General features: G+C 63.2%; 43 protein-coding genes. 17 read left to right on the plus strand and 26 right to left on the minus strand.

Features of this window, described 5'->3' with window-relative positions; translation table 11 throughout:
- Nucleotides 1-74 precede the first annotated feature (74 nt).
- From JQ609_RS32610 to JQ609_RS32620, 3 genes are all read right to left on the minus strand, one after another.
- A complete protein-coding gene (locus tag JQ609_RS32610) occupies nucleotides 75-869 on the minus strand; it encodes an enoyl-CoA hydratase/isomerase family protein (RefSeq protein WP_212276730.1) in 795 nt (264 codons plus the stop codon).
- Between the two features lie 87 nt (nucleotides 870-956).
- On the minus strand, nucleotides 957-1,451 hold the full coding sequence (locus tag JQ609_RS32615) for an aromatic-ring-hydroxylating dioxygenase subunit beta (RefSeq protein WP_212208332.1): 495 nt from the start codon (nucleotides 1,449-1,451) through the stop codon (nucleotides 957-959).
- Nucleotides 1,451-2,710, minus strand: coding sequence for a Rieske 2Fe-2S domain-containing protein (locus JQ609_RS32620; RefSeq protein WP_212276731.1), 1,260 nt, complete (start codon nucleotides 2,708-2,710; stop codon nucleotides 1,451-1,453). The genes JQ609_RS32615 and JQ609_RS32620 overlap by 1 nt, the downstream gene beginning before the upstream one ends.
- Nucleotides 2,711-2,876: 166 nt before the next feature.
- Between JQ609_RS32620 and JQ609_RS32625 the strand changes: the two genes are divergently transcribed.
- Nucleotides 2,877-4,064, plus strand: a complete 1,188-nt coding sequence (locus JQ609_RS32625) for an enoyl-CoA hydratase-related protein (protein ID WP_212276732.1) — start codon at nucleotides 2,877-2,879, stop codon at nucleotides 4,062-4,064.
- Between the two features lie 758 nt (nucleotides 4,065-4,822).
- Here JQ609_RS32625 and JQ609_RS32630 read toward each other — a convergent pair.
- From JQ609_RS32630 to JQ609_RS32640, 3 genes are all read right to left on the minus strand, one after another.
- Entirely contained in the window at nucleotides 4,823-6,040 is a 1,218-nt protein-coding gene (locus JQ609_RS32630; protein ID WP_212276733.1) for an ABC transporter substrate-binding protein, read from the minus strand.
- 148 nt (nucleotides 6,041-6,188) lie between these two features.
- Nucleotides 6,189-6,587: a hypothetical protein gene (locus JQ609_RS32635; RefSeq protein WP_212276734.1), complete on the minus strand. Its 399-nt coding sequence runs from the start codon at nucleotides 6,585-6,587 to the stop codon at nucleotides 6,189-6,191.
- Between the two features lie 93 nt (nucleotides 6,588-6,680).
- Nucleotides 6,681-7,688, minus strand: coding sequence for an amidohydrolase family protein (locus tag JQ609_RS32640; RefSeq protein ID WP_212276735.1), 1,008 nt, complete (start codon nucleotides 7,686-7,688; stop codon nucleotides 6,681-6,683).
- A gap of 230 nt (nucleotides 7,689-7,918) precedes the next feature.
- Between JQ609_RS32640 and JQ609_RS32645 the strand changes: the two genes are divergently transcribed.
- The 9 genes from JQ609_RS32645 (at nucleotide 7,919) to JQ609_RS32685 (ending at nucleotide 15,241) form a co-directional block, all read left to right on the plus strand.
- Nucleotides 7,919-9,106, plus strand: a complete 1,188-nt coding sequence (locus JQ609_RS32645) for an FAD-dependent oxidoreductase (protein WP_212276736.1) — start codon at nucleotides 7,919-7,921, stop codon at nucleotides 9,104-9,106.
- 31 nt (nucleotides 9,107-9,137) lie between these two features.
- Nucleotides 9,138-10,409 carry a Rieske 2Fe-2S domain-containing protein gene (locus JQ609_RS32650; RefSeq protein ID WP_212276737.1) on the plus strand — a complete coding sequence of 424 codons (1,272 nt, stop codon included), beginning with the start codon at nucleotides 9,138-9,140 and terminating at the stop codon, nucleotides 10,407-10,409.
- Nucleotides 10,406-10,912, plus strand: a complete 507-nt coding sequence (locus JQ609_RS32655) for an aromatic-ring-hydroxylating dioxygenase subunit beta (protein WP_212208324.1) — start codon at nucleotides 10,406-10,408, stop codon at nucleotides 10,910-10,912. The genes JQ609_RS32650 and JQ609_RS32655 overlap by 4 nt, the downstream gene beginning before the upstream one ends.
- A gap of 14 nt (nucleotides 10,913-10,926) precedes the next feature.
- Nucleotides 10,927-11,688 (plus strand): SDR family oxidoreductase, encoded by a 762-nt coding sequence (locus tag JQ609_RS32660; protein WP_212208323.1) that lies wholly within the window; start codon nucleotides 10,927-10,929, stop codon nucleotides 11,686-11,688.
- Between the two features lie 8 nt (nucleotides 11,689-11,696).
- Complete coding sequence (locus JQ609_RS32665; protein ID WP_212208322.1) at nucleotides 11,697-12,011, plus strand: non-heme iron oxygenase ferredoxin subunit; 315 nt, start codon at nucleotides 11,697-11,699, stop codon at nucleotides 12,009-12,011.
- Between the two features lie 2 nt (nucleotides 12,012-12,013).
- Nucleotides 12,014-12,697, plus strand: a complete 684-nt coding sequence (locus JQ609_RS32670) for a TetR/AcrR family transcriptional regulator (RefSeq protein WP_212208321.1) — start codon at nucleotides 12,014-12,016, stop codon at nucleotides 12,695-12,697.
- Nucleotides 12,694-13,590 carry a VOC family protein gene (locus JQ609_RS32675; RefSeq protein ID WP_212276738.1) on the plus strand — a complete coding sequence of 299 codons (897 nt, stop codon included), beginning with the start codon at nucleotides 12,694-12,696 and terminating at the stop codon, nucleotides 13,588-13,590. Before JQ609_RS32670 ends, JQ609_RS32675 begins: the two co-directional genes overlap by 4 nt.
- Complete coding sequence (locus tag JQ609_RS32680) at nucleotides 13,587-14,447, plus strand: VOC family protein (RefSeq protein WP_212208319.1); 861 nt, start codon at nucleotides 13,587-13,589, stop codon at nucleotides 14,445-14,447. Before JQ609_RS32675 ends, JQ609_RS32680 begins: the two co-directional genes overlap by 4 nt.
- Nucleotides 14,448-14,533: 86 nt before the next feature.
- The gene (locus tag JQ609_RS32685; protein WP_409411218.1) at nucleotides 14,534-15,241 is read left to right on the plus strand and encodes an SDR family oxidoreductase; all 708 of its coding nucleotides are present in this window, start codon (nucleotides 14,534-14,536) and stop codon (nucleotides 15,239-15,241) included.
- A gap of 29 nt (nucleotides 15,242-15,270) precedes the next feature.
- On the opposite strand, the gene JQ609_RS32690 is transcribed toward JQ609_RS32685, so the two are convergent.
- From JQ609_RS32690 to JQ609_RS32710, 5 genes are all read right to left on the minus strand, one after another.
- Nucleotides 15,271-16,239 carry a tripartite tricarboxylate transporter substrate binding protein gene (locus tag JQ609_RS32690; RefSeq protein ID WP_212276740.1) on the minus strand — a complete coding sequence of 323 codons (969 nt, stop codon included), beginning with the start codon at nucleotides 16,237-16,239 and terminating at the stop codon, nucleotides 15,271-15,273.
- A 62-nt stretch (nucleotides 16,240-16,301) separates the two neighbouring features.
- A complete protein-coding gene (locus tag JQ609_RS32695) occupies nucleotides 16,302-17,507 on the minus strand; it encodes a CaiB/BaiF CoA-transferase family protein (protein WP_212276741.1) in 1,206 nt (401 codons plus the stop codon).
- Between the two features lie 12 nt (nucleotides 17,508-17,519).
- On the minus strand, nucleotides 17,520-19,757 hold the full coding sequence (locus tag JQ609_RS32700) for an acyl-CoA dehydrogenase (RefSeq protein WP_212276742.1): 2,238 nt from the start codon (nucleotides 19,755-19,757) through the stop codon (nucleotides 17,520-17,522).
- Between the two features lie 6 nt (nucleotides 19,758-19,763).
- Nucleotides 19,764-20,573 (minus strand): enoyl-CoA hydratase-related protein, encoded by an 810-nt coding sequence (locus tag JQ609_RS32705; RefSeq protein WP_312014924.1) that lies wholly within the window; start codon nucleotides 20,571-20,573, stop codon nucleotides 19,764-19,766.
- A gap of 50 nt (nucleotides 20,574-20,623) precedes the next feature.
- On the minus strand, nucleotides 20,624-21,490 hold the full coding sequence (locus JQ609_RS32710; protein WP_212276743.1) for a FadR/GntR family transcriptional regulator: 867 nt from the start codon (nucleotides 21,488-21,490) through the stop codon (nucleotides 20,624-20,626).
- 82 nt (nucleotides 21,491-21,572) lie between these two features.
- Here JQ609_RS32710 and JQ609_RS32715 point away from each other — a divergent pair, with 82 nt between their 5' ends.
- Complete coding sequence (locus JQ609_RS32715; RefSeq protein WP_212276744.1) at nucleotides 21,573-22,712, plus strand: acyl-CoA dehydrogenase family protein; 1,140 nt, start codon at nucleotides 21,573-21,575, stop codon at nucleotides 22,710-22,712.
- Here JQ609_RS32715 and JQ609_RS32720 read toward each other — a convergent pair whose 3' ends face one another.
- Genes JQ609_RS32720 through JQ609_RS32750 form a run of 7 tightly spaced genes read right to left on the minus strand, consistent with a single transcriptional unit; the run spans nucleotide 22,713 to nucleotide 30,102 of the window.
- Nucleotides 22,713-23,864, minus strand: a complete 1,152-nt coding sequence (locus JQ609_RS32720) for a CaiB/BaiF CoA-transferase family protein (RefSeq protein ID WP_312014925.1) — start codon at nucleotides 23,862-23,864, stop codon at nucleotides 22,713-22,715.
- A 16-nt stretch (nucleotides 23,865-23,880) separates the two neighbouring features.
- Nucleotides 23,881-24,567, minus strand: coding sequence for a nitroreductase (locus JQ609_RS32725; RefSeq protein WP_212276745.1), 687 nt, complete (start codon nucleotides 24,565-24,567; stop codon nucleotides 23,881-23,883).
- A complete protein-coding gene (locus JQ609_RS32730; RefSeq protein ID WP_212208311.1) occupies nucleotides 24,564-25,604 on the minus strand; it encodes a phosphotransferase family protein in 1,041 nt (346 codons plus the stop codon). Before JQ609_RS32730 ends, JQ609_RS32725 begins: the two co-directional genes overlap by 4 nt.
- On the minus strand, nucleotides 25,601-26,851 hold the full coding sequence (locus JQ609_RS32735) for an acyl-CoA dehydrogenase family protein (protein ID WP_212276746.1): 1,251 nt from the start codon (nucleotides 26,849-26,851) through the stop codon (nucleotides 25,601-25,603). Before JQ609_RS32735 ends, JQ609_RS32730 begins: the two co-directional genes overlap by 4 nt.
- A gap of 38 nt (nucleotides 26,852-26,889) precedes the next feature.
- Nucleotides 26,890-27,675 (minus strand): SDR family NAD(P)-dependent oxidoreductase, encoded by a 786-nt coding sequence (locus tag JQ609_RS32740; RefSeq protein ID WP_212276747.1) that lies wholly within the window; start codon nucleotides 27,673-27,675, stop codon nucleotides 26,890-26,892.
- Nucleotides 27,676-27,685: 10 nt separating this feature from the next.
- Entirely contained in the window at nucleotides 27,686-28,447 is a 762-nt protein-coding gene (locus JQ609_RS32745; protein ID WP_212276748.1) for an SDR family NAD(P)-dependent oxidoreductase, read from the minus strand.
- Entirely contained in the window at nucleotides 28,444-30,102 is a 1,659-nt protein-coding gene (locus JQ609_RS32750) for an AMP-binding protein (protein WP_212276749.1), read from the minus strand. Before JQ609_RS32750 ends, JQ609_RS32745 begins: the two co-directional genes overlap by 4 nt.
- Before the next feature lie 232 nt (nucleotides 30,103-30,334).
- Here JQ609_RS32750 and JQ609_RS32755 point away from each other — a divergent pair, with 232 nt between their 5' ends.
- The gene (locus JQ609_RS32755; protein WP_212276750.1) at nucleotides 30,335-31,354 is read left to right on the plus strand and encodes a zinc-binding dehydrogenase; all 1,020 of its coding nucleotides are present in this window, start codon (nucleotides 30,335-30,337) and stop codon (nucleotides 31,352-31,354) included.
- Between the two features lie 82 nt (nucleotides 31,355-31,436).
- On the opposite strand, the gene JQ609_RS32760 is transcribed toward JQ609_RS32755, so the two are convergent.
- From JQ609_RS32760 to JQ609_RS32795, 8 genes are all read right to left on the minus strand, one after another.
- On the minus strand, nucleotides 31,437-32,654 hold the full coding sequence (locus tag JQ609_RS32760; RefSeq protein ID WP_212276751.1) for an ABC transporter substrate-binding protein: 1,218 nt from the start codon (nucleotides 32,652-32,654) through the stop codon (nucleotides 31,437-31,439).
- Nucleotides 32,655-32,689: 35 nt separating this feature from the next.
- Nucleotides 32,690-33,385 (minus strand): ABC transporter ATP-binding protein, encoded by a 696-nt coding sequence (locus JQ609_RS32765; protein WP_212276752.1) that lies wholly within the window; start codon nucleotides 33,383-33,385, stop codon nucleotides 32,690-32,692.
- On the minus strand, nucleotides 33,382-34,080 hold the full coding sequence (locus JQ609_RS32770) for an ABC transporter ATP-binding protein (protein ID WP_212276753.1): 699 nt from the start codon (nucleotides 34,078-34,080) through the stop codon (nucleotides 33,382-33,384). The genes JQ609_RS32765 and JQ609_RS32770 overlap by 4 nt, the downstream gene beginning before the upstream one ends.
- A gap of 1 nt (nucleotide 34,081) precedes the next feature.
- Nucleotides 34,082-35,131, minus strand: coding sequence for a branched-chain amino acid ABC transporter permease (locus JQ609_RS32775; protein WP_212276754.1), 1,050 nt, complete (start codon nucleotides 35,129-35,131; stop codon nucleotides 34,082-34,084).
- Nucleotides 35,128-35,985 carry a branched-chain amino acid ABC transporter permease gene (locus JQ609_RS32780; protein ID WP_212276755.1) on the minus strand — a complete coding sequence of 286 codons (858 nt, stop codon included), beginning with the start codon at nucleotides 35,983-35,985 and terminating at the stop codon, nucleotides 35,128-35,130. Before JQ609_RS32780 ends, JQ609_RS32775 begins: the two co-directional genes overlap by 4 nt.
- Before the next feature lie 359 nt (nucleotides 35,986-36,344).
- Complete coding sequence (locus tag JQ609_RS32785; protein ID WP_212276756.1) at nucleotides 36,345-37,517, minus strand: aminoglycoside phosphotransferase family protein; 1,173 nt, start codon at nucleotides 37,515-37,517, stop codon at nucleotides 36,345-36,347.
- Between the two features lie 31 nt (nucleotides 37,518-37,548).
- Nucleotides 37,549-38,739: a CaiB/BaiF CoA-transferase family protein gene (locus JQ609_RS32790; RefSeq protein WP_212276757.1), complete on the minus strand. Its 1,191-nt coding sequence runs from the start codon at nucleotides 38,737-38,739 to the stop codon at nucleotides 37,549-37,551.
- A 61-nt stretch (nucleotides 38,740-38,800) separates the two neighbouring features.
- On the minus strand, nucleotides 38,801-40,099 hold the full coding sequence (locus JQ609_RS32795; protein ID WP_212276758.1) for an enoyl-CoA hydratase-related protein: 1,299 nt from the start codon (nucleotides 40,097-40,099) through the stop codon (nucleotides 38,801-38,803).
- Nucleotides 40,100-40,347: 248 nt separating this feature from the next.
- On the opposite strand from JQ609_RS32795, the gene JQ609_RS32800 reads away from it, so the two are divergent.
- From JQ609_RS32800 to JQ609_RS32820, 5 genes are all read left to right on the plus strand, one after another.
- Nucleotides 40,348-41,520, plus strand: a complete 1,173-nt coding sequence (locus tag JQ609_RS32800; RefSeq protein ID WP_249128708.1) for an acyl-CoA dehydrogenase family protein — start codon at nucleotides 40,348-40,350, stop codon at nucleotides 41,518-41,520.
- A 90-nt stretch (nucleotides 41,521-41,610) separates the two neighbouring features.
- Nucleotides 41,611-42,369: a glucose 1-dehydrogenase gene (locus tag JQ609_RS32805; protein WP_212276760.1), complete on the plus strand. Its 759-nt coding sequence runs from the start codon at nucleotides 41,611-41,613 to the stop codon at nucleotides 42,367-42,369.
- A gap of 19 nt (nucleotides 42,370-42,388) precedes the next feature.
- A complete protein-coding gene (locus JQ609_RS32810; protein ID WP_212276761.1) occupies nucleotides 42,389-43,180 on the plus strand; it encodes an enoyl-CoA hydratase-related protein in 792 nt (263 codons plus the stop codon).
- 90 nt (nucleotides 43,181-43,270) lie between these two features.
- The gene (locus JQ609_RS32815; RefSeq protein ID WP_212276762.1) at nucleotides 43,271-44,200 is read left to right on the plus strand and encodes a 3-keto-5-aminohexanoate cleavage protein; all 930 of its coding nucleotides are present in this window, start codon (nucleotides 43,271-43,273) and stop codon (nucleotides 44,198-44,200) included.
- Nucleotides 44,201-44,263: 63 nt separating this feature from the next.
- Nucleotides 44,264-45,409 (plus strand): acyl-CoA dehydrogenase family protein, encoded by a 1,146-nt coding sequence (locus JQ609_RS32820; protein WP_212208295.1) that lies wholly within the window; start codon nucleotides 44,264-44,266, stop codon nucleotides 45,407-45,409.
- The last annotated feature ends 141 nt before the right edge of the window (nucleotides 45,410-45,550 follow it).

Consider the following 45,550-nt stretch of genomic DNA (forward strand, 5'->3'; position numbering starts at 1 on the left):
TCCAGCCAGCATGGTGAATCAGAAACCTACTGATTTGGGAATCCCAAATCGATTCAACCTAACTCCATCCCGCTTTAGCGTCCCGTAAAGATAGGCTTGCGCCGCTCGATCACGGCGGCGAGCCCTTCCCGCGCGTCGGCCATGCCAGACAGCTCGGACACGGTGCGCGCTTCCTCGGACAGGCATTGCTCGATGCTGGTACCGGTCCCGGCCCAGACCAGCCGCTTGGTCGCGGCCAGCGCTTTCGGTGCGCCCGCCGCCAGTTCCCGCGCCATGGCGAGCGACGCCTCGGCCAGCTCGGCATCCGGAACGACCTTGGTGACGATGCCGATTTCCAGAGCTTCCGCCGCCGATATCACCGGATTTGTGAGTAGGATCGACATCGCCCGGCGCAAACCCACCAGCCGCGACAGCGTAACGGAGACGCCCGCGTCAGGCGCCATCGCGACTCGCGTCGCGCCTGCGAGGAATTTGGCGGATTCGCCTGATATGACGATGTCGGACGCGCAGACGAGGCCGAAGCCGCCGCCACCTGCCGCAAATCCCTGCACTGAGGTAATCACCGGCGCCTCCAGCCGCAGCAATCCCGTCACCGCGTTCTGCAGATATGCCGTGGCTTGCCTGATGTAGTCAGGAAGCTTCTCGCCCTTCGATGCAAACGCTCTGATATCACCGCCCGCGCAAAAATTCGTGCCCTCCCCACTCAGCAGCAGCACGCGCAAATCCGGCTGACTATGGCAGACCATGATGGCGTCGCACAGCGCGCTGAGCAATTCAGCACTCATGCCATTGGCGGCATCGGGACGGTTGAGCCGCAGCCGCGCGATGCCGCCTGAGATATCGAGCAGAACGGGGCCTTTATCGATCATGGCAATTTTCCGCCTTTGGCTAGATTCTTTTTTTGACGCATTTTCTTCACGCGAACCGGATTCCACTTCGCTTGAAAACGCTCCGCTCTAGATGAGGAACGAGAGCGTAAACAGCGCTTTCTCGTTGTTGACCAGGATCACCTTCTTGTACGCCATCCGCAGCTCGCCATCGACGTAACGCAGCCGGTATTCGTTGCGGGCGGCCCAAATCGTGTCGTCGCGCAGACTGGATTCGAACACCATGCTGTTGCTGGCGACCGAGATATCGCCGCCGGCCTGCTCGTCCAGCAATTCGATGTTGGAGACGAGCCGCCGCAGCCGCGATTGCGGCGTCTGGGTGTGGCGCTTGCCGGTCAGCAACTGCTTGATGCGGAGCGAAATGCGCGAACGATTGTCGTAAATGATCGACATTTCCTTTTCGGGGTCGATATCGTCGCCATTGGCCGGAACCCAATAAACGCCGTCATCGGTCCAGAGCGCCTCCCAGGCCTCATACGCGTGCTCGTCCTGCAGCCGCGCCTCCTTGTAGATGAAGGCCGTTACCGCGCTCGCCAGCGTTGCGCTGCTGTCACGCGACAGCATCACACCGCCTCCATCAGACTGCGATAGTGCCGCCAGATGCCGCGCGACGGGATTTCATCGGTGACGTGGCCGACCTTGAAGCCGAGTTCGTCCTGGCGCTCGCGATTCGCGCCGCGGCCGAGGAAAATCCATTCGGGGTTGCGCGCCAGCACGCCGCGATGGCAACGCTCGTACATCTCTGAATCGTCGGCGAGCAGCAATCCAGCGGGACCGACCGATCCCATGGTCTGCTGGCGCAAACGCCGATTCATGTCCGGCGCCCCCTTGAACTGCAACGCGGTGACATGCTGCACGCTGTCGTCGACCGCGAGCGGCTGGATCACGAACATCTGGATTTCGGCGATGAACAGGTTCGGAAAGATCATCACATGCGGCGTGCCGTCGATCATGATCTCGCGCGCCTTCTGGTCGCCATAGGCCGCCTTCATCCGCGACGTATACTCCGGCAGCCGCTCTTCGGTGGTGCCGAACCAGCTCATCGGCGCGTCGCGCTTGCGAAATTCGGGCCGCAAATCGATCTCGGTATGGCCGTTGCCGTAGTCACGCGTCACCGCCGTCGAGGCGCCGCCATAGAGCTTGCCGATCGCGCTGTCGGCGACACCGAAGATCGAGGAATGCACAAAGGCCGGATGATAGCCGTCGCATTCGTTCTCCAGGATGAATTTCCAGTTGGCCTTGACGCGATGCTTGAGGAAGCCCGCGGTAACCTCGACCTCCCCCTCCGGCGAGAAACGAACCAGACGATCGATGGTTTCGGCCGCACCGCCGAGATGCTCTTCCAGATCAGGGCCTTCGGCGGCAAACGAGCCGAACACAAAGCCGCGATAGGATTGCACCCGCGTCACGCGCCCCAACGCCAGCTTTGACTTGTCCTGGCCTTCATAACCGTCGGGAAAGGCGTAGCCGACCAGACGGCCGTCATTGGCGAAGGTCCAGGAATGGAACGGGCATGTGAACGAACGCGCGTTGCCCTTGTCATAGGAGCAGACCTGATTGCCGCGATGCGAGCAGCGATTGAGCAACAGATTGACCTTGCCCTGTTCGTCGCGGGTCATGATAACCGATTGCGGCCCGATCGACTTGACGACGTAGTCGTTCGCGTTCGGGACCTCGCTCTCATGCCCGACATAGACCCAGGTGCGGTACCAGATGTTCTGCAATTCGGCTTCGAAGATCGCGGGGTCGCTGTAGAGCGAGCCATGCACCCGATCCGGCCGGATCAATTCGCCCCACTGCGACGCGCGCGGCACGACGTTCATCGCTGCACCTCCCGTTGGCTGCCCAGGGCTTCTCTTGCGGAAACCTGCGGCTTGGGCTAAAAATAATCCGACTGACCGTTCGAATAATAGCACCGGCGCTTGGCGGCTTCAAGGGAATTTTCCGTTCAGCCGCGAGAACAGCGAATTTGCTAGGAGGATCATAGGAATGGAAGAAGTCAGCCCAGCCGATCTGGCCCGCGCGCTCTACGCCGCGCTCGCCGCTGGCGACCGCGATCAGCTCGACGCGCTGTTGCATCCGGAATTCACCGGCCGCACCGCCGAGGGCATGCCGTTCGGCATCGGCGGCGATCATGAAGGACCCGCGGCCATGCGGCGCAATGGTTGGGGAGCCATCGCCCGGCATTTCGAGGCGCGCGCCGAGCCGGAACGGTTTCTCGATCTCGCCGATGGCCGTCTGCTGGTGACCGGCCGTTACCGCGGCCGCGGCAAGCAAGGCGGCGCCGCGCTCAACGCCGCCTTTGCCCATCTAATCGCGATCGACCAGGGGCGCATCAAGTCGCTCGAGCAGTTCACCGACACCGCACGCTGGCATGACGCCGCGGGGCCGCTACGGACCGTGCTGCTTGATTTCGAATTCGGCGTTGCAACCTTGCGGCTGAACCGTCCGGACAAGGGCAATGCAATCGACGAAAGCATGGCCGCGGATCTCGCCGAAGCTGCAACACAGATTGCGGAAAGGCCGGATGTCCGCGCCGTGCTGATCGCCGGCAACGGGCCGAATTTTACGGTCGGCGGCGACCTCGGCCTGTTCGCAGGAACCGCACGCGAGCAATTGCCAAACCGGCTGCGCCGCATGATCGACAGCTATCATCTGGCCATCGAGAGACTGACCAGCATCGACGCGCCTGTTGTCGCCGCGGTGCGCGGCGGCGCGGGTGGCGGCGGATTGGGCCTGCTCTACGCCGCCGACATTGTCGTGGCCGCCGACGACGCGCGATTTGCGCTGGGTTATGGGGCGCTCGGCCTGACTGCCGATGGCGGCAACACCTGGTTCCTGCCGCGCATGGTCGGGATGCGACGCGTCCAGGAGCTGTTCCTGCTCAACCGTCGCCTCACCGCTCAGGAAGCGCTCGACTTCGGACTGGTATCGCGCCTGGCTCCTGATGATGCCGTCGAGAACCAGGCAGCCGCCCTCGCCGCGACACTTGCCGCAGGTCCGACACGCGCCTTCGGCGCCGTCCGCCGCATGCTGAGGCAGTCATTTGAAACCGGCCTGTCGGATCAGCTCGAAGCTGAAAAAGACTCTATCGTAGCGGCCAGCCGCACGGATGACGCGCAAGAGGGAATCGCCGCCTTCATAGCCAAGCGTCGCCCGCAATTTCGCGGTGGATGAGCAGACCGAACGAACGACAATTCAACATCAGCCCACCACTGACGCCGCAGCGCGTTCAGTTCAGCCCGCTCATATTGGTTGTTGCAAGTTTTTTTGATCTCCCGGTGCACACATCGTGCACCCGCCGCCTTCTAAGCAATTGAAAAACTTGAATTCTCGTTCTCATCCATCATGGGCGCGACGGAAAAGCGATAGTCTTGATATTTCGATATCTTATCTTGCTCTCTCAATGTGATGAAGCACGAACATGTGCGACTCCAAACTGGTCGAAATTCATGCTGGACGGGCGGTTATATTATTTTCGCGAGAATAATATAACCGCCGAGAGGCCCGTCGCCGGCCGCGCGCGAGCCGCGGTCCCTTTTCAGCTGACGGGGCGCACAGCGATCAATTGAGGAGGAAGTCGCTCGCAAACGTGATGTGGCCTGGCATGATGCCCTCGACCAGAGCTCGGAAGTACCAAACCGTACCAGCACGCCGCCCTCGGTATGCTCCGTGATCGTGAGTTTTGTGCGGCGTTCGCGGGGGTGATGCCGGACGCTGAACGACCACGAGATTCCCCGTCACGAGATGAGCCAGCCGGGCGACATCGCCCAACTGGTCGAAACCGCCCTCATGCTGCCGAACAACGTGTCGGTCTCCGAACTGCTCGTCCACTGCCAGTTCGAGCCGATGCTGTAGCGATCGCTTCGACCGTTGCACTTGGGCCGCGCTATATCTTGAAAATGCGATCCAACCGACTGATCAACCGGACGTCATCATTTCGCCGACGCTGACGTTCCAACCTCATCGATCAGCTTCCAGGACGAACCTTCAAATTTCGCCATGCGCAGCGATTCGTAGGGTGCGTAGTCCTGCGGCGTGGTGTTGAGCTGGATTCCGGGCAGCATCATCTTGAGACGCGTGCCCTTCATGCTGGTCGCCTGTTTCAGGAGATTTTCCCGCGTCAGGTCGTCTCCGCACTTCGTAATCGCCTTGACGATACCCTGCACGTTGACATAGCCCGACAGGGCGACGAAATCGCCGGGATTGTCGTTCGGCACCCACTTCTTCATGAACTCCACATACTCCTTCACCTCGGCGTCATCGGCCCAGGCCGGATCACCAGCCTGCTTTGTGAATTGCGTCGTGATGATGCCTTGCGCGTTGTCGAAGCCGGCCGGCTCCAGCACCGTCTTGACTGAATTGGTCGGGCTGGCAAGGAACTGCAGCGGCGTCCAGCCCGTCTCCTTCACCTTGCGCAGGCCTTGCGCAGTGAATTTCGGCGTCGAGAAGTACAGCAACGTGTCGGCGCCGGAATCCTTCAGGCGAACGATCTGGGAGTCGATGGTCGGCTCGGTTATTTCATAGGTCACTTCGGCCACGATCTTGATCTTGTCGCCGAGCCCAGCCTTCAGGCCGACCAGAAAGTCCTTGCCGTAATCATCGTTCTGATACAGCACGCCGATTTTGGCCGCCGGCTTGTGCTTGAGGATGTACTGCCCGAACGTCTTCCCCTCCATCTCGAAGCCCGGATACATCGGCACGGTCCAGGGGAAGTTCTGCGGATCGGCGAAACGCCGGCCGCCGGCAGACACGAAGATGTGAGGCACCTTGGCGCCGTTCAGATATTTCTGGATCGCGACATTCGGTGTGCTGCCCACGGTACCGACATCGGCCAGCACCTCGTCATTCTCGACCAGTTTTCGGGTCTGTTCGATTGCCTTCGGCGGGCTGAAGGCGTTGTCGAGCGAGATCATGTTGATCTTGCGGCCGTTGATGCCGCCCGCCTCGTTGACCATCTTGAAATAGCCGGTCATCACGCGGCCGTAGCTGGAGAACGCCGATGCCGGCCCGCTATAGGGCACGGTCTGGCCGAGCTTGATCTCGGTGTCGGTGACGCCGGGCCCGTACTTCTTCTCGGCGGCCGACAGATCACCGGTCGTTGCGACGGCCATCACGGCAACCGCGGCTATCAATCCAAATTTCCGGATCATGCTCCCCTCCCGTGTAGCCCGCTTGAACGGATCTCAATTTAACGGTACACTAGCATACTATTTTTTACCTTACAAGCAAGTTAGCCGGTTTCTTTTGTCACGGGCCCGTAGGTAGCGGTGTCGGCGCGCATCAGCACGGCCTACCCTTCTACTCGCACGCCCTGGATTCGCCTTTGGTTTCCTGCAGTTCAATCCGGTCGATCTGCGCGAACAATTCATCCGCAATATCAAGATCGGTTGCGAAGTTCATGGGATCGGCGTGGCCGCAGATCACGTCGGCGAAATGCCAGGTCGCCACAGCCACCACCCGGTCCTTTGCCATCATCGCGATCTTGAGCGGATGCCTGGCGCCGACACCGCGTGCGGTCTGGTAGCCGTCAGCGATGCAATAGAGTTCGACTCGCATTTTCCCGGTCGCTACCGCCTGGATCGAAACCTCGATGTCGCAAAAGCCGAACGCGGGATCGTCGCGCGAGCCCTCCGCATAGAAGTAAAATGCACCGATTTTGCCATGCGCGCACGGACCCAATGCGCGGTCGCGCGGCACCTGCGGGTCCGGCCTTGCCGGCGTACGCGGCGGGAGAAGCCCAAGCGAACAGAATTGACGATAGGAATAACAGGTAGCCAGAACAGCCTCCCCTCACATTCGCTTCAAGCCGGGGGCCCTGATGTCGAGACCCAACAAGCCCTTTGCATTGCTCATAAACGTTTCACGCGCGAGGCCCAGCGCCCGCTCGGCAAACTCGACCGGCCGATCCTGTTTGATCATGAACGGATAGTCCGACCCGGCCACAATGCGGTCCTTGCCGACCTTGGTCACCAGATAGTCCAACGCGACATCGTCATAGAGGATGGTGTCGTAGTAGAACGACTTCACCATCTCGCCGGGATCGCGCGGAAATAGGCTATTTAGCGGCGGTCCGATACTCCGGGCGTGCCGCAGCCGTGGCAGGATCCAAGGCAGCGCGCCGCCGCCATGGCTGAGCAGGATCCGCAGATCTGGGAAGCGCTCAGTCACACCGTTGGTCATCAGCGACACGGCGGCAAAAGCGGTTTCGAGCGGAAATGCAGCGACCGCCGCCAGCTCGGGCCGGCCACCCATGCGGTCGAGACCGAGCGGGTGCAGCGGATGGACCATCACCAGCAGCCCCGCCTGCTCGGCCGCGGCATAGATATCGTGCAGCCTGATATCGCCGAGCGGAATACCGTTGATGTGGCTGCCGATCTCGATGCCGCGCAGGCCGAGAGATTTGATCTCTTCCAGCCGTTTGACGGCGAGAGACGCATCCTGCATCGGCGCCATGCCGATGCCGATGAATTTCCTGGGGTTCGCATGGCAGAGTTCAGCGATGCCCTCATTGATACACCGGCACAACGCGTCGGCATCCGCGGCCGGAAACCAGTGCGACAGCAGTTCCGGCATTGGCGAGACGACCTGCACGTCGACATCGTCGGCCGACATGTCATGGATGCGGCGGTTGGCGTCCCAGCTTCGGGAATCGATGACGCGGAACACCTTGCCGCCGACCATCACCGCGGCCCCATCCGCGCCCTTGCGTTCGATCGACGGCCAGAGCGGATTGCGCCCGGCGTGCTGCGGAATGCTGCCGGGAACGAAATGAGTATGAGTATCGATGGCCTCGGCCACAACGCGCTTCCTCGATATTGTCATGCACCGCACTAATTCCGCACATTCTCCGGGCGGAACCTGCGATGTCACTTTACAAGCAGGTTGGACTGTTTTTAATATGGATGCAATCGAAGAATGGACGGCAGGGTTTTGCGAACCTCGCTCGACCGGCTTTATGAAAACGGCGCGACGATCAAGATCGCGTCAGGGAGCGAAAGCGGAAATTGTCGGCGCCAATCGAAAACATCGTGATTGCAGGAGCAGGCCAGGCCGGGGGCCGTGCAGCGGAAGCGTTGCGCGCCCGCGGCTTTCAGGGCGCCATCACCATGCTCGGCGAAGAGCCCCACCCGCCCTACGAGCGGCCGCAATTGTCCAAGGCGATGCTGCACAGCCCGGGAGTGGCGGTTGCCTATCTCAAACAGACCCAGGATTGGAGCGACGTCCTGAACGTTCGGCTCGAAACCGGTGCGGCAGTAACCGATTGCGACGCCGACCGCCGCACGGTTACCACGGCCGATGGCCGTTTGTTCGCCTACGATCGCCTGCTGATCGCGACGGGAACGCGGCCTCGCCGGCTTGCTGCACTGGAAAACCCGGGCCTTGAAATTCAGTACCTGCGCAACGTCGAGGATGCGCTGCGCTTTCGCAAATCCGTTCAACATCAATCCCGGATCGTGATCGTCGGCGGCGGCGTGATCGGGCTGGAGGCGGCCTGCGCAGCGGCCAGGAATGGATGTCGTGTCACGGTGATCGAGAGCGAGCCGCGCTTGCTGGCCCGGGCATTCCCGCCGCTCGTCAGCGACATCGTCGCCGCCAGCCATCGCAGCCATGGCGTCAACTTCATCTTTGGCGCGACCGTCACCGGAAGTACGCCTGATGGCGTTCAGCTCAGCAATGGCGAAGAAATCGAAGCGGATCTGGTGCTGATCGGCATTGGCGTCGAACCGGTGCCGACGGTCGCGGAACGGCTTGGTTTGCCGTCGCAAGTCGGAATCGCCGTCGATGCCTGCGGCCGCACCGCGGCCTCAGGCGTATTCTGCGCCGGCGATGCCGCCCTGCAATGGAGACGATGTCACGGCCGCGCGATCCGTGTCGAGACCTGGGCCAATGCGCAGAACCAGGCGATTTCGGTGGCGGCGAACATGATCGGCGAGGCCAGAGAATACAGCGACCCGCCCTGGTTCTGGACCGACCAGTATGACCTGAACATTCAGGTCGCCGGTGACATGCTCGACAGCGACCACATCGTCCGCGGCGATGAACGTTCTGGAAAATTCTCGGTTGTAGCGATGCGCGGCTCGGAAGTGGTCGGCGCGCTGTCGGTCAATGCCGCCAAGGAGATGGCCATGCTCAAGCGTGTAATCGCAGCGAACGCCAAGCCGTCACGTGCCGACCTTGAATCGCCCGCCTACGATCTGCGGGCCGCCTTGAAATGAAAAGCAAAGAAATTTCCAGGGAGAAACAGCAATGAACGCGTTCCAACGGATGAATACCGCGCTCATGATCGATGAAGGCAAGAAGATATTCAAGGTTTCGCGCCGGGCCTTTGTCGATCCCGATATTCTGGAGGCCGAGCGGGCGCAGATCTTCGACAAATGCTGGCTCTACCTCGGCCATAGCTCCGAACTCGCCAAGCCCGGGGATTTCGTCACACGCTCGGTCGGGGGGCGGAACATCCTGTTCGCGCGCGATGGCAAGGGCAATCTCAAGGCGATGCTCAACACCTGCCCGCATCGCGGTGCGCAGGTCTGCCGCGAAAAGCACGGCAGCGCCAAATCCTTCCAATGCTTCTATCACGGCTGGGTATTTGGGCTCGATGGAACGCTGCGCAGCCAGCCTGGCGAGTCCTCCTACGCCGAGGATTTCAAGGAGCGCTCGACCTCCAACATGCAGCAGGTGGCTCGGTTCGAGAGCTACCGCGATCTCAATTTCCTCTGCTTCGACAAGGGCGTCGAAAGTCTCTCGGACTATCTGGGTCCGGTGAAGGAGTATCTCGATGTGATCTGCGATCAGGCCGAGATGGGAATGATCATCGTCGGCGGCACGCAGGAATACTCGATGCGGGCGAACTGGAAGCTGCTGACCGAGAACAGCATCGACGGCTACCACGCGTTGACGACGCATGCGACCTATCTGGACTATCTGAAGTCGGCGACCGGCGCGCTGGCTCAGGTCGCCTTTGAGGGCTCGGCGCGCGATCTCGGCAAAGGACATGCCGTGCTCGAGTACAAGGCGCCGTGGGGTCGCCCCGTCGCGCAATGGATTCCCTCATGGGGCGAAGAAGGAAAACGCGAGCTTACCCGTCTCTATGATGGCCTGGTGAAGCGTTTCGGCAAGGAACGCGCCGATCGCATCGCCACCTTCAACCGCAATCTGTTTATCTTCCCGAACCTGGTGATCAACGACATCATGGCCGTGACGGTGCGAACCTATTATCCCGCCGCGCCCGACTTCATGAACATCAGCGCCTGGGCCCTGGCCCCCAAGGAAGAGACCGAATGGGCGCGGAAGTACCGGCTGTTCAACTTCCTGGAATTTCTCGGGCCCGGCGGCTTTGCAACACCTGACGACGTCGAGGCGCTCGAACAGTGCCAGCGCGGTTTTCGCAACTCCGCCGAGGCGCAGTGGAACGACATTTCGAAAGGCATGAGCAAGGACAACCCGTCCTACGACGACGAATTGCAGATGCGCGCGTTCTGGTCGAACTGGAACGAGCATATTTTCAAGGTGCCGGCATGAGCGACGGAGTAACCGCGATGCACACCATAGCCCGTACCGACGTCGAGGATTTCCTGTTCGCCGAAGCCGAACTGCTGGATGAATGGCGGCTTCCGGAATGGCTGGAGCTGTTCACCGACGACGCGATCTATTATGTCCCGGCGACGGATCTGGCCGTCGACGCTTCGCCCGACAACAACCTGTTCTATGTCGCCGACGACCGCTTCCGTCTCAGCGAGCGGGTCAAGCGCTTGATGAAACGAACCGCGCATGCCGAGTTCCCGCATTCGCGGACACGACACCTCGTCAGCAACGTCCGTATCAGAAAGCATATCGGCGACGATATCGAGGTGAGTTCGGCCTTTATCACCTACCGCACCAAGGATGGCGTCACCGACACGTATTTCGGCAGCAACCGGTATCGTCTGGTGCCCGGCAACGGCACCTTCCGGATCAAGGAAAAGCGCTGCCTCTTGGACAGCGAAGGTCTTCGCGCCCAGGGCCGCGTCAGCATCATTCTGTGAAAGCAAGGCAGGCAATGGATCAAAAGCTCAGGGATAATGTCGCCATCGTCACCGGTGCGGCCAAGGGCATCGGCCTCGCGATCGCCGAGCGGTTGGCGCGGGACGGTGCCAAGCTCGTGCTCGCCGACCTCGACGAGGCCGGGCTGAAACAGGCCGCCGCCCATCTCGGCAAAGAGTTCGGCGCCGAGGTCACCAGCCATGCCGGCGATCTCTCCGATCAGGGCACGGCGGAAAAAACCATCAATCTCGCGAGCGAGCGCTTCGGCCGCCTCGACATCCTCATCAACAACGCCGGCGGCGGCATCATCAGGGCATTCGTCGAACAAACGCCGGAAACCCTGAAAACCACCATCGACCGCAATCTCTGGACCGTGCTGTGGTGCTCCTGGTACGCGGTTCCCAGGATGCGCGAGCAGGCGTATGGCCGCATCATCAACCTCGGCGCCGATTCAGTCCGCAACGGCCTGTGGGATCATGCCGCCTATAACGCGGCCAAGGGCGGCGTTCATGGCCTTACGACAGGCATGGCACGTGAATTCGCCAAGGACGGCATCACGGTCAATACGGTCGCCCCCTGCGCGGTCAACACGCCGCAGATGGTGGCGATCACCAAGAGCAACCCCGCGCTCGCCGCCAAGTTCGTCAGCGTCATTCCCATGGGCCGTCCGGCCGAAATGGAAGAAGTCGCCTCGATGGTTTCCTATCTCGCTTCCGCCGAAGCGTCGTTCGTGACTGGACAGGTCATCAGCGTCAACGGCGGCAGCACCATGCTCTAGGTCTTGATATGGGTGAAACAGTCGTTCTCTGCGCGGCCAATGAAGTGGTCGAAGGTGAAATCAAGCAGGCGCCGCTGCCAGATGGCTCCAACGTGGCGCTCTACCGGGTCGACGGCGCGATCTACGCCACCGCCGACATGTGTACCCATGGCGAGGCGTCGCTTGCGGAAGAAGGCATCATCACCGGGAGGACCGTCGAGTGCACGTTCCACTTCGGCACCTTCGACGTGACCACCGGCGAGCCGACCGGCATGCCCTGCGAGATCGCACTGAAAACATATCCCGTCACTATCGTTGACGGCAACGTTCAGATCGAGGTCTAGAAATGGCGAACCGTCCTGACCGTGTCCCCGCCCCGCTGAAATCCGCGCGCCGCCCGCTCGGCACCGCCCGGCGAAGAACCCAGGCCGAGCGGACCGAGGAAACCCGCACGCGCATCCTCAAGGCCGCTTCCGAACTCATTCGCCGGCGCGGCTACGCCCGCTTTCGGACCGCCGACGTCGCCGCCGAAGCGGGACTTTCCCGTGGGGCGCAGCTTCATCATTTCCCGACCAAGGATTCGCTTGTGGTCGCCACCCTCGAGTACGTCTTCGAGCAAGCCCAGATCCAAAGCCGCCGCCGCGCGGCGGCCGTCAATCGGCCGCGCGACCTGATCGAAGCCGTGATCGAGGACGCGCGCGAGTTCTTCTTCAGCGAGCATTTCCTGGTGGCGATCGACATCGTGCTGTCGACGTCGACCGATCAGGCCGTGCGCAAGCAGATCCTTGATATCTCCCGCAAGGCGCGCCGGCCGGTCGAGACGGCCTGGACCGAAGCGCTGGCCGCGAGCGGCGTGCCGCCGTCGCTGTCAGCCGACATCGTCGCCCTGACGCTCAGTCTGGTGCGCGGCATGGCGCTGCGCACGCTGTGGGACAACGACCCCAAATGGTTCGACGAGCTGTTCGCGGTGTGGCGGCGGATGATCAAGATTTTCCTGGAATCCCAGCATCCGAAGGCGCGGGCGCGATGAACAACGGCCGCACCACCCCCCTGATCACCTCGGTCTGCTACGTGCGCCTCGCCGTCAGCGAGCCGGGCGCCAGCGCACGCTTTGTGTCCGATATTTTCGGCCTGCAACGCGTCGCCGATCAGGATGGCGAAATCGCCTTTCGTTCCGACGACCGGTTTCGCACGGTGAGCCTTGGCCAGAACGCCGCAGATGGCGCCAGCGTCGGGATCGAGGTCTGGGATGATACGGCGCTGGAGGAAATCGGCGGGCGATTGCGCGCACTCGGCTTCACGGTCCAGGAGGCCTCAGCCAGCGAGTGCAAACGCCGGTACGTGCAGTCGGCGCTGCTGACCGAAGACGCATCCGGCAACCGGATCGATCTGGCGGTGCGCCCGACGCGAAGCGGACGGCGTTATTTTCCACCGCGCGATGCCGGCATCGTCGCGTTTCATGGCGTCGGCCTTCGTAGCACCGATCACGCACGCGACCTCGCATTCTGGCGCGCGCTCGGCGCCGAGGTCAGCGACTGGGTCGGCGAGATCGCCTATCTGCGGATCGACGGATTGCACCACCGCATCGCGCTCTATCCGTCGAACCGCAATGGGCTGCTCTATGCGGCGTTCGAGGTCGAGGCGCTCGATCAGATCATGCAGAACAGCTACTTCATGCAGGAAAGCCAGATCAGGATCGTGCAGGGCCCGGGCCGCGAGGCGGCGTCGCGGCAGATGTTCCTGCATGTCGAGGGACCGGACGGCCTGGTCTTCTCCTACGTGAACGGCATGGCGGAACTCGACGGCAAGCCGCGGCTGGCGCGGCAATTCCCGCTTGCTGCCTCCTCGCTCTGCGACTGGGGCAGCGAAAGCAAGGACGTACCGGAACTGAGCGCCGGGCCGATGAACAGGAGAACAACATGATCCAGCTGAAGGATGTGAGCTACGTCCGCCTCGGTTCGCCAGATCTCGAATCGGCCGAGCATTTCGCGACCGCCTGTCTCGGCCTGCAGATTGCCGAGCGCGGCAAGAAGGACCTCTACCTTCGCTCCGACGAGCGTGCGCACACGCTGTGCTACATGGAAGGCGACCCTGATGACCAGACCGTCGGCTTCGAGGTCGAGGACGAGGCGAGCCTGCAGGAAGCGGCCTCAACGCTGGAAGCGCTCGGGCATGCCGTCCACGCAGGGACCGCGCAGGAAGCCGAGCGGCGCAAGGTAAGAGCCTTCATCGGCTTTCGCGATCCGACGGGCAATCACATTGAACTGGTGGTGCGGCCGGAGCGCAGCGGCCGGCGCTATTTCGCCAGCCGCGATGCCGGGATCACCGGCTTCAGCCATATCGGCCTCAACTCCACCGATCCGGCGCGCGACGAGCGGTTCTGGACGCAAGTGTGCAACGCCCGCGTCAGCGACCGGATCGGCGACATTCCGCTGATGCGCGTCAATGCGATCCACCACACCATTGCGCTGGTGCGTGCGCCCAAGGCCGGCATCCAGCACATCAACCACCAGGTCGGGACCAGCGACGACGTGCTGCGCTCCTACTACTTCCTCAATGAGCGGCGCGTGCCGATCGTGTTCGGCCCCGGCCGCCATCCGACCTCAGGCGCGCGCTTCCTCTACTTCATGGGCCCGGACGGCATGATCTTCGAATATTCGGTCGGCGTCGACGAGATCGAAGACGAGGCGACGCACCGGCCGCGGCAATTCGGCTTTGAGCCGACCAGTTTTTGCATGTGGGGCTCCAAACCCGCGGGCATGGCCCTGCCGAACTCCTGATTGGAACAGAACACATGGATCTGGGATTGAAGGGGCGCACCGCGATCGTGTGCGCGGCAAGCCAGGGCCTTGGCAAGGCGAGCGCGATGGCGCTCGCCCGCGAAGGAGTCAACCTCATCATCGCGGCACGCCGCGGGGATGTGCTGGAGAGCGCCGCCAGCGAGGTCGCGGCTGCGACCGGCAACCAGCCCAAAACCGTCATTGCCGATGTGACCACCAAAGAAGGCCGCGACGCCATTCTCGCCGCCTGCCCGGCTCCCGACATTCTCATCAACAATGCCGGCGGACCGCCACCCGGAGATTTCCGCAAGTTCGAGCGTGAGGACTGGATCAAGGCGCTCGATGGCAACATGCTGGCGCCGATCGCGCTGATCAGGGCGACCATCGACGGCATGATCGCGCGCAAGTTCGGTCGCATCGTCAATGTCACCTCACATGCCGTCAAGGCGCCGGTCGCGATGCTTGCACTTTCCAACGGCGCGCGCACCGGCTTGACGGGTTTTGTCGCGGGACTGGCCCGGTCGGTCGCCGAGCACAACGTGACGGTCAACAACCTGCTGCCCGGCACGTTCGATACCGACCGCCTCAAATCCAATCTGGCGGCGCTGGCCCGGAATTCGTCGCGCGAGGTCAGCACCGTGACTGAGGAGATCAGAACAGCCAATCCGACCAGGCGGTTCGGCCATCCCGATGAATTCGGCGCGACCTGCGCGTTCCTGTGCTCGTCGCAGGCCGGTTACATCACCGGGCAAAACATTCTGATCGACGGCGGCGCCTATCCCGGCACCTTCTGATTCGAGCAAGCCCGATTATCTTCGAGCCACTACTCGGTCTTGACGTTGCGATCCTCGATGACCTTGCGCCAGGCGGGAATTTCGGCCGCTATGATGGCGGACAGTTCGGCGGGAGTACTGGTAGCGGCCTCGACGCCGTAGGCCAAGAAGCGGTCGCGCAATTGCGGCATCGCCAGCGTCGTGTTGATGGCAGCGTTGAGCTTGCTGATGATCTCGGGCGGCGTACCCGCGGGAGCCAGCAGCCCGAACCAGGTTTCGACTGAGTATCCCTTCAAGACATTACCGATGGGCGTGGCACCGGGAGCAACGGCGGAGCGCTCGGGCGATGAGACGCCGAGCAGCTTCACCTTGCCGGACCGGATATGCTCGTTCAGCGTGTCGGATGTTGTCGTGAGCAGGATGTCGACCTCGCCAGCGAAGATCGCGAGCGTTGTCGGTGCCTGGCCGCGGTATGGGACGTGGACCATCTGCAGCCCGGCCTGGTTGAGAAAGCGCTCCGTGCTGAGATGTCCGAGCGACCCCGGTCCGGCAGTCGCGTACAGCATCGGCTTGCCCTGCGCCTTGGCGTAGGCAATCAGGCCGGCGGCATCGTTCACCGGCACCTTTTCGCTCGCAACCAGGACCAGCGGCGCTTTGGAGACCAGCGAGACCGGCGCAAAGCTCTTCAGCGGATCGAAATCGACGCCCTTTTGAAGCAGTGGGGCGATCGAGATCGGACCGTTGTTTGCAAACAAAAGCGTGTAGCCATCCGGATCCGCCCGGGCGGCTTCGTTGGCGCCGGTGGTGCCCGCCGCGCCCCCGCGGTTGTCGATAACGAGCGGCTGGCCGAGGAGCTTGGCCATCGGCTCCTGCAGTGCGCGCGCCATGATGTCGGTCGAACCGCCGGCGGGATATGGCACGATGAGCCGGATCGGCCGCGACGGATAATTGTCTGCGGCGGCAGTTCCGGCAAGAACCACAAGCCCGAGCGCAAGAGCCAAGAAATGAAGTCGTTTCACGTCGATCCTCCCATCAGGTCGTCTCTTTTGCTTTTTGATGCAGTCTTTCTCTCCGGCCGGTTCTATTCCGCTGCCGTTCTGGCGAGCTTTCCGAACGCGCCGGAGGCGGCCAGTTTTGCGATTTCATCAGCGGACAGGCCAAGCACGCGTTCGAGCACGTCGTCGCGGTGCGATCCTATGGACGGAATTTCCCGCCCGATCGCACTACGCGCACCCGACATTCGCCACGGCGCGTTGACACCCTTGAACTCGCCGGCGGCGTCAGCGATCGGTGCGAATGTGCTGCGACCGGCGAGATCGGAATCGTTCAGCGCTTCGGCCGGGTCTCGAAAGCGCGCGCAGGGAATGCCGGCCCCGTCGAGCATGGCAAGGCATTCGTCCATTGTGTATTGCATGGTCCATTTTTCGATGACCTGCATCATCGCGGTCCAGTTCGCGCCGCGCGCCGGCACCGATGCGAACCGCGGGTCGGACGAGAGCTCCGGCAGGCCAGTCAGCTCGCGAAGGGCCGCAAAATTGCGCGCCGACACCGGCGCGATCAGGATGTCGCCATCCCCAGTGCGCACGGGCCCGTAGGTCGGCCGCGGCATCGGCCTGGAGAACTGCGCTTCCTGCAGCTCATACACCAAGAGGTTCAGCATGCAGTCCATCAGGGCGACATCGATGCGCTGTCCTTCGCCGGTCCGCGCGCGCTGCACCATTGCCGTCTGAATCGCCGAGAAGCCGAAAATGCCGCCGAGAACATCGGCGACGAACACCGCACCTGCCGCCGGCCGGTCGCGGTCGCCGGCATACCGCATCAGCGTGCGATCGAAGCCGCTTTCGGCATGAACGATCATCGCATAGGCGGCGCGCTCGGCCTGCGGGCCGGTCTGGCCGTAGCCGGAGATCGAGCAATAAATCAGTCCCGGATTGATCTTTCGCAGCGCCTCATATCCGAGACCCAGGCGCTCCATCACACCGGGTCGGAAATTCTCGACCAGGATGTCGGTGTCTTCGACCATACGATGGACGAGCCTGATCGCATCAGGTGATTTCAGGTCGAGCGCGATGCTCCGCTTGCCGGCATTGAGCTGGCCGAAATAGGCGCTGTGGCCGTCCCGCACCGGCGCGCGCAGGCGCATCTCGTCGCCTTCCGGCGGCTCGACCTTGATCACTTCCGCGCCGACATCCGCCAGCAGCCGCGCGCAATAGGGCCCGGCCAGCATGATGGAGAAATCCAGCACCCGCACACCCTTGAGGGGTGATGTCGATGTTTCATCCTGCATGCTGCCTGCCTCCTATCTCGGTAGCCCGAGCCCGCGCTGGGCGATCAGGCTGCGCTGTATCTCGTTGGTCCCGATGCTGATCACCCACATCAGCGAATGCCGCAGGTTCTGTTCAAACCGTCCATTGTCGATCGCGCCCGACATCTGCTCGGAAATCGCGGCGCGCATGCCGAGAATATCGAGCGCCGCCTCGCCGAAGCGTTCCATCAGTTCGCCGGAATAGACCTTGCTGATCGCGCCGTATTCCGGCGGCGTCACGCCGTCGGCCGCGAGTTCGGCGCAGCGCATCATCAGTTGCCGGCCAACTTCGATTTCGCAGGCAAGAGTCGCCATCTTGTCGCGCACGACCGGATCCTGAGCGAGCGGCGGCCGATCGCCTTCGGCCGCCATCACATGCCGGCGCAGTTGCTCGAAGGCATGAGCCACCTTCAGCACGATGCCGCCGCCGACCAGACCGCGCTCGAAGGCGAGCGCGCCCGTCAGGACTTTCCAGCCGCCATTGACCTCGCCGACGATGTTTTCCAGGGGAATGCGAACGTCGTCATAGAAGATGTTGGCAAACGTGCCGTCATACATCGTGCCCGCCGGCTGGATCGTAATGCCCGGCGCATTCATCGGGACGATGAACATGCTGATGCCGGCATGCGGCGGCTTGGCGTTCCTGTCGGTCCGGGCTGCAAGAAACATGTATTGGCCCCACCAGGTCGTGGTCCAGATCTTCTGGCCGTTGATGACCCAGTGCTCGCCGTCTCGCACCGCGCTGGTGCGCAGCGCGGCGAGATCGGAGCCGGCCTGGGGCTCGCTGTAGCCCATGCCGTGCATGGCCTCGCCCCGCAGGATTTCCGGCAGGTATTTCTGCTGCTGCTCCGGCGTGCCGAACATCATTAGCGCATTGGCCTGGATCGACGCGCCGATGCGCGGTGCTTCGCCCTGCTCCATCGTCTCCATGAATGCGATCTGCTCCAACGGAGAACGCCCCTGCCCGCCGAATTCCTTTGGCCAACCGAGGCCGATCCATCCGGTCTTGCCGATATCGCGCGCGAAGCCAGCGTCGAACTCACGCTTTTCAAACGGCTGTTCGTCGAACCTCGCCTTCCTGTCTCCCGACCAGTTCTGATCGAGCCATCGCCACACCTGGTCGCGGAGCTCGTTGCCGGCCGGACCGAGATCGTAGTGCGGCAGCGGCGCGCCGCCACGATCCAGCAAGTACGAAGCCAGCCGCCGCCGCGCCTCGGGCGCACCGCCGAGCGCGACCGTGTCCAGGTGCACGCGCTTGAAATGTCGCGCGGCCTCGTGCTCTTCGGCATAGCCAATGGCGCCGAAAATATGCTGGGTCTCGAGCGACACGCGCCGCAGCGCGTCGCCGCCAAAGGCGACCGCGCAGTCGGCGAAATAGCGCCAGTTGCGATCGCCGATGTCATGCAGTCTGCCCGCATGATCCACGATGAGGCTGACGCCTTCGAGCGCAATGAGGCCATTCGCAAGCTTGTGCTGAATCGCCTGGAACTTTGCGATTGGTTGCCCGAACTGGTGACGCTCCTTGGCATAGTCCACGGCCAGCTCGAACGCCCGCCGGGCCGCGCCATATGCCCGCCCCAGCAATGCTACCTGGGCCTTGAGGCTGATATCGTCGAGATTGGCGCCCTCAAGCGGAAGCAGCGTCAGCGGCGCCGAGTCCAACCGCACCTCGCAGAGCCCCCAAGCGCCCATGGCGCGCGTCGGCGTGAGGACAATGCCTGATGCATCCAGTTGAACGAGGGCGAGATGGGACGCATCAACGGCCACGAGAAGATGTGTGGCACCGGCCGCCTCGACGAAACGAAGCACGCCTGTTGCGCACGAGCCGTCAATCCGGATCGATCCTGCGCCCACATCAGGGTCGCGGGCGCCGAAGGAGAAAGCAGCCACCACCGTGCCGGCATGCAGCTTTTGCAGCAGCTCCACCGCGGCATCCGCCCGCGAGCCCGAGAGCGCAAGGTTGGCCAGCGCGGCGGACCACATCGGCGCCGGACACGTGGCACGGCCAAGTTCTTCCATCGCCACCAGGATTTCGCGAAGGCCGCCTTCGTCAGGGCCAGAACCGAGCGCAGCTACCCCCTGCCCGATGAGCTTGCCCCAGATCGCCGAGATATCGTCCGGGGACGGGCGTTCCGTGCCACCGCCCGCGGCCCAATGCGCTTCGAGAAACCCGCGCAGGGAATCCCGCAGCATCTCGGCGATATCGTCGCTCGGAGGCCCGGCCGCATCCATGAGAGATTATGCCTTGCCGTATTTCGGCTTGCGCTTCTCCTTGAACGACATGGTCGCCTCTTTGTGGTCGGCGGTCTCGAACGTCACCTGCTCGAGCGCCATCGAGGCCTCCAGCATCATATTCACGCGGTCCTTGATGACCTGGTTGATCGACAGCTTGGTCCAGCGAATGGCCCAGGTCGGGCCGTTGGCTAGCTCAATCGCGATTTCGCGGGCCTTGGCGAGCACCTCCGCACGCGGCGCAACGTGGTTGACCAGCCCGATCCGCTCAGCCTCCGCGCCTTTCAGGAGCGTGCCGCGGATCAGGTACTCCTTGGCCTTGTTGATGCCGATCAGCAGCGGCCAGATCACGGTGCCGCCGTCGCCGGCGACGAGCCCGACGCGCGAGACGTGGGTATCGCCGATGCGCGCGTCTTCCGCCATCACCGTGATGTCGCAAAGAAGCGCGTGGGTCGCGGCGAGGCCGATGGCGTCGCCGTTGATCGCTGCAATGATCGGCTTGTCGAGCTCGAGCTGGCGGGTCACGCCACGGCGGCTGATCATGGGGTCGTGGACTTCACCCTCTTCGAGGACGTCGCCGCCCGGCCGCTCCGACATCGCTTTCACGTCGCCACCGACGCTGAAGAAGTCGCCCGCCCCGGTCAGCACCACGACATTGACGGCGTGATCGTCAGCCAGATCGTCCCAGATGGTCCGGAGTTCGCGGATCAGCTTCTGATTGATGGCGTTGCGTGCTTGCGGCCGGTTCAAGGTCACGGTCGCGACCTTGTCCGCAACCTCGACCGACAGGCATTCGTATCTGGCATAGTAGGACACATTTTCCTCCGTTGTTATGATTGTTCGAGCGTGGATCGAGCCACCCTCTGTTATCTGCGCATTCCGGGCTGCACCTCCGCCAACGCGACGTGAAGCGACATCGCGCCGGGGTCCTGCTCCAGCATCCGCTGGACGGATTCCAAATGAGCACGCATCAGGCGCGTCGCCGTCGCAACGTTTCGTTCACCCAGCGCCGCCAGGAATTGCCGCCGCTTTTCCGCCAGCCGCGCCATCGCAACCCCGCTCGACGAGACCTTGGCGTAGACGAAGCGCATGTGAATCTCGGTGACCGAATCCATGATCATGGCGATCACCTTGTTTCCGGTCGACGCAGCGAGCAGCTTGTAGAACTCGCGCGAGCATTCGACACGGTCCAGCAGCCGCCCCTCCCGCGTCGCATCCTCGGTGCGCCGGATATTGGCCTCTAGCGCGTCGAGATCGGCTTTCCGCGCGTTGGCACAGGCCAGCCGCACCACGAGATCGAGCACGTGAACGCGTGCTTCGGACAATTCCCGGACCGAAATCGTGCCGAGAGACAGCATATCGCGCATGACGCCGTTCATGCGGCTGGTATCGCCCTCCTGAATGAAGGCCCCGCCCTTGACGCCCTTCTGCAGCCGAAGCACGCCGGCCATCTCGAGGCTGCGCAAGGCCTCGCGCAGGACGTTGCGGCTGACGCCGAGCTGCTGGGCCAGATCGCGCTCGGGCGGCAGCTTGTCGCCCGGCTTGAGGACGCCGAGCGCAAGCTGCTCGCGGATTCGCTCGCAGATTTCCTCGAACGCACGCCGCGTGTGGATCGGGCGGAATGCCGGCGCCGCCGGCGCTCCAGCCGCGCGGTGATCGGGGGTGCGCTCCCGCCGGTTGGGCGTCGATGACCTGGGGCGGGCGGGCGTGCGAGGGCTTGACTTGGTGCTCATGCGATGAATTATTAAATGGATCACCCATTCAATGGAAGTCTCTTTTTGGCTTCCGGCAAGAAAAGATGACCCAGGGATCAACATGAGCTTCACCGAGGAGCAGATCGCGTTTCGCGACACCGTGCGGAAAATGGTCGCAAAGCACGTCGCGCCGATCGCGGCCGAGATCGACGAGACCGACCGTTTCCCGCTCGAACTCGTAAAGCTGTTCGGCGAGATGGGGCTGATGCAGCTCTGGGTGCCGGAACGCTATGGCGGCCCGAACGGCAACCTGACCATGGCCTGCCTCGCCCGGGAAGAGATCTCCAGGGTCTCGCCGGCCTGCGCCTCGATCGCGGCGCTCAACACCATGTTCATCATGCCGCTGCTTCACTTCGGCTCCGAGGAGCAGCGCGCCAAATACCTACCCGTTATCGCCAAAGGCGGCGTCGTCACGGCGATCGCGATATCCGAGCCTCAAGCCGGCTCTGACGTCACCGCGATCAACACCCGCGCGCGCAAGGACGGCGACAGCTACGTCCTCAACGGCCGCAAGCAATGGTGCAGCTATGGCGTCGTCGCCGACTACATCGTGGTGATGGCGCGGACCAGCGACGCCGCGGGCGCCGACGGAATCAGCGCCTTCATCGTCGAACCGAAGACGATGTCGGGGGTCTCGTTCGGACGCCACGAGCGCAAGATGGGTTTCCGCGGCGCGCCGAACACGCCGATCTTCTTCGACAATGTCCGTATCCCTGCGGAGAATTTGGTCGGGGAAGAAGGCAAGGGTTTTAGGGCATCGATGCGCGCGCTCGACCTCAACCGGCCGACCATCGGTGCTCAGTCCGTCGGGTTGGCCCAGGGCGCGCTCGACGCGTGCGTTGCCTACGCCAAGGAGCGCAAGCAGTTCAAGAAGGCGATCTCGGAGTTCCAGGGCGTGCAATTCATGCTGGCCGACATGGCCATGCAGATCGAGGCGGCGCGTGCCCTCGTCTATGAATGCGCCCGGGCCGGCGACGCCGGTGACTGGAAACGCCTCAACGTGCTCGCCAGCATGGCCAAATGCGTCGGCAGCGACATGGCCATGAAGGTAACAACGGACGCGGTCCAGATATTCGGTGGTTACGGCTACACCATGGACTATCCCGTCGAGCGCATGATGCGCGACGCCAAGCTGACCCAGATATTCGAAGGCACCAATCAGATCCAGCGCGTGGTCATCGCGCGCGAACTGCTTCGATAGTCACCCTTGCGCCATCGCACCGGTCGCTTCCAACGCTGTGATCTGGTCAGGCGAAATGCCCCAGTCCGCGAGCGCCTGCCGGCTGTCGCGCCCGGGCGCGGGCGTCGGCGTGCGAAGCATGGAAGGCGTGCGGGAAAACCGTGGCGCCGGGCTTGGATGCCGCACTCCGTCAAACCTTGCATAGACCTCACGGATTTGCATCTGCGGATGGCCGGCCGCTTCGTCGATCGTCAATACGGGCGCAAGACAGGCGTCGCGCCCCGCCGCTATCGCCACCCATTCGTCGCGCGTATGCGTTGCGAAGACTTTCGCGAAGCGCTTGCGCATCTGTGGCCACGCCGCGCGATCGTTCTGATCCGGCAGATGTTCTCCATCGATACCCATCACCTTCAGGAGACTGGCGTAGAATTGCGGCTCGATGGCGCCCACCGCGATAAACTTGTCGTCGCTGGTGGCGTAGCTGCCGTAAAACGGCGCGCCACCATCGACGATGTTATCGGCACGCCGCCCGGTCCAGCTGCCCTGCTGCCGGAAAGCCTGGAACGCCGACATCAAATGCGTGACGCCGTCGATCATGGCGACGTCGATCGTTTGTCCGCGGCCCGATTGGCGCGCTTCCATCGAAGCCGCGAGCAGGCCTACGACCAGATACATTGCGCCGCCGCCGAGATCCGCGACCAGATTGAGCGGTGGCGGCGGTGGCCGATCGGCATCTCCCAGGCAATGCAACGCACCCGTCAGCGCGAGGTAGTTGATGTCGTGACCCGCCTCCTGCGCCATCGGCCCCTCCTGCCCCCAGCCCGTCATGCGCGCGTAGACCAGCCCCGGATTGATCCCGTGGCAAATGTCGGGACCGAGCCCGAGCCGCTCCATCACGGAGGGACGAAATCCTTCGATCAGAGCGTCCGCTCCGGCCACGAGATCCAGCACGGCCGTCACGGCCTGCGGTTGCTTGAGGTCGAACGCGACCGAGCGCTTGTTGCGATTGTAGAAGTCGAAGCGCGGCGGCAAATCCGGCTCGACGCCCGGTTTGGCGATGCGATCGATCCGCAGGACGTCGGCGCCGAGATCGCCGAGCAGCGCTCCAGCGAATGGCGCAGGCCCGATCCCGCCCATCTCGATGACGCGAAAGCCGTTCAGCGGTCCCGTCACGGTGAAATCTCCTCTTTCAGCGGTGGAACCGGACGGCAGCGTCGATATCAGCGCGGCCGACGCGCGCCGCGTTGGCCTTGATACTGCGATCCTCGTAGCCAAACGAAACGCCGAACAGCAGTTTGTAATTGGCGGGAATGCCTAGCTGTTCGCGGATGATTTCTGGGAACAGTCCGAGCGCGCCCTGCGCGCAGGACGCGATGCCGCGCGCGGTCAGCGCCAGCATCAGGGTCTGCGCATACATGCCGATATCGGCCGCCTCGCGGGTATCGAACGGCGCCGGCATGAAGATCAATACGGCATGCGGCGCGTCGAAGAAGGCGTGATTGCGGATATAGGCCATCTTGCGGCCAACCACGTCGCTCCGCTCGACTCCCATCGCGCCGTATAGTTTCTGCGCCGCGTCCACCTGCCGCTCGCGGTAGATGCCGGTGAACTTGCCGTCAGCCGGCCAGTCCGGCCTGATCGGCTCGTCCCGCATCCCGGCCGCTACCAATGCTTCGCGCAGCCGTTTCAAGGCCTCGCCGGATACCACATGCGGCGTCCACGGCTGGACGTTGCAATTCGACGGCGACCATTGCGCAAGCTCGAACACCTCTCGCAATGTCGCCTCCGGAACCTCGTCGGGCAGAAAGCCACGCACCGAGCGGCGGCGCCGGATCGCCTCATCGATGCTCATGGCCGGCCGTTCGCGCATGCTCATCGTTCTTCCTCGATCAACGCGACACCGCGCGCGGCATAGGCCCGCGCCAGATGCCGCCCGACGCGCGCCGCGTCCGGCAACACCCCGGTGCCGAGATCGCCGCGCGCAGCGACTCCGGCACTGCCGACCGCGCCGCGAAACATCGCGAACACCTGATGGAAACGCGTGAGGCGCTCGGTCGCGCCGGACAGCTCGTAATAGAGCTCCAGATAATCGCGCTCGGACGGAATCCCCATCTCCTCGAGCGGCAGGCCGAGCAATCCGCCGTTCTCGTCCGGCGCCATCAGCCATGCCTGGCTGTTGAAGGCGAGATCGACGAGGGGATGCCCGAGCGTCGAGAGCTCCCAGTCGAGCACGCCGATCACGCGCGGCTCTGTTGGATGGAACATCACGTTGGCGATGCGGAAGTCGCCGTGACACAGCGCGACGGTCTCGCTTTCGGGCAGGCGCTCGGCTAGCCAACGCACCATCCTGTCGAGCGCGGGGTTATCATCGTCGCCGCGACGGAATTTTGTCCATTGCTCCGACCAGCGCTTGAGCTGGCGGGCAAAATAGTTGCCGGGCCGGCCGAAATCCCCCAGCCCCAGCGCCCGATAATCCAGCCTGTGGATGGCGGCCAGTGCGGCACACATCGAGCGGAACAGCTCGGCGCGCTCGGCGCGGGCAAGTCCTGGGGTGCCGAACTCGCTGAAGACGCGGCCGTCCAGCCATTCCATGAGATAGAACGGCGTCCCGACGATCCCGCGATCCTCGCAGTACCGATAGGGTTTTGGCGTCGGGACGGAACTGCCTTGCAGCGCCGTTAGCACACGAAATTCGCGGTCGATCGCATGCGCCGACGGCAGCACGTTCTTCGGCTGCTTGCGCAGCACCGCGCGCCACCCGCCGCGGCTGACAAAATATGTCGGGTTCGACATCCCGCCATGCGTGCGTTCCACCCGCGTCGAATCAGTGCCGCCGAGCCAATCCTTCAGATATTCATCGAGCCGCGCCACGTCGAAGTCGATGCCGCGGTCGGAGGCATCAGCCCCGGTCATCCGCTGCTCGCACGCTTGCCGCTGAAGTTGAACAGGTATTGGGCGACGCGCCTTATCTGCACCTCCTCGGTGCCCTCGGTGATCCGATAACGGCGATGGTGCCGGTAGATGTGCTCGAACGGCATTGCACGGCTGTAGCCGATGCCGCCATGCACCTGCATTGCCCGATCGGCCGCCTCGCAGCACAGCCGGTTGGCGCGGAAGTTACAGATCGAGACCATGTCGCTGATCTCCAGCGGGTTCTGGCGGTCCATCTGCCAGGCCGTGCGGAAGATGAAGTTGCGCACCAGTTCGTATTCCGACCACAGCTCGACCAGCGGAAACTGCACCGCCTGTTTGCGCGCGAGCGGCTCGCCGAAGGCGACGCGTGTCTTGGCGTATTCGACCGCCTTCAGGATGCAGTAGCGCGCGGCGCCCGCGCTCGCCGCCGCCTGGCGCACGCGGTTCTCGTGCACAAAGCGCTGCGCGACGACAAGGCCCTCGCCCTCCTTGTGCAAAATCGCGCTGTCGGGCACGCGCACATTGACCAGTTCCGTCTCCGCATGATCGCTGGGCATGTTGAACGTCCAGTGATTGTAGAGGACGTGATGACCGGGCGTGTCGGTCGGAACGATGAAGGCAGTGATGCCCCTGGCCTCGCCCGGCTTGCCGGAGGTGCGCGCAAACACCAGATTGGCATGGGCACGGGCCACCTGGCTGTTCCACCGCTTGCGGCCGTTGATGACCCAATGATCGCCATCGCGCACGCCGGTCGTCTCCAGCCACGTCGCGTCGCTGCCATGTCCGGGTTCAGTCAGGGCAAAGGAAAGGTGTTTGTTTCCGGTGATGATGCCCTCGATATAGGTCTTTTGCTCCTCGGTGCCGTAGTCGGCGAGCGCCGGAATGATCGGGAAATTGCCGACGATGGAGGATTCGTCCTGCAGATCGTTGTGCAAGCCGAGTCCCTTGGCGGCGAGGTGCTCGCGGATCGCCGCGATCGCAAGATTGGATGCGGCCTGGCCGCCGCATGATTTCGGCAGGCCGTAGCGCAGATGCCCTGCCTTGTCGGCACGGCGCTCCATTTCGCTGATCAGCGCGCGCCATTCGGTGCGCGGGCGCCCGTCATCATCCCAGTCGGTTCGAGCGTTCTCGCGGCGATGATCGAAGAATTTGATGTTGTCGCGCTCGAGCGGCTTGATCTCGGCCTCGATAAAGGCGTCCAATTCGGCCAGCTTGTCGGTGATTTCCTTGGGCAGTTCGAAGTCCATGGCGCCTCTCCCGGTGCTCTCTTTTGTTTTGGTCGCTGCTAGAGCGCGATCCGCCCATAAGGGTGGGTACTGCTGACACCGCCATCGACCGAGAGCAATTGTCCGTCCACATAGGACGAATCATCGCTGGCGAGGAAAGCCGCGGCGGCGGCGATCTCCTCGGAACGCCCGGGGCGTTTCATCGGCGTCACATGGCCGAGCTTGGCTTCGACGCCCCGCGCCCGCGCATCTTCGAACACTTTTCGGGTCAGCTGCGTTTCCACCAGTCCCGGCAGCACGGCGTTGACGCGTACGCCGGTGCCGGCAAAGGCATTGGCCGCCGTCTGTGCCAGATTGTTCACCGCCGCCTTGCTCGCGCTGTAGGAAATGGCGCCGGCATTGGCGCGCAGCGAAGCGGCCGACGAGGTCAGGATGATGGAGCCGTAGCCCTGCGCCGTCATGTGCCGGCCGGCATATTTGATGGCGAGAAAGCAGCTGATGGTGTTGATGCGGTAGACTTCAGACCATTCCTCGACCGTCTGCTCCAGCAGCGGCGTATTGGTTCCGGTGACGCCGATATTGGCGAAGAAGATTTCGAGACCGCCGAATTCCGCCAAGCAGCGCCGGACGATCTCGGCAACGTTTTCCTCGACCGCCGCGTCCGTGATCAACGCCGATGCAATACCGCCTTCGCCCCGGATCGCTGCCGCGGTTTCCTCGGTATTGCCGGCGCGGCCGACCACCAGCACGGAAGCGCCTTCGCGCGCGAAACGGATCGCGCTGGCGCGGCCGATGCCGCTGCCACCGCCGGTAACGACCGCGCGCTTGCCCTCCAGTCGCTTCATCGCGCTTCTCCTATCTGGCAGGGATGGTCCAGCCGCCGTCGGCGGTGACGACGGCGCCCTGGATGTAGCTCGCGTCGTCGCTGGCGAGGAATGCAGCAAGGGCTGCGATCTCTTCCGGCTCGCCAAAGCGGCCGGCCGGCATCTCGGCCTGACGCGTGGCGATCGTTGCTTCATCGAATTGCGCGATCGAGGCCGGCGTGCCGATCATGCCCGGCGCGATCACGTTGACGCGAATTTTCTTTGCACTGAGTTCGATCGCCGATGCCCGGGAGAGGCCGACGACGCCGGCCTTCAGGGCGGAATAGGCAATGGAATCCTTGGCGGGGTTGAACGCCGACACCGAACTCAAATTCACGATCGCGCCGCCGCCGCGACGCTCCATCTGCGGCGCCGCCGCTTGCGTGGTCCAGATCAGGCCGTGCACCCCCACCGCGAACATGCGGTCGACGGTCTCGACTTCGATCTGCGCCAGCGGCTCGAAGCGCGCAAAGACCGCATTGTTGACCAGCACTGCTACCGGCGCCGCGAACTCGCGCTCGATCCGCGCAAACAGGGCATGGACATCGTCGCGCTTGCCGACATCGACCTCATAGGGCCTGGCGTCGAGCCCCTTGCTCTTCAATCCCTCGACCGCAGGCTCCAGCCGACGCGCGCTGACGTCGACACAGGCGATACGACCGCCCTCCTGGCCGAAGCGCTCGGCGATCGCAAGGCCGATTCCGCGCGCGGCGCCGGTGACGACGCACACGCGGCCCTGAAGGCGGGAATTCATGCGCTGGCCTTGTGCGGCGGTTCGGCAAAGGCCTTTGCGATCTCCCGCAGCTGGAATTTCTGCACCTTGCCCGCCGGGGTCTTTGGCAGATCGGCGACGATCTCGACGCGTTCCGGCCAATACTGTTTCGCGACCTTGTGCTCCGCCATCAGGGCCTGCACGGCGGCCAGATCGAGCGTCTGGCCGGGACGCAGCACCACGAATGCGCAGGCCCGCTCGCCCAGTCGCGGATCCGGATAACCCACGATCGCGGTCGAAAGCACAGCGGGATGCTTGAACAGCAGGTTCTCGATATCGAAAACCGGCACGTTCTCGCCGCCGCGGATGATGATGTCCTTGATGCGGCCGTCGATGCGGATGTAGCCCTCGTCGTCCATGTAAGCCATGTCGCCCGTGTCGAACCACCCCTCGGCGTCGAACGGCTCCATGTCGGCGCGCTTGTAGTAGCCGAGGCACATCTGGGCGCCGCGCACCTTGAGCAGCCCCTTCTCGCCGACGGGCGCCGGGGATCCATCCATGCGAAGCACCTTTACGGCAACGCCCTCCAGCGGGCGTCCGTCGGTCTTCGACGATTTTTCGAGCGCCCGCTCCGGCTCGGTCAAGGTGCTCGACAGCGATTCCGTCATGCCCCACAGCGAACAGACCTTGAGATCGAGCTCGCGGTAGACGCGATCGATCAGTGCCGGCGGAATTGGCGCACCGGCGCAAAGGAATTTGCGCAGCCGCGCAGGCTTTGCCGCGCCAGCCGCGACCGCCTCGCACATGTCGGCGAGGAACGTCGCAGCGCCAGCCGAATAGGTTACGCCCTCATTGGCCATGATCGCGATGCCGCGTTTCGGCTCCCACACGTCCTGGAAGACGACGGTGGCGCCGATCTTGAGGCCGAGCAGCATGCCGGCCGCAAATCCGGTCATGTGGCCGAGCGGCGAACAGACCAGCATGGTGTCGTTGGTGTCGAGGCCGAAGCGGCCGGCCAGCGCGATATTGCAGGCCAGCAGCGTATTGAGGCAATGCATGACGCCCTTGGGCGAACCTGTCGTGCCCGAGGTGAACATCAACACGGCCATCTGATCTGCGGGCAGCGCGCCGATCTCGCCGATCGGGGGCGAGCCGAGACGATCGCTGCCGGAGAGCAGCGCCTGGTCGAAGCTGTTCGCCCCCTCGCCGTCGACGACGATGATGTGCTGCAGTTTTGACAGTTTGGGCCGCAGCGACTGCGCCATCGCCTCGTGATCGAAGCTACGGAACAGTTTTGGCACGATCAAAAGCTTGGTTTCCGCGAAGTCGAGCATGTAGCTCAGCTCATGTTCGCGGAAGATCGGCATCAGGGGGTTGACCACGGCGCCGACCCGGAACGCGGCGAGCGCAATCACGGCAAACTCCCACCAATTGGGAAGCTGAACCGAGACGACGTCGCGAGGACCGATCCCGAGGCCCTTCAAGGCGGCCGCCGCCCGCGAAATCAGATCGCCGAGTTCGGCATAGGTGAAGCGCTTGGCCTCGGGGCGATCGGCGCGGTCGGCCAGAAGGGCGAGCTTTCCCGGCGTGGCCGCGATGGTCGCCTGCAGAAACTCGTCGAAGCTCTTGTCGATCCAGAAGCCGCCTGCGCGCATCGACGTTGCGTGGGCGACGGGATCAAATCGATTTCCGCTCATGCGTTCTCTCCCTGAAATCTTATCGCGGCGCTTGACGGCCTATTCGTTAGCTAGTGTACTAGTTTTAGAATGAACCGCAACTGCAAAATCGACCGGTCCGTTCACCTATCGACACCGGACCGCATACCGACCGCGGCGGGCGCGACGGCGCCTTGAGGGAACAAGCACAGGACGCATATGATAAACGTGTGTCCGAATACCGGAACGCGCGACGGGCGAAGGAGAAGGCACCATGAAAGCGGCGGTCCTGGAACGGCGCGGAGCCGAAGGCGTCAGCTGGCGGGATTTTCCCGATCCGGCCCCTGCCCCCGGCGAGTCCGTACTCAAGGTCGCAGCCTCGTCGCTCAATCGCGTCGATCTCTACATGCGCGACAGCGGCGCCGGGATCACGCACACCTTGCCGCAGGTGATGGGCGTAGAGGCCGCGGGCGAGATCGTCGAGGCCGAGTCCGGCAGCGGGCTGAAGCCCGGCATGAAGGCCGTCCTGTTTTCCGAGGCGTTTTGCAACAAATGCCGCTATTGCCTCGCCGGCGACCAGCCGCTGTGCGAGAACGTGAAGATCATGGGCGAGCACCGCCATGGCGGCTTTGCCGAATATATCGCGATGCCGAGCCGATGTTTCCTGCCCCTGCCCGACGACGCCGATCTGGTCGCGGCCGGCGCGCTGATGACGGGCCACCTCACCGCCTGGCGCATGCTGTTCGGCAAGAAGACCTTGCAGCCCGGCGAGAGCGTGCTGATCGTCGGCATCGGCGGGGGCGTCGCGGTCGCCTGCCTGCAGCTCGCAAAACTGGTGGGCGCGCGGGTCTTCGTCACCTCGTCCAGCGACGCCAAGATCGAGCGCGCGATCGCGCTGGGCGCCAGCGGCGGCGTCAACTATCAAAAAGACCGGGTTTCGAACGCGATCCTGCAAATGAGCAATGGCGGCGTCGATATGGTGATCGACAGCGTCGGCGAAGCAAGTTGGGGCGAATCGCTGCGGTCGCTGCGGCGCGGAGGGCGGCTTGTCACCTGCGGCGCGACGACGGGCTCCAACCCTCCGGCCGATCTGCAGCGCGTGTTCATCCGCCAGTTGGAGATCTACGGGTCGACCGGCGGCAGCCTCGCCGAATTCCGCCAGCTGCTCGATGTGTTCAATCGCGGTCTGGTGAGACCGGTGATCGATACGACCTTTGAGATGGCGGACATACGCGCCGCATTCGATCATCTCGCGTCCGGGGCGCAGTTCGGCAAGGTGTCGCTGGTGGCGTGACAGGCGTGCCGCGAACGGCGCGGCCCGGCGAAGACAATTCGGCCCCGGCGTCGAAACCTGATCGACATCGGCGCCGGCTCGCTCACTTCTTGCAGGCGGGATCGACCGGGGGAATGATGTCCGGGCCCGGCTCGATCTTCTTGATGTGGTAGGTCGGCTTGCCGTCCTTGCCCGGCAGGATCTGGCTGATCGCCATACGCCGTACGGCCTGATGATCGCCCGCGCGCATCTCCACGTCGCCAAGCACCGTATCGGCCTTGAGGCCCGACAGCGCCGCCCGTACGGCGTTGATGTCGGTCGAATTCGCCTTGTTGAGGGCGGCCGCGATCAGCTGAATGGCAGCGTATTGGTCAGCGCCGGTGTAGGGCGGCAGTTCGCCGTTGTACTTTTCGCTGTAGGCCTTCACGAAGGCTTCGGCCTGCGCGCCCGGAAAACCGGCAACGAAGCCGATGTTCTGATAGACGCCCAGCACCGTGTCGCCTTGCGCGGGCAGCGTTTGCGGGATCACGAAGGAATTTCCCAGCACCATCTTGTACTTCTTGAACAGGCCGAACTGCTGTTGCTGCTTGGCAAGATTGATGGCGTCGCTGCCAAAGATCGTCACGAACAGGCCGTCGGCCGGCTCTGCGCCGAGCTCGGATATCTTGGCGCCGAAGTCCGGCGTTCCGAACGGGGTGAACAGCGTTTTCGCGATCGTTCCGCCCTGCGAGGTAACCAGGCCCTTGAATTTGTCGGCGGAGTCGCGCCCTGCCGCATAGTCGACTGCGATGATGTCCCATTTCTTGACGCCCTGGTCCTTCAGGAATTCCCTGTAGGAACCCATGATCATCGAATCGTTGGCGTTGACCCGGAAATAGTTCGGCGAGCATCCCTTGCCGGTCAGGCCGTCCGCATTGGCCATCACTTCGACCATCAGGGCTTTCAATGTGGGAAGCTTTGCCTGCAGCGCAGGCGAGACGGATGAGGTGTCCATTCCGGTGATGAACAACGCGCCATCCTTCTGGACGGCGCGGGTGGCGCCGTCCACGGCAGTGTCCGGCGTGCCGGGATAGGTGATGAAGACGGCTTCAAGCTTCTTGCCGGCGCCGCCGCCGGCGGCATTGATCCGCTCTATCGCCAGATTGACCGCTTTGGTCTGGGTTTCCTTCAGGCCGGCCAACGGCCCGCTGTCGATCAGCAGCACGCCGATCTTGACCGTATCGTTGGCAGAAGCTTTTGTCGGCGCCGTCGTTGCCATCGCGATGGCGAAGGCCGCCGAAAGCAGCGCGCCGAAGCCCGTACAGGTAAGTGCCTTCCTCATATGTCCTCTCCCTACGCCTGGTTTAAACTTTCTGATTACAACGCCATCAGTGCCTGGTTCTCAGGCGCACCGATCGCCGGTGTCGGTCCTGAACCGACGACTTCTCCCTTGGCCAGAATGATGAAACGATCGGTCGCGCGCTTGACCAAATTCAAATGCTGCTCGACCACCAGCACGCCGGTCCCGGCCTGGCGGATCGTATTGAGCGCGCCGACCAGCCCGTCGATCAGTACCGGCGAAAGGCCCTCCGACGGCTCGTCGAGCAAGACGAGACTCGGATTGGCCATCAGCGCCCGGCCGATCGCCAGCATCTGCTGCTGGCCGCCGCTCAACATGGTGCCGGGCCGGTTCGCGCGCTCCTCGAGTACCGGAAAAAGTTCGTAGACGGCTTTCAGATCCCAATACCCCGCCCTGCCCGTCGCCTTGCTGAGCAGCAGGTTCTCCTTGACGGTCAGATTGGGCAGGATGCGGCGGCCCTGCGGCGCAATCGAAATGCCGATTTTCGCCGCCATATAGCCGGGCAGATGATCGACCCTGCTGTCATGTACCCAGATCGCGCCGGAGATGATGTTGGTCTCGCGAAACACCGAGAGCAGCAGTGTCGACTTGCCCGCCCCGTTGCGGCCCACCACGGCGACCGATTCCCCTTCATTGACCGTGAGGTCGATCCCGTGCAGCACCGTCGAAGCGCCGTAGCCGGCAACCAGCTTCTCAATGCGGAGCGCGCTCATGCCGCGGTTCCGAGATAGGCGGCGACGACGCGATGGTCGGCGCGAATTTCCTGGGGCGTGCCGGTGGCGAGGTGGCGGCCGAGGTCGAGCACGGTGACCTTACCGCAGCAGGCGAATACCGCGTCGACATCATGCTCCACCACGACAGCCGCGATCTTCCGTTCGCGCACGAGATCGCGCAGATGCTCGAACAGATGCAGCGTCTCCGCTGCCGAAAGCCCTGCGCCCGGCTCATCCAGCAACAGCAGATGCGGGCGGCCGATCAAGGCCAAAGCGACGTCCACCCTGCGCTGCACGCCGTAGGCGATACGGCCGGCCTTCTGGTGCAGATAGCCGGCGAGATCCATCACCTCGATCACGTCATCGAGCCTGTTATCGCCAAGATGCTGCGCAACCAGATGAAGCTGCTCGTGAACGGTCAGTTCCTGGAAGACGCTGGTGCGCTGAAACGAGCGCGCCATGCCGTGCCGGCGCCGCCAGGCCACCGAGCGCCGCGTGATATCCTCGTTGCGATAGTGAACGGTTCCCGCGACCGGACGGCGGCGGCCGCATACCGCATCGAGCAGTGTGGATTTACCGGCGCCGTTCGGACCAATGACGCCGTGAAGGATGCCGTCGCCAAGGACTTCCAGGTCGACGTCCGACAAGGCGCGGACCGATCCATAGCTCACCGAAAGATTCTCGATCTTGAGCATGTCAGGACGTCTCCCGTCGTCCGCCGAACGCAAACTTCCGCAGCCATGCCATGCTCGACAGTCCGCCGACGACACCGCGCGGGAAAACCACGATGAACACGACGATGGCGATGCCGGTCAAAAGCTGCGTGAGCCCGCGCGCGCCGAATTCATCCTGCGCAAAGGAGAAGATCACGCCGCCCAGCAGCGGTCCCACGGAGCCGGCGATGCCGCCCATCAGGGCCGCAACCAGCGAATTGGTGCTGACCGAAATCCCAAGACTCTCCGGCGAGACGAAGCCGGCGTTGAGTACGTGCAGCAGGCCGGCAACGGCGGCGACGATGTTGACGAGCGCATAGGCGATCAGGCGCGGCAAATAGGTGTCGAACCCCGAGAACCGCATGCGCTCCTCGTTCTCCCGCACCGCGCGCAGGATGGCGCCGAGGCGGGAGCGGCCCACGGCCCACAGCGCCAATCCGGAAAGCCATGCGGCGACCCACATCACCATCCAGAACCGCGCCGGGCTGGCAAAGTCCGCAGCCTCCATGCCGAATACCGTACCCTTGAAGCTGACGACGAGGCCGTCGGCGCCTCCGGTATAGTCGCGCAATGCCTCCAGCATGACCGCGTGGCTGATCATCTCGCCGGCGGCAAGCGTCAGCATCATGAAGGCGAGCGGATTGGTACGCACGATCAGCGCGCCGAGAACGGTGGCGTAGACGACAATAATCAGAAAGGCGGTGCACAGCGCCCACGCCGGGGTCAGATTCCAGTCGTTCATCGCGATGGCGAACAGCAGACCGGAGCCGCCATAGATGCTCGCGGCGCCCAGCGCCACCAGTCCGGCCTGGTTCATCAGAAATGCGACACTGAGCGCGAGCATGCCGAGCAGCAAGCCTTCGTTGGCCAGCCGGAGCACAAAATCGCCGGCGAAGCGGGTTGGCGCCACCGCGCCGACCACGAACACAATCGCAACCGCGACAAGGGTCAGCGGCAAGCGCAAGGACGATCCGCCGATCGCGCCGAGTGGGGCAACGCGCTCGCTTGCCGCGGTCGTTGTCCGGTTACTCAATTGAGCACCCTGCCGCGCCCGATGCCGCGGGGAGCGACCAACAACACGATCATCAGCAAGATGTAGGGAACCAGGGCCGCGATGTTCGGCAGGAAAACCGATCCGGCGACCTGCATGAACCCGAACAGCAGTGCTGCGACGATCGCGCCGCCGATGCTTCCGGTGCCCCCGATCACCACGATGATGAGGCAGTTGACGATCATCGTGACGTCCATTCCCGGGTCAATCGACAGATAGGGACCCGCCAGTACACCGGCGACACCGGCGAACGCGGTGCTGAGACTGGTCACCAGCAGGCTGAGCCGGTCGGCATTGATACCCATCATGCGCGCGACGGACGGATCCTGACTCACCGCGCGGACATAGAGTCCCGACGATGTGTATCTGAGCCAGAGCGCCAGCAGCGCGCACGACCCCAGCCCCATGACGATCAGGAAGATGCGGTAGACCGGATAGGACAGGTTCAGCACCGTAACCGAACCGGACAGGATCTGCGGCGCATCGACGCTCCGCGCAACGCCGCCATAGAAGAAGATGATGATCTGTCCGAGGATGATGCCGAGGCCGAGCGTCACCAGCGCGACCTCGATATGCGACCGGCCTTGCAGCGGCCGCAGCGCCAGATATTCGAAGGCAATGCCAAGCAATGCGAGCAGGATCGGCACCACGATCAATGCCAGCCAGAATCCGCCGACCAGCGAGACGGTGTAGCCTAGATAGGCGCCGAGCATGTAGATCGCGCCGTGACCGAAATTGATGACGTCGCGCAGCCCGTAGATCAGCGCGAGGCCGCTGGCGAGCATGATCAGCAGCGAGGCAAGCGCCAGCGAATTGGCGATCAACAGCGCGATCACGCCGGCGCCCTCCCGTCATGCGTCCGCGAACGAAACGCGTCCGTCCGATACGCCGCCAATTTGCGCACCCGCTTCCGCAAAGCATCCTCCCCGCCACGTTAAGCGTGCGCCGACGATCCGATCGCGGGCGTGACGCCGAACTGCTTCTTTTCCCGCCGTGCCGGCGGAGCCGGGTCTATGCCCGTTATTTAGTACACGTGTTTATCATATACTTATATGTCCCGCAAACGCAAAACGCCGACTGGCCTGCGCTGCTCTGCCACACGTATGCCGTCACGCCGGGAGTTTGCTCGTCGAATTAGTACGCAAGCGCAACGATGCGACGGATTTCGGCGCGCGCAGCTGCAAGCCAACGAAGATCAACTATCGAGCGCATCCAGGTCGGCCATCGCCGTCGTCATCCGCTCGATCATCGTCAGCGTCGTGGCCTCGGGCTGCATGTTCGGCAACAGTGGCGAGTGACACAGCGTGATCGTCCACATTGCGAGCGCGTGCACGATCTGCTGCCGGTAGCGCTGGAAGCTGAGATCAAAGTCCGGCTTGACGCCGGTCTTCTCCGCGAACCGCTCGATATAGCGGGCCAGCAGTTCGCGCTCCCAGCTCCGGCGATTCTCGGGCGTCAGCGACGCCGTCACGGCGTAGCTAAAATCGCGTGACCAATGGCCGCGCGAAAGGCATTGCCAGTCGCACAGTCCCATCTGGCCCGCGCCTGTCCGGTACCAGTTGCCGATGTGTACGTCGGAGTGAATGAGGCCCTGCGGCTCGCTGTCATGCAGCGCAAGTGCGCGCATCGTTGCCGGCCAGACATCGTCGCGGCGCGCCATGACCGCAGCCGGAATGACGTGAGCGGCGGCATCAAACGCTTTCCTTGTGTAATACTCGGTGCCCATTTTTGCAGCCCCGATGGTGAACCATCGGGGATAGCTAGCGAGCCAGCGGTAGCGTTCGGCCAGCGTCGGATCGCCGTAGAAGCGGCCGTGCAGCGCCGCCAGGAGATCGATCATGTCGTCGGCCATGGCGCGGGTGACGTATGTCTTGTGATTGCAGAACGTCGCCGACTTGGTTGCGACCAGATCTTCCAGCAGATGGATCGCCGCGAACGTTCGCCGATCATAGGCGGAATGATAGCACAGCGGGGCTTCGATCTCGAGCTGGGGGCGGATCTGCGTAAAGAAGCTGCCCTCCACGCGCGCCGTGCCGTTGAAGCCGCCGATCATGCGGGTGACGATGCTCGGCAGCGACTTGGTGAAGATCGAGACCGGCAGGCCGGCGCGGCGACCTTCCTCGTTGTAGGAGACCTTCAACTGATGCCGCTCGTGGGTGCCCGCACTCGCAGGCTTGACTTCAACGTCTGTGACAATGGCCCCCGGGACCTTGCCGCAGAGCACCGCCGTCAGCCATTCCGGCGTAACAGCGTAAGGTGTGCAGGGCACATCGTCGAACCGGCGCGCCATTGGCCGCGCCAGGCGCTCGTAAGCGACACGTCCACTGATTTTCAGCGCGGCCAGGGCCGTATCTGTTGATTGTCCCATCTTCTCAATTTCCCCTTAAGCGGCGCAAAGCTCAACCGATCACACGTTCCCGACGCAATTCGCCGATTACTTCGGATGACAGACCTATTTCACCCAGCACATCGTCGGTGTGCTGTCCCAGCACCGGCGGCGGCCTGCCTGCGCGGCGTTCCGCGCCGTTGATCAGAACCGGGTGACCGACGCCCTTCAGCCTGCCCGCGGTCTGGTGCTCATAGTCGACAATGATGCCGCTCGCCTTGGTGTGAGGATGGTCGAGCAACTGCGCGATCGAATTGATCGGCGCGCAGGGCACGCCGACGCCGGTCAGTACCTCGTTCCAGTGCGCGACGGAATTTTGCTGCAGCGCGGCCTCGACATGGCCGAGGGTTTCCTTGCGGTGCGCAACGCGATCCGCATTGGTCCTGAATCTGATATCATCGACGATCGCGCTCAAGCCGGTGACCGCGCAGAATTTGCGCCAGAGATTGTCGTTCGCGACCCCGATCATGATCGGGCCGTCGGCAGCCTCGAAGGCCTGATAGGGACAGAGCGATTCATGGCTCGAGCCGCATTTCGGCGGCTGAACACCGCGCTCCCAGAAGGTCTGGAGATTATAGCCCAGCAGGCCCAGCGCGGTTTCGAACAACGAGACCTGGATCTCGCCGCCCTTCCCGGTTTTTTCTCGCGCATACAGCAACGCCAGAATGCCGCTGAAGGCGTGCACGCCGGTCATCTGGTCGATCGGCGAGATCGGACTGCGGATATATCCGCCGTCCTGGTCGCCGGTCATCGACATCACCCCACAGAACGCCTGCAGGATCACGTCATAGCCGGGCGAGTTCTTCAGCGGCCCCGCACGGCCAAACCCGGAGATGCTGCAATGAATCAGGCGCTCATTCAGGGTGCGAAGCGTCGGTGCATCGATGCCCAGCCGTTCGGCGACACCGGTTCCAAAGCTTTCGATGGCGACGTCGGCGGATTTGGCCAGCGCATGAACGATCTCGCGCCCCTTCTCCGATTTCATGTCGACGGCGATGCTGCGCTTGTTGCGGTTGGCGCTGAGAAAGACCGTGCCGAGGCCCGGCGCCGGAAACGGCGGCCAGCCGCGTGTCTCGTCGCCCTGCCCGACGGTCTCCACCTTGATGATATCGGCGCCGAGATCACCGAGATATTGCGCACATAGCGGACCTGCCAGGACCTTCGACAGGTCGAGGACGCGGATGCCGGTCAGAGGTTTTGACAATGTCGTTCTCTCAATTGAGTTGCGCGAGCCGCGGTAGCTGAAGTTTCGACGCCGGCATCAGTCAGGCGCCCGGTTGGGCGGAGGAGAAGACACCTGCCATGTAGGCGGGAAAGCCGTATTTCGTGACCAGCAGATAATCCGCCGCGCGGCGCTGATCCTCGGAGAAGGTGGCCCGCCATTGGTCTGCCACGGCATACGCCCGCGCCAGCCGTTCGCGCAGCGCGCGTTTACCGTCGGTGACAGGCTCCGATTCCAGCCAGAACGCGGACTGCGCAATGACGCCATCGAATGCCGGCGCCTTTCCTGGCCCGTGAAAACCGGCGCGCGCGAACGCATTTGCAAGCGTTGCATCCGCTCCGACTTGCAGCGCTCCGGATACCGCCGCCACGGCCTGTTCGACGGGAGGGGGAATGCCTCCCGCCTTGCGAAAACGGTCATGATCGAGCCGGCCGAGAAACAGCGTCCTGATCATGTTGCGCGGCTCGCGCCGCTGGATGAGCTTCGAGAAGATCTCCATCTCGGTGCGCATCGCCGCATCAAAGGGCTGCGGCAATCCCTGCGCAACGCAATCGAGAATGGCCAGCGGCGCTGGATAGTGCCCGAGGGTCTCGGCCAGAACGCTCTCGCGCTTCCGTGCGATGATCGAGGCGGCATCATCGACATCCGCTGGCCGCCATCCGGAACGGTCCCAGGGCTGCGACGCCGCCGGGTATGACAGCACCCATCGCTCCGCCGCCGCCACCTCTTCACCGGCAGGAACCAGTTGATCGACCACGCCGGCGCTGACAGCGGCCTGGCCGGACAGCCGCGCACCTTCCAGCAGGATCGGAAATGCCTTCTCGATTCCGGTCAGACGCGGCAGCCGTTGGGTTCCCCCGCCTCCCGGCAACAGCCCGACCAATGACTCCGGCAGGCCGAACGCAACCTTGGGATCGTCGACCATGACCCGGTGATGGGTCGCCAGCGCCAGTTCGCCGCCGCCGCCGAGCGCCAGGCCCGCGATCGCCGCCGCGACCGGCTTGCCCGCGGTTTCGATTCCACGCAGCGCCTGGCTGAGACGGAAGAAATGATCGAACGCCATGCGATCGCGCGTCTCGGCCGGCGCGGCCATGATCATGTCGTAGGCCAATCCCAGTTCGGCGAGATCAGCGCCGGCACAGAATGCCGATGGCTTTCCCGAGCGGATCACCACGCCGTTGACGTCGCTGTCGCGGAGCCACCGGCTGAAAATGGCGAGTTCGGCGATCGCGGCGTTGGAGAACACATTCATCGGGCGGCCGGGCATGTCGAAAACAAGATGCAGGACATTGTTTTCGCTGCGTTCGGCCCGGAATTGCTGCAACTTTCCCAGTTCGTCCATGGGTTCTTCTCCGTCGCCGTTTTTCGCCCTATAGCATATCGTATATCTGTGTACTAGTTTAAACGGATGGTTTTGCCGCCGCGAAAACTCTACAGCGGTTGCAGCGCTGATTTGGCGGCAACGCACGCGAAAGTCCTGACACTGACGTCGTCGACCCATAATGCAAAAAGCCCGCGGCGCCAGCTTGCCTTTTACCATCCCGGAACATATAGTACACTACCTAACTAAATTGATGTGGACGGATGTCGATGATCGAGCGCACCATTTTCCGTGAGGAACATCATATTTTCCGGGAATCGGTCCGGCGCTTCGTCGATCGCGAGATCGTGCCGTTTCATGCGCAGTGGGAAAAGGACGGCATCGTGCCACGGGAACTGTGGCTCAAGGCCGGCGCCGAGGGGCTGCTCTGCTGCACCGTTCCGGAAGAATATGGCGGCATGGGCCTCGACTATCTGTTCGACGTGGTCGTGTTCGAGGAATTATGGCGCTCCGGCGCGAGCGGCCCGGGGTTTCTGATCCACACCGATCTCGTGGCCACCTATCTGCTTTCGTTCGGCACCGAAGCGCAAAAGCGGCAGTGGCTGCCGAAGATGGTGTCGGGCGAAGCGATCGGCTCGCTCGGCATGACGGAACCCCATGCCGGCAGCGACCTCAAGGCGATCCGGACCCGCGCCGTGCGCGATGGCGATGATTTCGTCATCAACGGCCAGAAGGTCTTCATCTCGAATGGCCAGCTCTGCGATTTCGTCGTGCTGGCGACCAAGACCGACGGCAGCGCCGGCGCCAAGGGCGTCACGCTGTTCATCGTCGAGAGCAACCGGCCCGGCTTTGAGCGCGGTAGAAATCTCGAAAAGATCGGAATGAAGGCCCAGGATACCTCCGAACTGTTCTTCGAGAACATCCGCATTCCTGCCACCAACATGCTCGGACAGGAGGGTAAGGGCTTTGCCCTGATGATGACGAAGCTGTCGCAGGAGCGGCTCGCCCAGGCGATCCGATCGGCCACCGTCACCGAAACCGTGCTGGACTGGACCGTCGAATACACGTCGGATCGCAGCGTGTTCGGGCAAAAGCTCGCCAACTTCCAGAATACCCAGTTCAAGCTCGCCGATCTCAAGACCAAGGCGACGGTCGCCCGCGTCTTTACCGATCGATGCATTTCGCTTTTCATGGAAGGAAAGCTCGATCCGGTCGACGCTGCGATGGCCAAGATGTTCACCTCCGAACTTCACTGCGAAGCGGTCGATGAATGCCTGCAATTATTCGGCGGCTGGGGTTATATGACGGAGTACCCGATCGCGCGCGCCTATGTCGACGCAAGGATCGTCAAGATTGCGGGTGGATCGATCGAGATCATGAAAACCATCATCGCCCGCCAGATGTTCGCCCAATGTGGTTTTGCGCTCGCCAAGAGCGGTTGATCGCCATTCAGGGCACACGGCCGGCGGACGCCAAGGGGTCCGCCGAGACAGAACAGACGACCAAAGCGTCGCAAACCAAGGGAGTGAGATTTGAGAGGCTTATCAGGCAAGGTAGCGATCGTTACCGGCGGCGGCCAGGGCATCGGCCGCGCCATCACCCTTCGGCTCGCCGAGGAAGGCTGCAAGGTCGCGATTTTCGACATCAATCCCGACGCCGGACATGAGACCGCGAAACTGGCGCCGAAGTCGGCGATCACGACCTACACCGTCGATGTCGGCGACCGCGCCTCGGTCGATCGCGCCGTCGCGCAGGTCAAAGCCGAACTTGGCCCGATCTGGGTTCTCGTCAACAACGCCGGCTGGGACCGGCCGATGCCGTTCCTGAAGACCGACAAGGAACTCTGGGACAAGATCATCCGGATCAATCTCTATGGTCCGCTCAACACCCACCACGCCATTGCGCCGCTGATGGTCGAACATGGCGGCGGCCGCATCATCAATATCGCCTCCGATGCCGCCCGCGTCGGCACCAGCGACGAGGCGGTTTACTCGGCCTGCAAGGGCGGCCTGATCTCCTTCACCAAATCGATCGCCCGCGAACTCGCCCGCAAGAACGTGCTGCTGAACGCGGTGTGTCCGGGTCCCACCAACACGCCAATGATGGCGGCGGTGCTGGGCGAAGGCGAACAGGCGGTAAAGTGGAAGGACGCAATGGTTCGCGGCATTCCCTTAAAGCGCATGGGCGAGCCCGACGACTATGCCGGTATCATCGCCCTGCTGGCGTCGGACGACGGCAAATTCATCACCGGACAGGCCATCTCGGTCTCCGGCGGCATGAACATGATCTAGCAGATGTGAGGACAATACGATGTTCGACCCCAGCAAATTCACCGACGTAATCTATGAAGTCCGCGATCGCGCCGCCTGGATCATCATCAACCGGCCCAAGGTCTACAACGCCTTTCGCGGCCAGACGCTCGAAGAACTGATTCAGGCGTTCCAGATCGCCGCCAACGACCGCAACGTCTCCAGCATCGTGCTGACCGGCGCCGGCGACAAGGCGTTCTGCACCGGCGGCGACCAGTCCGCCCATGAGGGCCAATATGACGGCCGCGGCGTCGTTGGCCTGCCGATCGACGAGCTGCAGGGCCTGATCCGCGACGTGCCCAAGCCCGTCATCGCGCGCGTCAATGGCTTTGCGATCGGCGGCGGCAACGTGCTGGCGACGCTGTGCGACCTGACGATCGCCGCCGACACCGCGCAATTCGGCCAGGTCGGACCGAAGGTCGGCTCCGTCGATGCCGGCTGGGGCACCGCCCTGCTGGCCCGCCACGTCGGCGACAAGAAGGCCCGGGAAATCTGGTTCATCAACGACCGCTACACCGCCGAACAGGCACGTGAAATGGGCCTCGTCAACAAGGTGGTTCCGGCCGCCGACCTCGACGCAGCCGTCAAGGACTGGACCGACAAGCTCGCGCAGCGGTCACCGACCGCGATCGCGCTCGCCAAGCGTTCCTTCAATGCCGACAGCGACAACATTCGCGGTATCAGCAACCTCGCCCTTCACGCCGTGAAGCTGTTCTACGATACGGCGGAATCGAAGGAAGGCGTCGCTGCCTTCAACGAGAAGCGGACGCCGGACTTCCACAAGTTCACTTAGCCATTTTGGCAATGAACACGTCGCTTCCCCCGCGTTCGCCGATGCCCTCGCCCCGCATCGGCTGAACGCGCATCGCAAGAGGAAAACACCGTGCCGGCACGTAAGGTCATCATTTCCTGCGCAATCACGGGTTCGATCCACACCCCCTCGATGTCGCCTCACCTGCCGGTGACGGCGGCGGAGATCGCGGAATCGGCTCTGGGGGCGGCCGAGGCCGGCGCCGCGATCGTGCACCTTCACGCCCGCAATCCGATAGATGGCCGGCCGGACCAGTCGCCGGAAGCGTTCGAGCCGTTTCTTCGCGTGATCAAGCAGCGATCCGACGTCGTCGTGAATCTGACGACCGGCGGCTCGCCCTATATGACCGTCGAAGAGCGGATCAAGCCCGCGGCGGTCTGGAAGCCGGAGGTCGCCAGCCTCAACATGGGCTCGATGAACTTCGGCCTGTTCCCGATGCTGAAGCGGTACAAGCAGTTCAAGCACGACTGGGAGCCCGCGATGCTGGAAGGCTCCCACGACCTCGTGTTCCGCAATTCCTTCAAGGATATCCGTTACGCGCTCGAAACGCTCAACTCGACCGGTGCGCGCTATGAGTTCGAGTGCTACGACACCAGTCACCTCTACAATCTGCATTACTTCTGGACCGAGGGCCTGGTGAAAGCGCCGCTGTTCATCCAGACCGTGTTCGGCCTGCTCGGCGGCATCGGCGCGCATCAGGAAGACGTCATGCACATGAAGCGCACCGCCGATCGCCTGTTCGGCGACAATTATCGCTGGTCGGTGCTGGGCGCCGGGCGCGCGCAAATGCCGGTCGCGGCGATTGCAGCGGCCATCGGCGGCAATGTGCGGGTCGGCCTGGAAGACAGCCTCTGGATCGGCGCCGGCCAACTCGCAGCGTCAAACGCCGATCAGGTGACGCAGGTTCGAAAGATCATCGAAGGGCTGGGACTGGACGTCGCGACGGCCGACGAGGCACGCGAGATCCTTGAGCTCAAGGGCGACGACAAGGTCGCGTTCTGACCGCTGATCGATCGGAATCGATGTAGCGGCCGGATCGCCAAACGCAATCATCGGGAGGCCTCAATGCTGCCCCATCGCAGGGTTTACGACGAAGAACATCAACAGTTCAGGGAAACGGTACGGCGCTTCGCAGCATCAAAGATCGCGCCGGATTTCGCACGATGGGAAGAAGCCGGGATCATCGACAGGTCGCTGTGGGGCGCCGGCGGCGCGGCCGGCCTGCTCTGCCCGCAGGTCCCCGAAGAGTTCGGCGGCGCCGGCGGCGACTTCCGGCACAATGCGGTTGTGATCGAGGAACTCAGCTATTCCGGCTTCGCTGGCCCGGCCACCGACTTCTCCGTGCACAACGATGTCTGCTGCGGCTATTTGCTCAGCTACGGCACCCCCGAACAGAAGAAGAAATGGCTGCCCCGCATGGTCTCAGGGGAGACTGTCTGCGCCATCGCGATGACCGAGCCCGGTACCGGCAGCGACCTGCAGGGCATCCGCACCCGCGCGGTACGCGATGGCGACGAGTTTGTGATCTCGGGCCAGAAGACCTTCATCTCGAACGGGCAGATGTGCGACCTCGTCATCGTCGTTGTCAGGACCAACCCGGAAGGTGGTTCACGGGGAATGAGTCTGGTTCTGGTCGAGACCGACCGTCCCGGATTCCGCCACGGCCGCAACCTCGAAAAGCTCGGGCACCTCTCCTCTGATACGTCAGAACTGTTCTTCGACAGCGTGCGCGTCCCGGTGACCAATTTGCTGGGAGCGGAAGGCGGCGCGATGGGCGCGCTGATGAGCGAGCTGCCGCAGGAGCGTTTGACCATCGCGCTGCATTCGATCGCCGCCGCCCAGAAGGCTTTTGATCTTGCCAAGGACTACGTGCAGCAGCGCAATGCCTTTGGATCGCCGATCGGCAGCTTCCAGAACACGAGGTTCAAGCTGGCCGATTTGAAGTCCGATCTTGCGGTGGGCTGGGCCTATGCCGACCAGTGCCTCCATGACCACATCAATCACGAACTGACGACCTACGCGGCATCGACGGCAAAACTCTGGATCACTGAAATGCATGGCCGGCTCGTCGACCAATGCCTCCAATTCTTTGGTGGTTACGGCTTTATGCGCGAGTATGAGATTTGCCGCCTCTATGCGGATGCACGGGTGCTGCGGATCTACGGTGGCACGTCGGAAATCATGCGCGAGCTGATTTCGCGTAATCTCTGATCCTCCTAAAGCGTGATGGCATTAGGTTCGATAGCCTGAGTTTTTGAGGTAGTTGGCACATTCCTCTGAGGTGAAGGCATCGAGTGCGCAGCCGATTGCGGCGCAGACCGCGTCGACAGTTCGCGCGGCAGCTTTGCGGAC

Origin of the sequence: Bradyrhizobium sp. AUGA SZCCT0169 (assembly GCF_018130085.1) — a bacterium.
Classification (GTDB): domain Bacteria; phylum Pseudomonadota; class Alphaproteobacteria; order Rhizobiales; family Xanthobacteraceae; genus Bradyrhizobium.

What these genes read in the sequence shown, in the direction of transcription:
- JQ609_RS32610 (WP_212276730.1), bottom strand. Translation starts at nt 869, where the DNA reads ATGATCGATAAAGGCCCCGTTCTGCTCGATATCTCAGGCGGCATCGCG.
- JQ609_RS32615 (WP_212208332.1), bottom strand. Translation starts at nt 1,451, where the DNA reads ATGCTGTCGCGTGACAGCAGCGCAACGCTGGCGAGCGCGGTAACGGCC.
- JQ609_RS32620 (WP_212276731.1), bottom strand. Translation starts at nt 2,710, where the DNA reads ATGAACGTCGTGCCGCGCGCGTCGCAGTGGGGCGAATTGATCCGGCCG.
- JQ609_RS32625 (WP_212276732.1), top strand. Translation starts at nt 2,877, where the DNA reads ATGGAAGAAGTCAGCCCAGCCGATCTGGCCCGCGCGCTCTACGCCGCG.
- JQ609_RS32630 (WP_212276733.1), bottom strand. Translation starts at nt 6,040, where the DNA reads ATGATCCGGAAATTTGGATTGATAGCCGCGGTTGCCGTGATGGCCGTC.
- JQ609_RS32650 (WP_212276737.1), top strand. Translation starts at nt 9,138, where the DNA reads ATGAACGCGTTCCAACGGATGAATACCGCGCTCATGATCGATGAAGGC.
- JQ609_RS32655 (WP_212208324.1), top strand. Translation starts at nt 10,406, where the DNA reads ATGAGCGACGGAGTAACCGCGATGCACACCATAGCCCGTACCGACGTC.
- JQ609_RS32660 (WP_212208323.1), top strand. Translation starts at nt 10,927, where the DNA reads ATGGATCAAAAGCTCAGGGATAATGTCGCCATCGTCACCGGTGCGGCC.
- JQ609_RS32665 (WP_212208322.1), top strand. Translation starts at nt 11,697, where the DNA reads ATGGGTGAAACAGTCGTTCTCTGCGCGGCCAATGAAGTGGTCGAAGGT.
- JQ609_RS32670 (WP_212208321.1), top strand. Translation starts at nt 12,014, where the DNA reads ATGGCGAACCGTCCTGACCGTGTCCCCGCCCCGCTGAAATCCGCGCGC.
- JQ609_RS32675 (WP_212276738.1), top strand. Translation starts at nt 12,694, where the DNA reads ATGAACAACGGCCGCACCACCCCCCTGATCACCTCGGTCTGCTACGTG.
- JQ609_RS32680 (WP_212208319.1), top strand. Translation starts at nt 13,587, where the DNA reads ATGATCCAGCTGAAGGATGTGAGCTACGTCCGCCTCGGTTCGCCAGAT.
- JQ609_RS32685 (WP_409411218.1), top strand. Translation starts at nt 14,534, where the DNA reads ATGGCGCTCGCCCGCGAAGGAGTCAACCTCATCATCGCGGCACGCCGC.
- JQ609_RS32695 (WP_212276741.1), bottom strand. Translation starts at nt 17,507, where the DNA reads ATGCAGGATGAAACATCGACATCACCCCTCAAGGGTGTGCGGGTGCTG.
- JQ609_RS32700 (WP_212276742.1), bottom strand. Translation starts at nt 19,757, where the DNA reads ATGGATGCGGCCGGGCCTCCGAGCGACGATATCGCCGAGATGCTGCGG.
- JQ609_RS32710 (WP_212276743.1), bottom strand. Translation starts at nt 21,490, where the DNA reads ATGAGCACCAAGTCAAGCCCTCGCACGCCCGCCCGCCCCAGGTCATCG.
- JQ609_RS32715 (WP_212276744.1), top strand. Translation starts at nt 21,573, where the DNA reads ATGAGCTTCACCGAGGAGCAGATCGCGTTTCGCGACACCGTGCGGAAA.
- JQ609_RS32725 (WP_212276745.1), bottom strand. Translation starts at nt 24,567, where the DNA reads ATGAGCATGCGCGAACGGCCGGCCATGAGCATCGATGAGGCGATCCGG.
- JQ609_RS32730 (WP_212208311.1), bottom strand. Translation starts at nt 25,604, where the DNA reads ATGACCGGGGCTGATGCCTCCGACCGCGGCATCGACTTCGACGTGGCG.
- JQ609_RS32735 (WP_212276746.1), bottom strand. Translation starts at nt 26,851, where the DNA reads ATGGACTTCGAACTGCCCAAGGAAATCACCGACAAGCTGGCCGAATTG.
- JQ609_RS32740 (WP_212276747.1), bottom strand. Translation starts at nt 27,675, where the DNA reads ATGAAGCGACTGGAGGGCAAGCGCGCGGTCGTTACCGGCGGTGGCAGC.
- JQ609_RS32745 (WP_212276748.1), bottom strand. Translation starts at nt 28,447, where the DNA reads ATGAATTCCCGCCTTCAGGGCCGCGTGTGCGTCGTCACCGGCGCCGCG.
- JQ609_RS32750 (WP_212276749.1), bottom strand. Translation starts at nt 30,102, where the DNA reads ATGAGCGGAAATCGATTTGATCCCGTCGCCCACGCAACGTCGATGCGC.
- JQ609_RS32755 (WP_212276750.1), top strand. Translation starts at nt 30,335, where the DNA reads ATGAAAGCGGCGGTCCTGGAACGGCGCGGAGCCGAAGGCGTCAGCTGG.
- JQ609_RS32760 (WP_212276751.1), bottom strand. Translation starts at nt 32,654, where the DNA reads ATGAGGAAGGCACTTACCTGTACGGGCTTCGGCGCGCTGCTTTCGGCG.
- JQ609_RS32765 (WP_212276752.1), bottom strand. Translation starts at nt 33,385, where the DNA reads ATGAGCGCGCTCCGCATTGAGAAGCTGGTTGCCGGCTACGGCGCTTCG.
- JQ609_RS32770 (WP_212276753.1), bottom strand. Translation starts at nt 34,080, where the DNA reads ATGCTCAAGATCGAGAATCTTTCGGTGAGCTATGGATCGGTCCGCGCC.
- JQ609_RS32785 (WP_212276756.1), bottom strand. Translation starts at nt 37,517, where the DNA reads ATGGGACAATCAACAGATACGGCCCTGGCCGCGCTGAAAATCAGTGGA.
- JQ609_RS32795 (WP_212276758.1), bottom strand. Translation starts at nt 40,099, where the DNA reads ATGGACGAACTGGGAAAGTTGCAGCAATTCCGGGCCGAACGCAGCGAA.
- JQ609_RS32800 (WP_249128708.1), top strand. Translation starts at nt 40,348, where the DNA reads ATGATCGAGCGCACCATTTTCCGTGAGGAACATCATATTTTCCGGGAA.
- JQ609_RS32810 (WP_212276761.1), top strand. Translation starts at nt 42,389, where the DNA reads ATGTTCGACCCCAGCAAATTCACCGACGTAATCTATGAAGTCCGCGAT.
- JQ609_RS32820 (WP_212208295.1), top strand. Translation starts at nt 44,264, where the DNA reads ATGCTGCCCCATCGCAGGGTTTACGACGAAGAACATCAACAGTTCAGG.